Origin of the sequence: Ramlibacter sp. 2FC, assembly GCF_005503345.1 — a bacterium.
Lineage (GTDB): Bacteria > Pseudomonadota > Gammaproteobacteria > Burkholderiales > Burkholderiaceae_C > SCMQ01.
The window spans coordinates 57,672-112,658 of sequence record NZ_SCMM01000002.1; the positions used below are offsets into that span (position 1 = coordinate 57,672).

Sequence of the window (54,987 nt, forward strand, 5' to 3'; positions counted from 1 at the left end):
TAGTTGCCCACAAAACTGCTTTCATAGCCTACCGGGGTGCGAGTTCCCAGAGGCGCGCGAAGCGTTTCGACCAAGGGTAGTGCAGCCGGCGACCACTGCAGCAGGCCAGGCCCCGCTGGCGTGGGTGCGGCTGGAGGCAAGGCCCCAAGTGCAGCCTTGGCGGCATCTGTGGCCATGTAGCGGGTGGACCGGCCGTCCCCCAGCTTCTCCAGAAAGCCAGAAGCCAGGAGGTCTCGCAAGGCCCGGTTGATAGTGGGCCGGGAAGCCTGGAGGGCTTGCTCCAGTGCACCAGGCTGTACGGGTTCCCCGGCGGCAAGGACCAGGCGCAGCAACGCATCGTGACGGGGCGACAGGGTAGTGGTGGTCATGGACTGGGGAATCCCTATCAATCTTGTCGGCTGAGGAGATTGGGGCTTGAATCTCGTCATGATGACAAGAATACGCCATAATCTTATCACCCTGACAAGTTCATGACAAGATTGACGACAGGATTAGGGGATTAATGACAAGAAAGCTTCAGGGGGCCTTGGGGCTTTGCAACTCAGAGAGACCGAAGATGATGGCGCTAGGCGCCGACGGCCAAGTTGAGCAACTGCGCGGGTTGTGCGGGGGTAAGTGGCGTGCGGTCGAGGGCGCGGAACCACCCCAGGTAGTTCTCCACGTAAGAGGTCGCCACGCCATGAAAGCGGCGCATCCAGCCTTTGAGCCGGCCGTGGTACGAGTGACCGACAGGCTCAGGGCGCGAGCCACCGTCACTACCTGACGCGCAAAGCGCCTAAGTATTTGCCCCCTACATCGCCCCCCGCGCCGTCAGCACCACGCGCACCGTCTTGAGCAGGATCACCCAGTCCACCCAGAGCGACCAATTGCGCACGTACCAGCTGTCATAGGTGGCCCGCGCCTCGAAGCTGGTGTGGCTGCGGCCGCTGACCTGCCACAGGCCGGTGATGCCGGGCCTGACTTCGCGGTACAGCTCCATGGCATCGGTGGCGTAGAGCGGCAGTTCGCGCCGCAGCAGCGGGCGCGGGCCCACCAGGCTCATGTCGCCGCGCAGCACGTTCCACAGCTGGGGCAGCTCGTCGATGCTGGTGCGGCGGATCAGCCGCCCGATTTTCAGCAGGCGCGGGTCGTCCGCCAGCTTGAAGTTGCCGGCCACGTAGCGCGCGTGCAGCGCCGGGTCTTCGTCCTTCCAGGACGCCAGCAGCGCATCGGCCCCGTTCACCATGGAGCGGAACTTGATGAAGGCGAAATCCTGCCCACCCTCGCCCACGCGCGGCTGGGTGTAGAGCACGGGCCCGCCGTCTTCGCGCCAGATGCGCCAGGCCACCCAGGCCATGAGCGGCGAGGCCAGCACCAGCAGCAGCGAAGCCGCCACCACGTCCACGCCGCGCTTGAGCCAACGCGACACCGGGCTCAGCAGGCGGTACTGCAGCCGCAGGAACAGCACGTCGTTGCTGAAGAAATGCTGCGCCTGCAACCCGTGCACCGGCAGACCCTGCAGCGCCGGCACCACGAACACCTCGAACTGCCGGGCGTGCAGCGAGCGCACCAGCTGCGCGGCACGGCCGCTCGCCTCGTCGTCCAGCGCCACCACGATCACTTCGCAGCCCAGCTGGCGCGCCAGCGACTCCACGCCCTGGTCCAGCAGGTGGCGTGGAATGCCCGCCAGCTCGTCGGCCTGGCCGTCATCCGGAACCATCCAAACGCCCGAAAACGAGGCCATGCCGGCCACGTCCACGCCCATGTGCCGCTCGCGCCGCAGCGCCAGGCCGGCCTCGTAGGCGTCGCGCCCCTCCCCTACCACCAGGGCGCGGCGCTTCCAGCGGCCAGCAGGGATTAGCACCTCACGCGCAGCGAGACGGCCTATGGGCAGCAACAGCAGCACCAGGCCCCAGGCCAGCAGGGGGACGGTACGGCTATTGCTTACCTGGACAAAGAAATTCAATGCAAAGTTGAGCAAGGCCACCAGAAGGATGTAACGCCATGCAACACGGGTCTCCTCCCAGAAGGCCGCGCGGCGCGGGTACTGGCCGTTCACCGCCAGTGCCAGCACCACCAACAAGGCCGTCAGCGTGTAGGCGATGCCGCCCCGCGTGGCGGGCGGAAACCATTCGGCCATATGCGCCCGATCGAACAGGCTCGCCGCCCCCACTGCCAGCACCCAAGCGCAAAAAATCACCACCAAATCCGCCAGCAGTAACGCACAAGTTCTAACCTGCCCGCCCCGAGGTCTCACCTTAAAATGTAACGCGTTCGCCATCGAGAAAATAAATATGCACTTGATCTCTATTGTGCTGTCAGGGGGGGCGGGCACTCGTTTGTGGCCCGTATCACGTCAAGCTCTCCCCAAGCCATTCATGCACCTGGGCGGCAGTTCGCTGCTGCAGCAAGCCATCGAGCGCGGCCAAAGCTGCGGGACGGATGATGCCCTGATTGTGACCAATCAGGACTACCTGTTCCTGACGCGGCATGTGATCGATGGCCTGAGCGACCCGCCCCAGGCGCGCTACCTGCTGGAGCCCAAGGGCCGCAACACGGCGCCGGCCATCGCCCTGGCCGCACTGGCCTGCGCCCAGGCGCACGGCCCCGAGGCCGTGATGCTGGTGCTGCCGGCCGACCATTTGATCCCCGACACCGAGGCCTTCGTGGCCTGCGCCCTGGAGGCCGCGCGCCACGCGCAGCAGGGCCAGCTGGTGGTGTTCGGCATCTCGCCCAGCAGCCCGGAAACCGGGTTTGGCTACATCGAGGTGGAAAAGCCCAGCCGCCACACCCAGAAAGCCCTGCGCTTCGTGGAAAAGCCCGACCTGGCCACAGCGCAGCGCTACCTGGCCACCGGCCGCTACTACTGGAACAGCGGCATGTTCTGCTTTGCCGCTGGCACCATCCTGCAGGCGCTGAAAGAGCATGCCCCCGAGGTGCTGCAAGCGGCGGAGCACGCCTGGGCCGCCAGCCGCACGCAGGACGGCGCCACCCAGTTCGACTCCCATGCCTTCGGCCTGCAGCCCGACATCAGCATCGACTACGCCGTGATGGAGAGAGCCAGCAACGTGACCCTGGTGCCAGCCAAATTCGGCTGGAGCGACGTGGGCAGCTGGCCGGCCGTGGCCCAGGCCCATCCGGCCGACACCAGCGGCAACACCTTCGTGGACGGCCAGGGCACGGAGTTCGTGGCCGTGGACACCACGGGCACCCATGTGCAGGTGGAATGCCATGGCCCCAAGGTGGTGGCCACCGTGGGCGTGCAGGACCTGGTGATCGTGGACACGCCCGACGCCCTGCTGGTGGCGCACAAGAGCGTGGCCCAGAAGGTAAAAGCCGTGGTCGACACGCTGAAAGACCGCAAGCACGACAGCACTCACCTGCCCGCCGCCGTGCACCGCCCCTGGGGCACCTACGCCACGCTGAAGGAAGAGGAAGGCTACAAGGTCAAGCGCCTCACCGTGAAGCCCGGCCAGGCGCTGAGCCTGCAATACCACCACCAGCGCGCCGAGCACTGGGTGGTGGTCCAAGGCACGGCCATGGTGCAGATTGGCGAGGATGAGCACCACACCCAGCCTGGCCAATACCGCTACATCCCGTTGAAGGAGAAGCACCGCCTGACCAACATCGGTGAGGACGAGTTGGTGCTGATCGAGGTGCAGTGCGGTGGTTATCTGGGCGAGGATGACATCGTACGACTTGCCGACACCTATGGCCGAGCTTGAGGCAGTACAACCACCATGATTCGAGAACAAGCATTTGACCTTGGCCCTGCAATCCAGGGAGCTCCGCGCGCCCTGACGCTTGCATGGCAAGATTTGATTCAAGGACTCAAAGCGTTCCCAATCTGGGGAATGCTTGGCTGGCAGGACATTCGCCAGCGCTACCGTCGCTCGGTTCTCGGCCCGTTCTGGCTGACGATCAGTACAGCCATCATGGTCGGAGCTTTGAGTATTGTCTACTCTGGTTTGTTCAACCAGTCGCTATCAGAGTATCTGCCTTTCATTGGCACAGGTCTGATCATTTGGACACTGATTTCGACCATCTTCAATGAGTCATGCCATGTTTTCACGTCAGCAGAAGGAATGATCAAGCAGATTCGGCTGCCGTTGACGCTGCATGTCTGCCGGATGGTCTGGCGAAACGTGATCATTTTTGGCCACAACGCCGTCATCCTGCTCCTGATCTATATGTTCTTCGGAAAAGGCTGGCATGTGGATCTGCTATCCCTGCCGCTCGCGCTGCTCGTGCTGGCGATCAACGGCGTCACCGTGGGCCTCATCCTTGGCGTTTTCTGCACACGCTTCCGCGATATCGTGCAAATTGTTGCCAACATGATCCAGTTGCTGTTTTTCGTCACGCCGATCATGTGGAATCCGGAAGCATTGGCTGATCGCGGCTGGATAGCGCACTTCAATCCGGCCTACCATTTCATCGAGTTGATGCGCGCGCCCATTCTTGGCGCGGCGTTTCCAGTGGTTTCGTGGCAAGTTGCCACCAGCATCACGGCCCTCGGGATCGTCCTGGCTTTGCTCATGCTCACGCGTTTCCGTCACCGTGTGGCTTATTGGTTGTAGCGAGAACTGAACGACATGAGTTACATCCAAGCCAAAGACCTGGTGGTTGAATTTCCCGTCTTCAACAATACGCACCGCTCGCTCAAGAATGCCGTGCTGCACGCCACCACAGGAGGACGCCTCGCTCAATCTGCGGGAAAGCAGTTGTCCGTACGCGCGCTCGATCAACTGAATTTCAACATCCACGCCGGTGACCGAGTCGGATTGGTGGGGCACAACGGCTCCGGAAAGACAACCTTGCTGCGCGTCTTGGCGGGCGCTTATGAGCCGGTTCTGGGGTCGCTTCAGCTCAAGGGGCGCGTGGCCTCGCTTCTGGACATCTCCCTGGGAATGGACCATGACGCCACAGGGTACGAGAACATTTTCCTTCGCGGCATCATGCTCGGCCTGACGCCGAAGGAGATTCGGCAAAAAACGGACGAAATTGCCGAGTTCACGGATTTGGGCGAGTACTTGGACATGCCCGTTCGCACCTACTCCAGCGGCATGCAGTTACGTCTGGCTTTCGCGGTATCTACCAGTGTCGAGGCCGACATCCTGATCATGGACGAATGGCTCAGCGTGGGCGATGCGGCCTTCAATGAAAAAGCCTCGCAGCGGCTGACAAAACTGGTCGAAAGTGCCGCTATCTTGGTCATAGCTTCGCACTCGCCAGAACTGATCGGCAAAGTTTGCAATCGAGCGTTCAAGCTGGAACACGGCAAATTGGTTGAAGAGTTCAATCCCAAGGCCCTCATGCCGACGACGGAGCCTCAGTCATGAGACTCCGTACCCTTCGTTACGCGCAAGGCTGGCTCAGCGCCCTGGTCGCCTATCCGGCTGCCGAGCACATCGAAAAGCGGGATATCCGAACCAAGCTCAACGTCTTGCGCAAGCACTACCGAAAGCCGTTCGCCCAACGCAAGCAGATTGCACAGCAGCATCTGGTCGAAACACTTGTCTTCGCTGGCGAAAAGGTTCCGTATTACCGCGACTTATTCAGCCGGCATCGGTTTGATGCACGCAAGGTTGCAGCGGATGTGCGCTACCTGAACGATCTTCCCTATCTCACGAAAGACATCATTCGCGAACAAGGCTCGCGTCTTTTCTCGCGCCCGCTCGAAGGCTTGCGCCACCACGTCATGAAGACGGGCGGTTCCACTGGCTTGTCGTGCCATATCCACTATGACCAGGACGGCATCGACCACGCCGCCGCCGTGACACTGTTTTGCCGCGAACGCATCGGCAAAGCCAAGCACAAGTTCGAGCTGCACTTTGCTTGCCGTTTTCCTGATCCGCCCGGGCCAAAGAAGTGGACCCGTGAAGACTGGAAGTGTCTGGCCATGAACCGCAGCAACATTTTTTTTGACCGAATTGACGATGTCGGCCTGGATGAGATCTGGCAGACGCTGCGCGAACGCCAGCCCTACCTCATCCACGGACACCCTTCCACCATTTATGCGTTGGCATGCCATATCGAACGCAAGTACGGATCAGGAAAAGCTTTCGAGGTCTTCGAATCCAGCGGCGAACTGCTAGAGCCCTACATGCGCAAAGCCATTGAACGCGTGTTGCAATGTCGTGTGATCAACCGCTACGGTCTGGCCGAATTGGGCGTCACGGCCTATGAGCTTGATGGCGAGAGCGGTGGCCTGCAAGTGCTCGAGTCCGAAGGCTGGCCCGAATCATTGCCCGTGGAAGGCGCAGACAGCGGCGAGGAAGAACTCGTGTTTACCGGGTTTCGCAACCGGTTGATGCCTCTGCTGCGCTATCGGACCGGCGACATGGCCAAGGTAGTGCTAGAGGACGACGCGTTCCGTCTGGTCAACGTGGTGGGGCGCATTCACGACCTGGTCCCCATCAACGGCATCGACCATGCGACGCATCACATCCAGGACATGCTGGACCATCGCGTCGGAGGCATACAGGAGTTCCAGATCGACTTGCGAACTACGCCTCCCACGCTGAATATCGTTCCCGAACCGACGGCCAAACCCGAGGAAATCCAGGCGAAAGTGGAAGGGTTCTGGAAAAGCGGGTTTACCGTGCGCTTTGTGGGCCATGATGCCTTTGTGCGCGTGGGCCGGCACGCGAAATTTCGCCACGTGGTGCATCCATGATCCTTCTTGCATGCCCCGGCCACCGACTGGAAGCTGGCGCCGTCCTTGCGTCTGCGCTGCGTCGCAGTTGCTCGGCGGAGCAAGTGACGCTTGCATCCGCGGACCATTGTGAAGTGGCACTACAAGGCGGCCTGTCGCCCATACTTGCAGTCGTGGACCCGCCTGAGAGTTGGAGCGACTGGCTCATCCGCGCCTACCGATCGACGCAAACCAAGTTGCTGGTTTGCGGGGCGTTGCCGCCCGCCTTGGCTGCCGAGCTGGATGTGACTGTCGGCACCTGGACACCAGATATGCAGCAAGCTGCCACATGCGCGCCGGCACCGACCCATGGGATGAGCGAAAGCTCCCTGGGCGTGCGATACCGTGGAGCCGTGGCAGGAGTGGCGTCACCCATCGCATACCGCCCCTGCCTGCGCTACGACTTTACGGACGAATGGAACAACCTCGGCTATGGCGCGATCCGGATGGACGGTTCCATTTGGGCCTGTAGCCAGAACATCCAATGGACAGAGCAATCCGCGTCCTCCGGTTTGGCGGACCTGATCATTGCAGACGAGGTGGTGGGCGCTTACGCAGGTCTGTGGGACAGCCCGCACGCAAGCCTGCTTTGGTTCAACCGGCCCGTGGGCCCCGTGGACGGCCACGACTGGCGACTGGTCGAGACCTTCCTGGCGCACCACCGGCATGCCGAGCTTCCGTGCCAGCCTGTGCTGGCAGAAGTGCCTGCCGGCTATCGTTGTGCCGTCACCATGCGCCTGGACTGCGATGAAGATGTGGAATCGGCACGTGCGTTATGGACTGCCTATCGCGAGATGGGTGCCCCGTTTTCGCTGGCGCTGCACGCCAAGGTGCTGGAGGATCCAACGCACCATTCGTTACCGCGCGAAGTACTGGCCACCGGCGGCGCCATCTTGTCGCATACCGCAACCCACGCCCCGGACTGGGGCGGAAGCTACGAAGCCGCACTCTGGGAAGGCAGTCATTCTGCCGCGGCCATCCAGGCCGTCACAAATCAGCCGGTACGGTACGCTGTTTCCCCCTTCCATCAGACACCCGCCTACGCGCGGGCAGCCCTGGCCGATGCTGGCTACGCCGGCTGCATTGGCGGCATCATCCGCAATGACCCTGACTTCCTGATGGCGCGTGCCGGCGTGCCGCCAGGATCAAGTGAAGGATTCATCGGCCACAGCCAGCAATGCATGCTGCATGGCGACTGCATGCTGGATGGAGATGATCCGCTATGCATCTTCAAGCAAGCATTTGACCTCGCATTGGCAAGCGGCACCTTTCTCGGTTATCTCGATCACCCTTTTTCCGAGCGCTACCAGTATGGCTGGGCCAGCGAAACCCAGCGCGTCGAGATGCATCGCCAGTTCATCAAGTACATCCAAGGCCATGACGATGTCTTATGGGCCAATGAGAGCGATACCCTGGACTTTCTGGGTGACCGCGCCTCAGTGCGCGTGAGCGGGTACGGGTCGTGGAGCGTGCACCCAGGCTCGGCGAATTCGCGCTGGCAAGTCGCCGTTGAATATGCAGGCACCACCCATCCACTGGGCACCGAAGGGATCCACCTGTGAAGTTAATGATCGTATTGGGTACCCGGCCGGAGGTCATCAAGCTGGCCCCCGTCGTCGCCGAGGCACGGCGCCGCGCGGACCGGATTGAACTGCTGGTGTGTTCTACCGGCCAACACCGGGAGATGCTGGACCAGGCACTGAAAGTATTCGGTATCCAACCTGATGTGGACCTGGCCGTAATGCGTGAGAGCCAGAGCCTGCCGGGGCTCACAGCCAGGCTACTGGAATCGCTAAGTGCGACGATGACGGAGCATCGCCCCGACGCCGTTCTGGTACAAGGCGACACCACATCGGCACTGGTGGGTGCGCTGGCAGCGTTCTATCAGCGCATTCCCGTTGGCCACGTGGAAGCAGGCCTTCGTACGGGCGACCTGGCCAGCCCATTCCCGGAAGAGCTGAACCGCACGCTCATTGGCCGCATGGCTGGTTGGCACTTTGCGCCAACCGCCCGAGCCGCCGAGAACCTGGTGCGCGAGAACATCGACAGCACCCAGGTCATGGTGACCGGGAACACGGTGGTGGATGCCATCGCCATGATGCAGTCGCGCTGGCACAACGGCAGCATGCCGTCGATGCCCCGGCCTTTTCCCGACAAACCGCTGGTGTTGATCACCGCGCACCGCCGCGAAAACCATGGATCGGTATTAGTGAGGATTTGCGCCGCCTTGCGTAGTCTGTGCGAACGGCACCCCGAACTCGGCTTTGTTTTCCCGGTCCATCTGAATCCGAAAGTGCGCACCGAGGTCTTCACACAACTCGACAACATCGCCAACCTGAGATTGATCGATCCTGTCGACTTTGAAACCAACCTGTACCTGCAAAGCCAGTCGCGTCTGATCATCACGGACTCTGGCGGCATTCAGGAAGAAGCGCCTTCGTTCGGCGTGCCCACCGTCGTGATGCGCGAACATACCGAACGCAGCGAGGGCATCGTGGCCGGCTTTGCCAGCTTGGCAGGCACGGGTACCGATGCAGTCATCCACGCAGCAGAGGCATACCTGGCCGACACACAGATCCAAAACCGACTGTCCCGGTTGCCCAACCCGTACGGGGATGGCTTGGCGAGCCAGCGCATTTTGTCAGCCATGCTGGGTGAATCCGTTCAGGCCTTTGCCGCATGAATTCGACGACAGACTCCAAAGATGTGGTGCTGTTTGCCACGGCCGATTGGGACACCCCCTACTGGACCAACAAGCAGCATACAGCGCACCACTTGGCGCTGCAGGGCTATCGCGTGCTTTACATTGAAAGCATCGGCCTGCGCCCACCCACGGCAAGCGGTCGCGACCTGAGCCGCATCTGGCGACGACTCAAACGCGGCCTGCGTCCCCCGCGGCAGGTAGAGCCTGGTGTGTGGGTCATGTCCCCCATTGCCGTGCCTTTCAAACAGCACTGGCCTCTGGTGCGCGCCATCAACCAGGGCTGGCTCAGCCTGCGCATCAAACTCTTCATGCAGCGCCAAGGTTTCAAGCTGCCGCTGATCTGGACCTACCACCCCTTCATGTTGGGGACCGTGGCCCGCCTGAGGCGCGGCCCTATGGTCTACCACTGCGTGGACGACCTCTCGGCCATCCCCGGCATCGACCCCTTGACCTTCAACACCGAGGAGCGACGCCTGCTGCGCCAATGCGAGACGGTTTTCGTGACCAGCGAGGCGCTAAAGGACAAGTGCCTGCCCTTCAATGCCAACACCCATTACTTTCCCAATGTGGCGGATGTAGAGCACTTTGGCGGGGCGCGCCAACCCGGCCCTCTGCCGCACGACTTGGCGGGCATTCCCTGTCCGCGCATTGGCTACGTTGGCGCCCTGTCCGACTACAAGATCGACTTTGAATTGATCCATGACGTCGCCAAGTCCCGCCCTGACTGGAGCTGGATACTGATTGGCGAGGAGCGGGAAGGACAGCACAACCCGTGGATGCCTAAACTGCGCAGTCTGCCCAACGTGCACTTTCTCGGGCATAAGTCATATCAGCAGTTGCCGGACTACCTACGCGGCATCGACGTGGGCACGCTGCCAACGCTACTCAATGACTACACGCGCTCAATGTTTCCCATGAAGTACTTCGAGTATCTCGCTGCAGGCTTACCGGTGGTGTCAACGCCTCTTGACTTTACCAAGCAGCATAGCGAGGGGATCAAGGTAGCGTGCGACAAGGATAGTTACCGCAGCGCGGTCGAAGAGCAATTGCGGAGAGGGAAGTTGACCTCCGACGAGATATTTGCGTATGTGGGTGAAAACACATGGCGAGCCAGACTTAATAAGATGCTTTCAATTGTGAACGAACATTGTCAAAGAATATTAGGACAACAGCACCTTAATAATTCTTGGCATAGAAAATAATGCAGCACAACAAAAAACAGAGCCAGAATGGCCTGACAGCTCTCTGCCAAAGTTGAGCGAAACCACCCAAAGCCGATGTTCCCGACGAAGATTTTCGTATAATTTTCCGCCAAGCTTTGAACCATCTCCCCGCCTGCAATAAAATTACAGCAAGGCATTAAACATATCAACTCGGCATCACGATGGCAGAATTTTTTCCGGCAATTTCAGCGCCGGAAGCTCAAAGCCAGGAAATTCTCGACTGACATCGGATAGAAAAATGGCCCGATCATACGAAAGACTCCGGATACATTGCGCAGCTTGCACAAAGGTTTTTGAAAATGACAAATGGAGTTAATTTTTTCGGGTCTTCAGAAACTGCAGACGGAATCGGCCGCGCTGCCGCCCTGAATGCTGCCTGCCTTCGCAAAACTAGCCTGCCCATTCAGGAGTTTATCCTTTCAAGGCCTGTTGCACTGCAGACCGGAAAGGATACCGTCATTGACGACAGGTTATTGCGCTCTCTCAAAGACAAGATAAATATATTCCAGTTCAGTGCCCGATGGGTGCCCCACTATTTCTCCAGACTCAGTTCCGGCGCCATGGAAGGCTTCTACAATATTGGCTACTGGTTCTGCGAAGTACAGAAAATTCCAGAGCAATGGTCGCGACAACTGGAATTCTTCGATGAGATATGGACGGCCTCTTCGTTCTGCCAGACAGCGATTGCACGCTCCGCCAACATTCCAGTCATCAGGATTCCGCTTCACATCGAGCCTCGTGAAGGCTCAGATCGGATCGCAGCCAGAATACGGGGCGATGTGTGTGGCGCCTTTACATTCCTGACGATTTTCAATACCTATAGTGATGCCGAGCGGAAGAATGCTCTCTTCACGCTCAGGGCGTTCGTCGAAGCGTATGGCCACAACGAACAAGTAAAGCTGGTCGTGAAGGTCAGCAATCTTGAGCACGACCCCGTGCTTTCTGAAAAATTGCGCGACATTTCTACGGAATATTCAAACATCGAAGTAATCGAAGGCTATGTCGAGAACCACGTGATCGAGGAGTTGTATGAGGAGCGCGCGGACGCCTATGTCTCACTCCACCGGGCCGAAGGCTTCGGTTTGACTATTTCGGATGCCATGAGCCGGGGAATTCCAGTCATCACCACCGGTTACTCGGGCAACATGGAATTCTGTGATGCAGCCGATACAAATCTGGTGGCTTACGAGCTGTGCCAGGTGGGACATGATCGATTGCGGTATCGCAAGAACGATGTCTGGGCCGAGCCGAACATGGAGAGCGCCATCGCAGCATTCAGATCGATGCTGAGTGATTACCCCGAAAAACTCCGCATGGCCCAGCGTGCACGAGATCGGATTGCAAGAGAATTTTCGATGCAGAAAATTAGCAATCTGATGCTGGAACGTATCCAGCTCATTCAGAGCAATTTCTCGTATTCCGATGATCTGGAGGGAAGGCGCCTAGATTGCGAAGTCGGCATCTTTAACACTTACGGTTTCTGAAGTGGATATCTTTCTTCTTAGACACGGAGCCAGTACAGCAAACGAGGCCCGCCTCGTTTGCGGCGCGTCGGATTATCCTCTCTCCGAAAGCGGGCTAAAGCAAGCTCGGCTCGTCTGCCGTCATCTCGACTCGATTCCCTTCACCCGGATCTACTCCTCACCGCTGTCGAGGGCTAAGCAGACGATTGCCCCAATGATGACGGATCTGGATGTCACGATTGCTCGCGAACTGATCGAACTGGATACGGGGGAGGCTAGTCACCTCTGCGTTGACGAACTCTGGACAAGGGATAGGCGCTATCGCTACCAGGGGCTCAATCCCGACTTGCGTTACCCGGCAGGGGAATCCCTCAACGACATGTTAAAGCGCGTGGCCAACTGGTACCGGAACGCATCCCTATCTTGGACCAGGGATGAGATCGTGCTGGTGGCCGGTCATGAAGGCACTGTGTGCGGGATACTGCACCATCTGCTCGCGCTCGATATCGCACATTACCCGACGTTTTCGATAGGGAATTGCGATTTTGTCCAGATCACCATTAACCAAGACGATCAAGTTCGTTACCGGTTCGTACCTCTGGCCAGCATTGCAGGAGCGGCTTTATGAAACGGGTATTGATTACCACCTACCCCGGAGCCTATATCCATCACGGGGGAGGCGAGCGGGAAATTCATCTTCTAAAGGATGCGCTTAATGGAGCAGGGATAATTTCGGATCTTTACGGGCCAACGAGCCTGCCAATAGATGAATATGATGAGCTCATTCATTTCTCGACGATCAATGGTTCTGATCTCATTGTCGACGCAGCTTCAGGCGGAGGCCGCCGACGCATCCTGTGGCCCAACCTCTGGTTTGTGACCCCTCCCTCACCAGAGCACCTTGACTATCTCCGACATCTGGTCTCCCGCTTCGATGCAGTAGTCTTTAAGTCTTCCGCGGAGGAGCGACTTTTCAGAGAGTATTTTGATATTTCTCAGATGGATGTAATCCATATCGTCCCACTTGTTTCACGAAAGTTCTTTCGGCATGGCGTGAGTGCTGTATTTAAGGAGTCCTATGGGCTTGAAGATTACGCCATTTGGCCGGGGATCATCGAGCCGCAAAAAAATCAGCTAACGGCAATCCGTGCGTTCAATGAATTGGACACCCCTCTTGTAATTTCCGGTCAAGTGCGCTGTCGTGATTATTTCGAGCAATGTCGGGCTGAGGCGGGCAAGAACGTTCACTTTATACCCTCTATGCCCTTCGGATCCGAACTGCATGTATCAGCACTGGCACACTGCCGCCTTTTCATCGAGCTGCCCCTAGACTTCCCCGGTACCTCAGCGCTCGAGGCTGCCGTTCTGGGATGTCGTTTACTGCTATCCAGAACCGACTGGGTGAGTGAATTCCTCCAGGACCGCTGTGTGCAGGTTTCTCCGCTTGACGTAGCAGAAGTCAGGAAAGAAGTTCTGGCATCTTTTTCTAAACCGGATAAGTTTTCCACCACGATGGATATCGCGCATTACACCGACTTCATACCTGACACAGCCGCCACACCACTTATTGAATACTTGACGCGTTGCTGAGGTGGCCGCCTCTTCCCCACCGAATAATGAAAATACTGTTTAACACGTACCCCATGGCGTTCCACACCCCAGGCGGTGGGGAAGTGCAGATCATGCAGTATCAAAAACATCTGCTTAGACGAAACGTGGATGTTACGCTGCTTAACCCTTGGGCTCCGCAGTTCAAGAGCCACGACATCGTACATTTCTTTTCTTGCATGAGCGGGTCGCTGCACTTCTGCTCGTTCGTAAAAAGCGTCGGCATGCCGCTTCTGGTGTCGCCGAACCTATGGATCACTGAGGAAACGAAGAAGAACTACCCGTTCGACGAGATTCGCCTGATGTTCGTGTTGTCCGACCGTGTGGTGTGCAACTCGAACGCGGAATGTGATCTTCTGGCAATCGTGTTCAATATCGAGCGCGAGAAGTTTGCCACTGTCTACAACGGCATTGACCGTCAATTCCTAGTGGCCGCCGATGCCAGCATCTTTCGGTCAATGCATGGAATTCACAGCCCATTCGTGCTGAACGTGGCGAACATCGAGCCACGAAAAAATCAGCTGAACCTTATTCGTGCGCTTAAGGCACACCCTGATTTGACGCTGATTATCGTTGGCCACGTGCGTGATGCCGAGTACGCTAAGCAGTGCTTCGAAGAAGGCGGTGAGCAACTCAAGTACCTCGGGCCGCTAGCCCACGACTCGGACGAATTGCGTTCCGCCTACGCGGCATGTTCCGTTTTTGCGCTTCCGAGCACATTGGAAACGCCGGGCCTGGCTGCGCTGGAGGCCTTCGCGTGTGGTGCGCCGGTGGTCGTGACCGGCGAAGGGTGTACGCGCGAATACTTCGGTGCCGGAGCGCGCTACGTCGATCATGACGATGTTGCGGGTATCAGCAACGCTATCGCGGAAAGCGTCTCACGTCGAAAGACGTTTTTGTCGACTATTGTTGTGAGCGCCAACTTCACATGGGATAAGGTCGTCGAGCATCTGGTCGACGTTTATGCGGAGCTTCAGAGCGGTCCGCAACCCGCCCGGTTGCAAAGCGGTTTTCACATGATCGAGCAGGACGGCGACTCGCTCTTTGCATGGAGCAAGGCGTCGGCGAAGTTCGAGTGCCAAGCGGGTGTGATCAACGGCCTCTGGCGGACCGAGGCGGGCGCAACCGTGAATATCAGCATCGACGGTAATATTTTCTATCGGCAGATCGATATTCCATCGCACTGGGTACAGTTTCAGATAGTTGTTCCTCCGTCCCAGGACTCCCCGCTGAGGAAGGTGTCGATCGACTACTTGAAGCCGCACCATAAGCCGGACGATATTGTGCGCGGGGTCGCCCTGCGGGATGTCGAATTCGCCGACGCAAGAAGGACGCCTTCCTTCGATCAACTCGTCGAGCTAAGCGCCCTGCTGCGCGATAGCACAAACTTCTACCCCATAGAAACGGATTCCTATCGATACTTCGCGTGGTGTGGCAAGAGGGGCAGCTTTCGCTCCGATCCTGGCCACCTGAGTTTCATGTGGAGGTCGCTGGGCGGCGCGACCGTCGATATCGAGATCGATGGCAAGCCTCATCTGCAAGGCGTGGAGGCAGGAGAGGACTGGAGCGCATTCAGTCTCGAGATTGCGCCTTGCGCTGCGGGCAAAAAAACAGAAGTCTCCATCGTCGTCACGCCATCGCAAGATGCGCCGAATGGCGGCCGCGCGCTCGGCGTGGCGATTGGCGAAATCAAGTTTCAGTCGGGGGACAGCCCGAATTCAGCATCAGGAGAAAAACAGACATGCGCATCGTAATCGATCTGCAGGCAGCACAGAGCGAAAGCCGGTTTAGAGGAATCGGACGGTATTCGCTGTCGCTTGCGCGCGCGATGGTTCGGGAAGGTGCCTACCGTGGGCACGACTTGTATGTTGTGCTGAACGGGAAGTTTCCGGGAACAGTCGAGCCGCTCAGGGCCGCGTTTTTTGGTCTGATCCCGCAGGACCGCATCGTCATTTTTTCGTGCCCGGCTCAGACCGAAGGTGCCGGCAGTGAAAACGACTGGCGTGCGAGTGCGTCCGAACTGCTGCGCGAGGAGTTTCTCGCCGCTTTGAAACCGGATGTCGTCCATGTGTCGAGCCTGTTCGAAGGGTGGGGCGACGAGTCGAACGTAGGAATTGAGTCGGGACTCCAGCGGCTGCCGACCGCGGTGACACTTTATGACCTGATTCCCTATGTAATGAGCGACCTTTATCTCGCTGATCCGAGCTATCGTCGTTTCTATCTGCGCAAGATCGACGCACTCAAGAAGGCGGACCTTCTGCTGGCGATCTCCGATCATTCACGAAACGAGGCGATAGAGTTGCTGCAAATCCCTGCAGACCGTGTGATCAACATCTCGGCAGCGATCGGCAGCGACTTCGAGCCTGCTGACATGGACGACGAAGCCGCGCAGGGATTGCTGGCCAAATACGGTATCGACCGGCCATTCGTGTTGTATGTGCCCGGCGGCTTCGATCCACGCAAGAACTTCGACAGGTTGATCGACGCGTTTGCCAGCCTGCCGTCGGACCTGCGCGCCGGGCTGCAACTTGTCTTGGCAAGCAAGGTGCCGGCCGGTATGTCGGAGGCGCTTTATGCGAAGGCGAAATCGGTTGGACTAGAGCAGCGTCATCTGATACTGACAGGTTACGTACCGGACGAGGAGCTCATCGCGATCTATGGGCTTTGCCGTCTGTCGGTGTTCCCGTCGTTGCATGAGGGCTTCGGCTTGCCGGCGCTGGAGGCGATGGCGTGCGGCGCGCCGGTCATTGCTTCGAAGACGACCAGTCTTCCAGAGGTTGTCGGCTATCACGATGCGCTGTTCGATCCGCTATCCGTAAGTGACATGGCGCGAGTTATGCGCCACGCGTTGACAGAGGACGATTTTCTGAAGGCGTTGCGTAGGCACTGTCGAGAGCATGTGAAGAAGTTCAATTGGGAGCGCTCGGCGAGTCTGGCGCTCGATGGTCTGGAAGCAGCGTTTAAATCGAAAGTTGAACCGCTCCTTCCGGTCGCAGGCTCTGTACTCGACGGCCGTTATAACGCAATCATCGCTCGTATGGAAAAGGCTACAAACAACACGCCGCAAGCTTTGGATCTTGCGCTCGTTCGAGGATGTTTAGACATGAACAAACAGGTTATTAATCGTGTGACCGGCGGTCGACAACTCCTCGTCGACATTTCCGAGTTGGTAAATCGTGACCTGAAGTCCGGCATTCAGCGAGTCGTGCGCAGTATCTTGCTGCAACTGCTTAGGAATCCGCCCTCGAACTACCGAGTCGAAGCCGTGTACACGCCCGATGGGCACGGACTCCTCTACGCGAAGTCGTTCGTTGCGCGCTTCCTAGGGCAAACGGGCGAAGGCGTGCAAGACGTACCGGTGACGGTCGGCGCGGGCGACGTCTTCGTCGGACTCGATCTCACGGCTCATTTGTTTCCGGCGTTCAGCGAGACGCTTCACCATCTGCGCGAGGCAGGAGTACATATCCACTATGTCGTCTACGACCTGACGCCACTAATGAATACCCGCTGGCACACCACGGGAATGACTCAGGCCTTCACGCACTGGATCGATGGCCTTGCAGACTCGGCACACAGCTTGGTGTGCATATCGGAGGCGGTTGCGACCGACGTGCGGCGTTGGTTCGATGAGCAGCGGCACGACCTTGCAAAGATTCCCCGTATCAGCTATTTCCACCTAGGCGCCGACATCGACAATAGCCGACCGACCTTCGGTATTCCGGAAGATGCCTCTAAGGTGCTGGGCGCCCTTCAGGGGCGTCCGAGCTTCTTGATGGTGGGAACGATCGAGCCGAGAAAAGGTTACGCCCAGGTTATTGACGCGTTTGACGTTCTGTGGCGTAAAGGCGGAGAAGCCAATCTAGTGATCGTCGGGAGGGTTGGCTGGAGCATGGAAGCGCTGGTGGATCGCCTTCGCAGCCATCCGATGCTCAACAAATGCCTATTCTGGCTCGAGGGTATCAGCGACGAGTATCTGGAGATGGTCTATAAGGCAAGCTCGGCACTCTTGGCTGCGTCGGAGTATGAAGGTTTCGGCTTGCCGCTCATCGAGGCGGCGCAACACAAGCTGCCCATCGTCGCACGTGATATTCCGGCGTTTCGTGAAGTGGCTGGCGAACACGCTTTCTGGTTCACTGCAGCCGACGGCGCTGCGCTGACCGGCGCGCTTGAAACATGGCTCGAACTCAAAAAGCAAAATGCTGCGCCGAAGTCTGAGGCTATGCCCTGGCTGACGTGGGAGCAGAGTACAGAGCAACTTTTACGTCAGATCGAAGAACACACAAATTTGCACGTTGACTAAATGGTCTTATTTAGCACGCATCAAACCAGACATTGATTAGCTTCAATGCGTACCTTACCTATTCCAGCGTCAAACAGTGGCCGAAACCCATGACCGCGCTCGCTCTATCCTGCCAGATGACGGCAGAAGTTGATTCGTAGCGAGTTGAGTAAGACTTTTCATTCTAAATTCCAGATAAAAATGAACGTAATCGTTGTAGGCACCGGATATGTTGGACTAGTAACCGGTGCATGTTTGGCCTCTAAAGGCAACCGAGTAATTTGCGTCGACAAGGATCAGATAAAACTTGACAAGCTAAAGGATGGGGTCCTTCCAATCTATGAGCCTGGTTTGGACGTAGTGGTCCATGACGCAGTCGCGGCCGGACACCTTTCCTTCGCTAATCGGTTGAGTCAGGCACTCACCGACTTGCCACCACCTGCCCATGACGATCAACGCACGTTAATTTTCATTGCCGTTGGGACACCGCAGGGTGAAGACGGCTCAGCCGACCTGAAGTACGTGCAGGCCGTGGCACGAGAGATCGGGCAAGAGCTCAAGCAGCCAGCGATTGTCATCAACAAATCGACCGTTCCCGTGGGTACCGCCGATGTGGTGAAAGGCGAAATCGCGTGGCAGCTGTTCCAGCGCAAAACATTCATTGATTTCGAGGTTGCAAGCAACCCAGAGTTCTTGAAGGAAGGCGCTGCCTTGGACGACTTCTTCAACCCCGACCGCATTGTCGTTGGAACCGAAAGCCCCGCAGCCCGGACACAACTCTCGGCCCTATACGAGCCCTTTGTATCGCGCCCCGAACAATTGATGATTGTCGGCGTCAAAGAAGCAGAGCTGATCAAGTACGCATCGAACGCCATGCTGGCCACGCGCATCTCGTTCATGAACGAGATTGCCAATGTGTGTGATCGCTTTGGCATTGATGTGGAACAGGTGCGCGGTGGCGTGGGGGCGGACTCACGAATTGGCCCAGCGTTCCTCAAGCCCGGCTGTGGTTATGGCGGATCATGCTTTCCCAAGGACGTGCAGGCGCTAGTCCGCATTGCGCAGAGTGTGGGGGTAGAGCCGTTCGTGCTGAACGCCGTAGAAGCGCGCAACAAAAAACAGAAGCAGCATATGTTCCAAAACATCGCGGTGCGCTTGGGCAACAACTTGCACGGACGGCAGTTTGCAGTGTGGGGGCTGGCCTTCAAACCAGAGACCGATGACATGCGCGAGGCCTCATCTATTGAGTTGATTCGTGCACTTGTCGGTGCCGGCGCCAAAGTCGTCGCGCACGACCCGGTGGCTGGCGAGATGGCTGGCACCGTGTTCGCCGACCTGATTCACGATGGGCAATTACGCATTGCCAACGACGCCATGGATGCGCTCGAGGGCGCTGACGCGCTAGCACTGGTGACGGAATGGGGCGAATACAAAGCGGCTGACTTTGCCGCCGTCAAGGCTTCGCTCAAACAACCACTGGTATTTGACGGCCGGAATCATCTGCCCATGACCGACCTCAAGGCGCTCGGCTTCGAGTATGTCGGCGTGGGTCGCCGCTGAACAGTCACGGGGCATGATCATGAAAAGAATTCTGGTGACTGGCGGTGCGGGTTTTCTCGGCTCGCACCTGTGCGAGAAGCTTCTGAGCCAGGGCCACGCCGCGCTGTGCTTGGACAACTTCTTCACCGGCCGTGAAGAAAACATCGCACACCTGCGCTCCCATCCGGCCTTCACCGTCATCCGGCACGACGTGACGCAGCCGCTCACGGGCGTGGAAGTCGACGAGATCTACAACCTGGCATGCCCAGCCTCGCCCCCTCACTACCAGCACGACCCCATCCACACGATGAAGACGTCGGTATTGGGCGCGCTGAACCTGCTGGAGATGGCCAAGGCGCAAGGGGCCAAGATTTTCCAGGCATCCACCTCCGAGGTGTATGGCGACCCGTCGGTGCACCCCCAGCCCGAGAGCTACTGGGGCCACGTCAATCCGATCGGCATCCGCAGCTGCTACGACGAAGGCAAGCGTGCTGCTGAAACCTTGTTTTTTGATTACCACCGGCAACATGGCGTGCGCATCAAGGTCGTGCGCATCTTCAACACCTACGGCCCCCGAATGGATCCGAACGACGGGCGAGTCGTGAGCAACTTCATCGTGCAGGCCTTGCGCGGGCAAGATCTGACCATCTACGGCGACGGCTCTCAAACGCGCAGCTTTTGCTATGTGGACGACCTGATCGAGGGCTTCATACGGCTCATGAACTCGGACGATGCCGTCACGGGCCCCATCAACCTGGGCAACCCGGGCGAGTTCACCATGCTGGAGCTCGCCGAGAAGGTGCGGGCCCTCACGAGCACCGGGAGCAAGCTCACCTTCAAGCCTCTGCCGCAGGACGACCCCAAGCAGCGACGGCCAGACATTACGCAGGCGGGCCAGATACTGGGCTGGCAACCTGCCGTACCCCTAGAGGCAGGACTTCGCCATACGATCGAATACTTCCGGAGGCATGCCTGACCATGAACGACATGCTCACTCCCTCGCTCGTCGTAGTGACCCCGGTATATGAAGATGTGGAAGCCTCCAGCCGGCTTTTCAAAGAGCTGAACAAGGCACTTGGGCCAGACGTGTACATCGTGGCCGTGGATGATGGCTCTGTACGGCAGCCGGTTGACTTGGCCAGTCTGCATGCTGCTGGCCTGCACGGTGTGGTCATCAGGCTGAAGCGAAACGTAGGGCATCAGCGTGCCATCGCGATAGGCCTGAACTACGTGGCGGACCACCTGCCTGATGCCGCCCGTGTCGTCGTCATGGACTCTGACGGTGAAGACCTTCCAGAAACCATCAAGGAACTGATCGCTCCACTGAAGCAGCCTGACATTGACGTCGTAGTCGCACAGCGTAAAAGCCGTGTGGAAACCCTTCGTTTTCGCGCGTTCTACGTGGTGTACAAGTGGCTGTTCAAGCTCCTGACCGGTCGAAAAATCAGCTTTGGCAACTTCATGGCGTTAAAGCCAGCCGCCGTGAAGCGGCTAGCCGCCATGCAGGAACTCTGGATCCACGTGGCGGGATGCGCCCTGACATCCAAGCTGCGCATGGCCACATGCCCGCTGGACCGTGGCCCGCGGTATGCAGGGCAAAGCAAGATGAACTTTGTCGGCCTGGCCCTGCACGGCTTCAAGGGTCTGATGGTGTTTGCCGAGGACGTGTTGGTGCGCGTCGGCATTGCCTGCGCCATAGTGGCCATGCTGTCCGTGGCGGGCAGCGTGGCCGCCGTCGGCCTCAAACTGCTGGGCTTTGCCACACCTGGCTGGTTCTCCGTTGCTCTGGGAATTTTGCTGCTGGTGTTCTTGCAAACAGGCGCTCTGACGCTGATGACGCTGATGCTGACCGGAGTGGTACGTGGCGGCGCTGTCACCACCGTGGCCTACCGCGACTTTGTGGACACCGTGCTGCATGCGCGCCCAGTTGTTTCGGCTTGAGGCCATGCGGCACCTGCAGGTGGTGCGCTATGCCATCAATGGGCTGGTTGCCACGGCGGTGCATTTTGGCGTGCTGCAGGTCAACCTGAAGCTGCTGAGCGTGCCGTCGGCCGGCGTCGCAAACTTCATCGCAGCTTTTTTCGGGATAACTACCTCATTCGTTGGAAGCCGTTACTACGTCTTTCAGAGTCATCAGCAACCGCTCCTCGGCCAAGCCACGAAGTTTGGCGTGCTCTATGCCGCCGTGGCTTGCCTGCATGGGTTGGTGCTGTACGGTTGGACCGACCTACAAGGCTGGGACTACCGGTTCGGCTTTTTGTTGGCCACTGTTTTGCAGGTGGTTCTGAGCTATTGGGGCAACAAGCTGCTCGTTTTCAAGAAATGAAAAAAATCTACATGGCCGTGCTGGCCACCGCCTTGTTTGTGGTCTTTCTGTTGGGCACGTACTGGGTACACGTGGCTTATTTCAGAGTGGATGTGGTGCTGTATAGTGCCATTGCCGACGGTGTGCTAGCGACCGCCTTTGCCGCAGCTCTGCTATTCGCCTGGCGCCGCTTCAACATCTTCAACGGTTTTGAAAAACTGCAACTGGCTTCCATTTGGCTGCTAGGCGGCTATATTTTCGCCATCTCCATCCCCACGGTGATTGATCGCTCGTTATCTTTTTACATTCTTGAGAAAATCCAGCAGCGCGGAGGCGGCATCAAGCTGGCCAGCTTTGAGGAAGTTTTTACCAAGGAGTATGTCAAGGAACATCGGCTGGTTGATGTACGGCTAACCGAACAACAGCAATCTGGCACGATCAAGATTGAAAACGGCTGTGTCAAGCTGACACCACGGGGCGACAGGCTGGCTGAGTTCAGCCGCCTCTTCCGGCAAAACCTGTTACCTAAGCAACGACTATTGATGGGCAGTTATTCAGATGATCTGACTAATCCGTTCCGGATTAGCGAAAAGGCCTCTAATTATGAATGTTGATAGCACTGATATCTCAGTGACGCCGGGCCGAGCCATTGCGTGTTTTTTGACAGCTGAATGAAACTAGGTAAGCCTAAAAAAACATGATAAACTATTCTTTCACTCCTCCTGAAATGAAGTCTGTAGGGCATAAGCGCAGTGCTTTGATCCTCTGCAGGTTGCACTGGCCGGCGTTGTTGTTCCTTGCGCTGGGTTTTTGGGGCTACGGCCTTCGCGCGGTGGATTATTTTGCTGCTGTACCGGGTGATTTGGGCGACGCGCGCTTTAACAGTGTGATTCTGGAACACCTCTTCCAACGGGTCACTGGTAGTGGAATTCGCCTGTGGAGCCCCGCGTTTTTCTATCCTTTCGAGGGCGTCCTGGCTTTTAGCGATAACCATTTTGGTTCAGCCTTGCCCTATGTCTTGTTGCGCAGCATCGGGGCCGGGCGCGAAGTGGCTTTCGACGGCTGGTTCCTTACAGGTATCACGCTGAACTTCGTCTGCACTTACGCAGTTATCAGGCGGCTTGGCTTGAGCAGTTTCGCGGCTGCGGCAGGTGCTTTCGCATTCGCTTTTGCTTTGCCGATTCTGGTACAGGAAGTGCACGCACAGTTAACGTATCGTTTTGCTATCCCACTTGCTTATTTGGCCTTTTTTGAAGCGATTTTGACGAAGCGGCTGTATCCACTATGGCGAGTGGGCTTTTGGTCTGCTGTGCAATTTTTCTGCTCTATCTATCTGGGAATTTTTCTAGTTTATCTGCTAATCGGGAGCTTTTGCGGGGTGATGTTTTGGAATCGCGGAAGCAGCATGTTTCGCGATTTTCAAAATTCCATTGTGAGTGAGGTACCCCATAGAAAATTTTTGTTCATCGGAGTTCTTGCGATCTCAGGTGCTACTGTGGCATGGTTGCTCTATAGCTATCATCTGATCAGTTCGACTTACGGCGGATTTAAGCGCTCTCCAGACGAAATTGTTTCAATGTTGCCCAGGCTCTCCAGTTATTTGCTTGCTGATGGTTCTGGACTTACGTCTTGGATTGGTCATTTCATTGACGGAATTCCAATGCGACATGAGCATCAGATGTTTTTTGGGATTGGCATATGGGCACTGGCGCTATATGGAACTTTCACCGCTTGGCGGGGCAAGCTCCACCAAGATATCGGAAGACTTGCGACTTTCGCGGTTGTAATGCTGTTCTTGTTGACTCTGAGTTTGGGTGGCATATCCCTTTATCGACTACTTTCTTATGTCCCTGGGCTTAATGCAGTTCGCGCAGTTACCCGAATCGGGTTGGTCATGATTATGCCAATCGCAGTTTTGGTGGCGATAGGATCTCAGCATATTTTGAATCAAGTCAATGCCTTCAACAATGTTAGAAAAATCGCGGTCTACCTGATTCTTCTAGTCTTGTTGGGTGCGGAAGTCGTGGCATACCGACCATACAACACCCCGATCGCAACCTGGGCGGCACAACAAGCCGTTCTCAGAGAGAAATTACCGTCTCAATTGGCTACTGATGCAATCTTATACATAACAGGTAAAACCTCGGTTCCAGGATTTGTCACTGAGCTTGACGGAGTGATATTGGCTCAGGATCTTGGTTACCCAACACTCAACGGATACTCGGGCAATACCCCACCCAATTACCTTGAGCCCCAACCTTGCATTTCTTACCGTAACCGCATTAATTCCTACGCTACCTATAAGGGGGTATCATTAGACGCCGCTAATGCACTTGCAGCACGGGTAGTGGTAATTGCCCTAGAGGCTTGCGACCCGGTAATTGCCGCGCTCTCATCACAGGCCAAGCAAATCAGCCTTGCGTTGGAGAATGTGTCCCTTGATAATCATGAGCTTAAAGCAAACTTGCTCATCCACAATAATTCGGAAGAAGATTTTAATACGTTGCGCAGCAGTGGGCCGCCGTTGAGGGCGTCGTGGCGTTTCATGGAAGAAACGCTGGCGGGTCAAGACTTGAGTTCCAAGTGGGATCCCCGGAAAGACTTGGCGCGGACTATTGCCCCTGGGGGTAGTGCATCAATCGACTTGGCGGTGCCGCTGCCTCAAATGCCTGGAAAATATCTGTTCCAGGTTTCGCTGGTACAGGATGGTGTGGCCTGGTTTCACGACATGGGCATGAAAGTCCTTAGCGTCCCTGTCACTGTCGAGGCAATGAGATCACGTTCATAGTTCGCTTTGGACTGAGAGTTTTGGTTTAAATAATATTGACTAGTATCTAAATGACTAAAAAAACTGCAATCATCACCGGCATCACCGGTCAAGACGGCGCCTACCTCGCTGAGCTTCTGCTTGACAAGGGCTACACGGTCTACGGCACCTACCGCCGCACCAGCTCCGTCAACTTCTGGCGCATCGAAGAGCTCGGCGTCCAGAATCACCCCAACCTCCACTTGGTGGAGTACGACCTGACGGATTTGGGCGCCAGCATTGCCTTGGTACAGAAGGTGCAGCCCGCCGAAATCTACAACCTGGCCGCCCAGAGCTTCGTGGGCGTGAGCTTCGAGCAGCCCAGCACCACGGCGCAGATCACCGGCATCGGCGCACTGAACCTGCTGGAAGCCATTCGCCTGGTCAACCCCAAGATCCGCTTCTACCAGGCCAGCACCTCCGAGATGTTCGGCAAGGTGCAGGCGATCCCACAGGTGGAGGACACGCCCTTCTACCCCCGCAGCCCCTATGGCGTGGCCAAGCTTTATGCACACTGGATGACTGTGAACTACCGCGAGAGCTACGACATCTTCGGCAGCAGCGGCATCCTGTTCAACCACGAGAGCCCGCTGCGCGGCCGCGAGTTCGTCACGCGCAAGATCACGGACTCGGTCGCCAAGATCAAGCAGGGCAAGCTCGATGTGCTGGAGCTTGGCAACCTGGACGCCAAGCGCGATTGGGGCTTTGCCAAGGAGTACGTGGAAGGCATGTGGCGCATGCTGCAAGCTGATGAGCCCGACACCTTCGTGTTGGCGACCAACCGCACCGAGACCGTGCGCGACTTCGTGCGTATGGCGTTCAAGGGCGCGGGCATCACGGTGGACTTCAAGGGCTCGGCCGAGAACGAGACCGCGGTCGTGGCAGCCCTCACCCCAGCCCTCTCCCAGGGGGAGAGGGAGTTGAAGGTGGGGCAAACGGTCATGCGCGTCAACGCCAAGTTCTACCGCCCTGCAGAGGTCGAACTGCTGATCGGTAACCCCGCCAAGGCCAAGGCCAAACTGGGCTGGGAGCCCACCACCACGCTTGAGCAGCTGTGCCAAATGATGGTGGAAGCCGACCTGCGCCGCAACGAAAAAGGTTTCTCGTTTTGAAGATCCTGCTCACGGGTGCCAGCGGTTTCACCGGCCGGCACTTTGCCGCGCAGGCCATTACCGCTGGCCATGAGGTGGTGCCGCTGACGACGGACCTGACTGGCCGCGACGCGCTGCGCGCCGAGGTGCTGGCCTGCGCACCCGATGCCGTGGTGCACCTGGCCGCCATCAGCTTCGTTGGCCACGCGGACGACAACGCCTTCTATGCGGTCAACGTCATCGGCACGATGAACCTGCTGGCGGCGGTCGCCGAGCCGCAGAAAAATCCTCAGCGTGTACTGCTGGCCAGCAGCGCCAACATCTACGGCAACTGCGAACAATCGCCGATCTCCGAAGAGCAGCCGCCTGCGCCGGTGAACCACTACGCGATGAGCAAGCTGGCCATGGAGCACATGGCGCGCACCTATGCGGACCGCCTGCCGCTGCTCATCACCCGGCCCTTCAACTACACCGGGCCGGGCCAGGCGGTGAACTTCGTGATCCCCAAGCTGGTGGACCATTTCGCGCGCCGCGCGCCGGCCATCGCACTGGGCAATCTGCACGTGGAGCGCGAGTTCAACGACGTGCAGATGGTCTGCGACGCCTACCTGCGCCTGCTGCAGCACGGCGAGCCGGGCCAGACCTATAACGTATGCTCGGGCCGGCCCTACACGCTGCAGCATGTGATCGACACGCTGGCACAGTTGACCGGACACAACATCCGTGTTGAAGTGAACCCCGCGTTCGTGCGCGCCAACGAAGTACACCGCCTTTGTGGCAGCCCGGCCAAGCTGCAGGCGCTACTGACGGCCCATGGTGCCACGCTGGACCATCCGCCGCTGGAAGACAGCTTGCGGCACATGCTGGCCGCAGCGGGTTCAGGCACCTGAACCGTGATGCGGACGGCTCACGCAACGGCCACGCCCATGCTGGTTCACGCCCGGCTGGGCGCCCAGGTCTTGCAAGCGCAAACGCATTTTGGGGGCAGCATTTTCTACCGAAGTCCCCTCTCCCTGGGCGATGCGGCGCCCGCGCGCGGTGGCGTGCCGGTGCTGTTTCCACAGTTTGCCGAGCTGGGCCCCCTCCCCAAACATGGTTTTGCCCGTACAAGCCAATGGGAGTTGACGCAAGAAAGTCGCTCTGGCGCCAAACATAACATTCAGTACACCCTGGACCTCCGGCCTGACCAGCAAGCCAGCTGGCCGCACGGCGCACGGTTGGAAATGCATGCCCAGCTGGCACCCAACGTGTTATGTCTGCGCCTGATGGTCACCAACATCGGGGACACCCTTTTTTCATGGACCGGGGGGCTGCACCCTTACTTCGCAGTCGAGGACTTGGAAGCCTGTTCCGTGGCAGGCCTTTCCGGTCTTCGCGTCAAGGACAGATATGACGCCAGCGTGGTCCTGGAACCTGAAGAACCGGTGCGTTGGGGCAGACAGCCGCTCGAACGGCTTTACGACGCAGCCCCTGCACTGACACTGCGCACGGGTCGTCAGCAACTGGAGTTGTCGACCACCGGATTCGATCAGTGGATGGTGTGGAACCCCGGAGAGGCTGGCGGCAATGCCTTGGCCGATTTGCCTGATGGCGACTGGCGACGCTTTGTTTGCATCGAACCTGTTCGCGTTGACCGCCCCGTAGAACTAGCGCCAGGAGCCACATTCACTGGATCGCTGCAGGTAAGAACGATTCCAGCTGAAGACGCGAGACTTACCTGAACTACAAGGGCGCACTTCATGATCCGGGCTGCTTTGACGCAGGCGGAATCAGACAAGATCGGGCGCATCACACAGTTGCCGATAAAGATTTACGTGCAGCGTCGTCATCGCGGACAGGGAGTAAACACCGTGTGCACGGCCGAACGCCTGCTGCCCCATACGGGTGCGAAGTGTGTCATTGTCGATTAACTGCATCAATGTCCGGCCGAGCGCCAGCGCATCGCCCACCGGCACAGCCAAGCCGGTCTCGCCATGCACGTTGACGACGTTGACCCCATTGTTGAGTTGCGTGCAGACCACCGGCTTGCCGCAGGCCATGGCCTCCAGTTGCACCAGGCCAAAGGCCTCCATCTCGCTGACCGAGGGCAGGCAGAACAGATCGCAGGCTTGGAAATAGGCCGCCAGGTCTGGCTCGGGAATGCGGCCGATGAAGAGGATGCGGTCCGCCACGCCCTGGGCCTGGGCCTGCTGCCGCAGCTGCTGGGTCAGAGGCCCGCTGCCGCCGAGCATCAGCACCGCATCGACCTGGCGCATGGCGTCGATCAGCACGTCGAAGCCCTTGTAGGACACATGGCGCCCGAGCGCAAAGACCAGTTTGCGCTGGCCGGTACGCGCGCGCAATTCATCGGCCAGCGCCGCCGTGTGCTCGGTCAGCTGCAAGGCGCTGAAGTCCATGCCATAGGGGATGACGTGGCGCCGCTGCGGGGGAATGTCCACCGGGATCTGCGTCGAGGTGCCGAAGTGCGCGGCCGTGGCCGCCACCAGCGCATCGGCCCGGCGCAGCTCGCGCTGCCAACGGAGTTGCGCCGCCAGCATCCGCTGGTGATCGTTGGTCAGAATGGCTGGCGAACCGAAGAGCTGCTGCCAGAGCTTGCTGCCGTGGAAGCTTCAGGCACAAGGCGCTGGCTGAAATACGTGCCACGCGCTGACATTTTTGCGATCCTGCAATCTGCCCAGGGCCTGGTGTTTCCCTCCCTGTATGAAGGATTCGGCCTGCCCGTGCTGGAAGGTTTCGCGTCACGCATCCCGGTCATCACGTCCAACACCACATCGCTGCCGGAAGTCGCGGGCGATGCGGCCACGCTGGTGGACCCGGAATCGGTCGAGCAGATCGCATGGGCAATGCGCCAATGCGCCGAAGATCAAGCGGGGCGCGAAGCACGCATACAGAAGGGGCTGGACCAGGCCCGACGCTTCACCTGGCAGGCTACGGCCAGCCGTACGCTAGCGGCCTACCATGCCGCACTCGGCTGAACGCCCGGCCAGCAAACTCGAGTACCGGCAGGTACTCAGCAAGTCCTGATTGGGTGGCCTACGCCGTAGCGGAAGTCGCAGCCTGAAGTCTTTGCACCTTTGGTTGCTTGTGCTGCATGGCCAGCCACAAGTCGTAATTGGCCTGGAGGTTGATCCAGAACCGGGCCGTGCTTGCGCCGGCCGTCTCCAGACGAATCGCCAGATCAGGGCTGATGCCGGCGTGGCCGTTGAGCACGCGCGACAGCGCTGGGCGAGACATGCTCAGCTTTTCGGCCGCGTCGCTGACCGTCAAGCCCAACGGCTCGAACACCATTTCCTTGAGGAGCTCGCCGGGGTGGGGATGCTGATGAATCATGGTGTCCTGTTTCAATGGTAGTCCTGGTAATCGACCAGTTCGACGTCGGCACCGACAAAGCGGAAAGTCACTCGCCAATTGCCGTTCACCGTTACCGACCAAGTGCCTTTCCGATCGCCCTTGAGCGGGTGCAGACGCAAGCCTGGCAAATCCATGTCGGCCGATTGCGTAGCGGCATCAAGGGCTGCCAGGATGAGGGCAAGCCTCTTGGCGTGGCTCGCCTGAATGCCACGGACCGACCCCGTCCCATAGAACTGTTCGAGCCCCTTGTGGCGAAAGCTGACGATCATGCGCAATTGTAATCCGTGACGGCACGGAGCACAACCATCAAGCCAGGCTATCCAAGTCGAACGCCATCGTCCGGCACAAGCTGCTCACCCCAACAGGGCGAGGCACCAGGAAGCCAATTGTCAAGCGGCGCGCTTCTGCACCAGCAGGTCCTGATACAGCCGGCCGTGGGCCGCCGTCATGGCCTGCTGGGAATACAGGCCGAACGCCCGGGCACGTCCCTTGGCACCCAGGCGCTCGCGCAGGCCCGCGTCCTGCAGCAAATGCTGCAAGGCCTGCGCCAGCGCCAGCGCATCGCCCACCGGCACGGCCAGCCCGGTCTCGCCATGCACGTTGACCACGTTGACCCCGTTGCCCAACTGCGTGCACACCACCGGCTTGCCACAGGCCATGGCCTCCAATTGCACCAGGCCAAAAGCCTCCATCTCGCTGACCGAGGGCAGGCAGAACAGATCGCAGGCGTGGAAATAGGCCGCCAGGTCTGGCTCGGGAATGCGGCCGATGAAGAGGATGCGGTCCGCCACGCCCTGGGCCTGGGCCTGCTGCTGCAGCTCCTGGGTCAGCGGCCCGCTGCCGCCGAGCATCAGCACCGCATCGACCTGGCGCATGGCGTCGATCAGCACGTCGAAGCCCTTGTAGGACACATGGCGCCCGAGCGCAAAGACCAGCTTGCGCTGGCCGGCTCGCGCGCGCAATTCATCGGCCAGCGCCGCCGTGTGCTCGGTCAGTTGCAAGGCGCTGAAATCCATGCCATAGGGGATGACGTGGCGCCGCTGCGGGGGAATGTCCACCGGGATTTGCGTCGAAGTGTCGAAGTGCGCGGCCGTGGCGGCCACCAGCGCATCGGCCCGGCGCAGCTCGCGCTGCAGCGAAGGCTTGTACAGAGCGAGCAGGCGCTTCTGGCGCACGATGTCGTGGTGCCAGGTGATCACCCGCTTGACTTGGGCGGGCAGAAGCAGGGACGCCAGGTGCGTGAGCGGGTCCTGGAAATGCAGGTGAAAGATGTCGAACGGCTTTTCGCGGTGCAACTGCAAGGCCTTCATGACCAGCGCAGGGGACATGGCCGTCCTGAACGCCATGCCGAACGAGGGCGCCTGCACGAGGCGGTAGCCGTCCAGCAACTCGTCGCTGCCCTGCAAGCCGGCTGCGGCCACCAGGTTGACCACCTCCGCGCCCTGCGCGGCCAGCCCCTTGCAAAGCGAGGCCACATGACGCTCCACGCCACCATGGTTCTCGTTCCAGAAGCGGCCGAATTGAAGAACGCGCATGCGGTGTTTCAACGTCCAGGCTGCTCGTGGGATTCTTCACGGCTTAGCGAAAGAACGCTTTGCAGGGCGCCATCGCACAGCGCCCGCGCGCGCGCCTCCGAATCCGCCTCGGCGTAGCAGCGCAGTTCTGGTGCGTTGCCAGACGGGCGCAGGTGGACGATGTCGCCATTGGCAAAGGTCAGGCGCAAGCCGTCGATCGTGTTCGCCGCCACCACGGGGCCGGCATCCGAAGCCAGCAACTCAGCGGCATGGCCCATGTCGCCGCCCAATCGCGCAATGAGCTCGCGGCTGGTCTCGGTCGCGAAGTCTTGCAGGCGGTCGCTGGCGGTGTAGCGCCTGGGCAGGTGCGCGCTCAGCTCGGACAGCCGGCAGCCCTTCTCGCGCGCCATGCACAGCAGCGCCAGCATGGGCAGCACCGCGTCGCGGGTGGGCAGGGCCTTCAGATGCCCGCCGCTTCGGACGACCTCGCTGCCCAGGAGGAAGCCGCCATTCGCCTCGTAGCCCACCACCACCGGCGGCTCCTCCTTGCGAGAGGGGGCCTGCATTGAGGCGACATCCTCCATGCCCGCAATCACGTGCGGCGAACCGATCCGCGTGCGGATCACCCGCGCGAAGATTGCGGACTGCTCCACGGCCGTGTTGCTGCTCACCGGCGTGACCACGACATCGGCCCCCAGGTACTGCGCGCAGAGGATGCCGACCACGTCGCCGCGCAGCCAGTTGCCCTGCTCGTCGCCGATCAATGGGCGGTCCGCGTCCCCGTCGGTCGACAGGATGGCGTCGAAGCCATGCGCCTGGGCCCATTGGCGCGCCTGGGCAATGTCTTCCTGGCGCACGGCCTCGGTGTCGATCGGCACGAAGGTGTCGGTGCGGCCCAGCGACAAGACCTGGGCGCCCAGCGCCTCCAGAATCGAGCGCAGCACGTCGCGCGCCGCGCTGGAGTGTTCGTAGACCGCCACGCGCAGGCCCTGCAGGGCTTGCGCGCCGAAGAAGTCGACGTAGCGGCGCAGATAAACCTGCTGCGCCTGCACCTCGACAGGCGGCAGTGGGGACAGAAGTTCGTCGACCTGGGGTAGGGCCACGGTTGCCGACAGCATGGCCTGTTCATCCGCCTTGCTGATTTCCCCTTCGGCCCGATAGAACTTGATGCCGTTGCGGTCGAACGGAATATGGCTGCCGGTGATGATGATCGAGGGGGCATGCAAGGTCGCCGCGTAGTGCGCCACGGCAGGCGTGGGCAATGCGCCCACGAATGCCACTTCCAAGCCGGCATTCGCCGCCGCCTGGGCGCACGCAGCCGCCATCGCCGGGCTGCTGGGGCGCAGGTCGTGGCCAATCACCAGGTTTTTTGCCTCGGGACACACCGCGCGCAAGAACGCCTGCGCATAGGCGCTGCACACGTCCGGCGTCATGCGAGTCACCAGGCCGCGCGCGCCGCTGGTGCCAAAAGCCACGCCGCTTTGCTTGGTCACGGCGTCAAGAGTGGTATGTGTCATGGGGCTCCCCTTGAATCAATGTTCTTGTCTGCGCGGCGTTTCGCTCGCGCAGCGATGTCTAGCCCGCGCTCACGCAAACAGTGCGGCCTGCGACAGAGCAACCCCGGCCTGGTCCTTGGCCGAGAGCTGCGGCATGGCACCTTGCAGCGGCCAGGCGATGGCGATGTCCGGGTCGTTCCAGGCGATGCAGCGCTCGTGCGCCGGCGCGTAGTAGTCGGTGGTTTTGTAGAGAAAATCGGCAGACTCGCTGGTCACCAGGAAGCCATGCGCGAAGCCGGCCGGCACCCAGAGTTGGCGGTGGTTGTCCTCGCTCAGCTCCACCCCCACCCATTGGCCAAACGTGGGTGAACTCTTGCGGATGTCCACCGCCACGTCGAACACGGCGCCGCGCACCACGCGCACCAGCTTGCCCTGGGGCTGCTGCAACTGGTAGTGCAGGCCGCGCAGCACGCCCTTGGCGCTGCGGCTGTGGTTGTCCTGCACGAAGGTCTCATGAAGGCCAGTGGCTTCGTTGAAGGCCCTCTGGTTGAAGCTCTCGAAGAAGAAGCCGCGCGCGTCGCCGAACACCTTGGGCTCGATGATCAGCACGTCGGGGATGGCGGTGGGGATGACTTTCATGAGCGATGTGCCATGGTGCGCTGCTGCGCCGCCGCCGCCAGCTGCGCATGGGCCAGCTCCAGCACGGGCACCTGCGCCACCAGCCGCCGCAGATTGGCGCGCACCAGTTCCGGCTGGGAGGGGTATTCATGCGCAGTCTGGTTGCGCATCTCCCTGAGCAGTTGCCATTGCTCGGCGCTGGGGAGCATGCCCAGCTTTTCCGCCCGGTTGAGCTTGTCGAGAAAAGGCTCGTCGTCGCGCCACTCCTGCGTAAGCTGCAAGAGCGCCGGCAACAAGCGGGTGCCCATGGCGTCTTGCAGTCGACCAAAGCGAAAGACCAGTTGGTCCAGCGTGCGGACCTGATCGTCGCCCAAGGGGGCGGCCGCGGCGTCTTCCTTCAATGCGGCAAACCCGCTGGCTTCCAGCCAGGCCTGGTGCAGGCGCTGGCGGTGCATGGCGCATTCTTCCAGCGCAGGCTGGAGCTTGAAAACGATGATTTCCTGCGGACTCACAATGGCACTCCGGTCGCTTCGGCCATGCGCTGGATGGGCTGGATGGGCTGGCCAGGCAGAGGCGCAAAGACCAAGTCGATACGTTGATCGCCCAGCCGCTGCTTGGCCTTGACGATAAAGCGGAGCTTGGCGTCCAGCTGCGCTTCCAGAGGAAGGGCGATGCCGGTCACGTAGAGGTCGATGTCTCCGCCACGCCGCTGCTCGTCCACACGCGAACCGAACAGGCGAATTTGCGCCTGGCTGCCAAACACTTCGGCCGCCGCCTGTTTGAGGCTCTCGATCTGCTGAGGCGTCAGTCGCATGGGGAAATTCTAGCCTTGCCCTCTCTCACCCAACAGGCGCAGCAGGTACTGGCCGTACCCGTTCTTGGCCAGCGGCTGGGCCAGCTTCTCGAGCTGCTCGGTGCCGATGAAACCCTGGCGCCAGGCGATCTCTTCGGGGCAGGCGATCTTCAGGCCCTGGCGGCGCTCCAGCGTGGCGATGAACTGGCTGGCCTCGAGCAGGCTGTCGTGCGTGCCGGTATCCAGCCAGGCGTAGCCACGGCCCATGATTTCGACGTGAAGCCGATCTTGCGCCAGGTACAGGCGGTTCAGGTCGGTGATCTCGAGCTCGCCGCGCGCCGAGGGCTTGAGACTTCTGGCGAGTTCCACCACTTGGCTGTCGTAGAAGTACAGGCCGGTGACGGCGTAGTGGCTCTTGGGCGCCTGGGGCTTTTCCTCGAGCGAGAGCACCTTGCCTTGCGCATCGAACTCGGCCACGCCGTAGCGCTCGGGGTCCTGCACGTGGTAGGCGAACACGGTGGCCCCCTGCTCGCGCGCCATGGCGTTGGCCAGCAGGGGCTGGAAGTCGTGGCCGTAGAAGATGTTGTCGCCCAGCACCAGGGCGCTGGGTGCATCGCCCAGGAACTCCTCGCCGATCAAAAAGGCCTGCGCCAGCCCATCGGGGCTGGGCTGCACGGCGTATTGCAGGTTAATGCCCCACTGGCTGCCGTCGCCCAGCAATTGCTGAAAGCGCGGCGTGTCCTGCGGCGTGCTGATGATCAGGATGTCGCGCATACCCGCCAGCATCAGGGTGCTCAGCGGGTAGTAGATCATGGGCTTGTCGTACACCGGCAGCAGCTGCTTGCTGATGGCCAGCGTGGCCGGGTGCAGCCGGGTGCCGGAGCCGCCGGCCAGGATGATGCCTTTGCGTTGCGTCATGGTGGTATCGGTAGTCAGAGGATTTCGGCCAGCATGCGGTCCACCCCCTGCTGCCAGGGCGGCAGGCTGAGGCCGAAGGTGGCTTGCAGCTTGGCGGTGTCCAGGCGCGAGTTCTGCGGGCGCTTGGCCGCGGCGTGGAAGGCGCTGCTGGGCACGGGGTCGATGTGGCTGGCCTTGAGCGCAAGCTCGGGCTTGATCTCCCTGGCGCGTGCGATCACGTGGCTGGCGTAGCCATGCCAGCTGGTCGCGCCGCCGGCCGCCAGGTGGTAGATACCCGCCACCTCGGGCTGGCGCAGGGCCTGGCGGATGGCGTGGGCCGTCACGTCGGCCAGCAGCTCGGCGCCGGTGGGCGCGCCCCATTGGTCGGCAACCACCGACAGGCGCTCGCGCTCCTGGGCCAGGCGCAGCATGGTCTTGGCGAAGTTGCCGCCGCGCGCCGCATAGACCCAGCTGGCGCGCAGGATCAGGTGGTTCGGGCAGGCGGCCTGGATGCGCAGCTCGCCCTCCAGCTTGGTCTGGCCGTAGACGTTGAGCGGCGCGGGCTGGTCGGCCTCGGTCCAGGGCTGGCTGCCCAGGCCGTCGAACACGTAGTCGGTGCTGTAGTGCACCAGCCAGGCGCCGCAGGCCTGGGCCTCGCGCGCCAGCACCTCGGGCGCCAGGGCGTTGAGGGTGTGGGCGAGCTCGGGCTCGCTCTCGGCCTTGTCGACGGCGGTGTGGGCCGCGGCATTGACGATGAGGTCGGGGCGCAGCTGCCGCACGGTCTGCGCCAGGCCCTCCAGGTCCGCGAGGTCGCCGCACAGGATCTGGCCTGGGGCCGCGCCATGCCGGTCCAGCGCCACGAGCTCGCCCAGCGGCGCCAGGCTGCGCTGCAGCTCCCAGCCGAGCTGGCCGTTCTTGCCGAGCAGCAGGATCTTCATGCGGCGCTCCTTCTCATTCATGCGGCGTACTGGGTCTGCACCCACTCGCGGTAGGCGCCGGACTGCACATGCTGCACCCACTCGGGGTGGGCCAGGTACCACTCTACGGTCTTGCGTATGCCGGTCTCGAAGGTCTCGGCGGGCTTCCAGCCGAGCTCCTGCTCGAGCTTGCGCGCGTCGATGGCGTAGCGGCGGTCGTGGCCGGGGCGGTCGGTGACGAAGCTGATCTGCGCCTTGAACGACTGGCCATCGGCGCGCGGGCGCAGCTCGTCGAGCAGGGCGCAGACCCGGTGCACGATCTCCAGGTTGGGCTTCTCGTTCCAGCCGCCGACGTTGTAGGTCTCGCCGACCTTGCCAGCCTCGAGCACGCGGCGGATCGCGCTGCAGTGGTCCTTGACGTAGAGCCAGTCGCGCACCTGCTGGCCGTCGCCGTAGACGGGCAAGGCCTTGCCGGCCAGGGCGTTGACGATCATCAGCGGGATCAGCTTCTCGGGGAAATGCCAGGGGCCGTAGTTGTTGCTGCAGTTGGTGGTGAGCACCGGCAGGCCGTAGGTGTGGTGCCAGGCACGCACCAGGTGGTCGCTGGCGGCCTTGCTGGCCGAATACGGGCTGTTGGGCTCGTAGCGGTGCTGCTCGCTGAAGGCCGGGGCGCCGGGGGCCAGGCTGCCGTAGACCTCGTCGGTGGAGACATGGAGGAAGCGGAAGGATTCCCGGGTTGGCGTCATCGCGAGGGGCGCAGCCTCGTGGCGACCCAGCGTGGATTGCCGCGCCCCTTCGGGGCTCGCAATGACAGTCCCTTGCGTCATCGCGAGGGGCGAAGGCCCGTGGCGATCCACGGTGGATGGCCACGCCCCTTCGGGGCTCGCCATGACGTCAGGCAACGACTGCCAGTAGGCGCGAACGGCCTCGAGCAGGCGGAAGCTGCCGACCACGTTGGTCTGTATGAAATCCTCGGGGCCGTGGATGCTGCGGTCCACATGGCTTTCGGCGGCGAAGTTGATCACGGCGCGCGGCCGGTGCTCGGCCAGCAGGCGGGACACCAGGGCGCCGTCGGCGATGTCGCCCTGCACGAAGACATGGCGCGCGTCGCCCTGCAGGCTGGCCAGGGTCTCCAGGTTGCCGGCGTAGGTGAGTTTGTCGAGGTTGAGGACCGGCTCATCGCCTTGCGCCAGCCAGTCGAGTACGAAGTTGGCGCCGATGAAGCCGGCGCCGCCAGTGACAAGAATCATGAGAATCCCTTGGTGAAGCGCCGTTCTGCGACGACTGGGGTCACCCTGTGGATTATCTCACCCCCACCGGTGACAAAAAATCCCGAAACCGGCCCGTTTCGGGCTCAATTTAGGGGTGCGCATGGCGTGCTGGCACGCCGCTGTAAACCTGCGCATCGCAGCAGCACATCCGCCTCATCCTTGGTCTACAGGCTGGGGCTACCCGCCAGAGGTCACCGGATGGCGGTGGGGTTGGCGCCCACTGGATGATGAGGCCGCTCAGGCACGGGGGGAAATCACGGGGATGACCTTGCGTCCGTGGCGTCGATAGACATTGAAATCGCTGTCCAGCGTGAGGACGTGGCAGGACTCATACAGCTCGGCCATGCGGATCAGGCAGGCATCAGCCAAGGAGGCGGGCACGTTGCCATACCGCTCGAACAGTGCTCTGACAGCGGAGGCCTCTTCGGAAAGTGCCATCCCCACCTGAACCACGTCACGCTCGACCAGGGCCAGCGCCTTGGCCGGATCGAAGCCGACGCGGGCAAGCAGAAAGCAAGTTTCGGCAACAACGGCCTCGCAGGTCAGGAAAGGGCCTGGGTGTTGGGAAAACTGCTCTTTGGCCCATTCATGGTGGGCATCGTCACGGCAATGCAAGGCCACCCACGGCCCGGTGTCCAAGATGAGATGAGGCATCAGACGCTGCCAAACCCGTCCAAGTGGCGCGGATTGCTGGACAGGTCTGCGGGCCCCCCACTGAAACAACCGACCAGATCCCCGGCCTGTTCCAGCGCGGAAACGAAGGTGTGAGGCTGATTGCGCTGGCGAATGTAGGCCGCCAGCGCGCGGCGCACCAACTCGGACTTGCTCAAGTGCTCCTGCTCGCTGACCTGCTCCAGTGCAGCGACAAGGCTGGGGGGAATCTTGACGGTCAACGTATTCATGGCTTGATATTACCGTCTGCCGGGAAATATTACCAACGCTGCGACAACCTCCGTCTCAACCACATTCGTGTCCAACAACAAGTAGCTCACGGCCGAACCTCGCGGCTGGGCCAAGCACCACTGCGCAGCCTTGCGGATGCCGGTCTCCACGGCTCCAGCGTCTCCAGGAACCGGCGGTTGGACAGGCCCCGTCGGAGCGACTCTGGCTGTGACTTGTAGAAGATCTGGCGCCACTCCCCCGCCATAGCAAGACCGCTCGCCGATCGCGCCGCAGCCTTCCCGTTCGTTCACGATCTGGCAAAATTGATCTGTCACCAGAGAGGCCACCATGCTTGACCTGCTCGCCACCAGGCGCACCACGAAGAAAACTGCCGAGCCTGCGTTGCCCGCGGCCGATTCGTCGCGTCCCGCACTGATGCACATCGAGCTCAAGGCCGGTGACATGCCGGTGATTCGCCGCTCTGGCAACCTGGAGGAGTGGCGCACGCTGCACAGCAAGACCCGCCCCGCCAAGCTCGCCAAATCCGGAAGCCAACACCTGAAGGAAATGAGGGCCGAGCGTGCAGCGCGTGGTCGTTGACGCGAACTGTGACTCTGGCTGTGACTCTGGCTGCTGCATGCGCGCTTGCTTGAAGCGGGGCGGGTGGCGTTCAAGAACGATGCGCACCGGCGCGCTGCTGCGCCGCCGCTGCCAGCTGCGCATGGGCCTGCTCCAGCGTGGGCACTTGCGCCACCAGCCGCCGCAGATTGGCGCGCACCAGTTCCGGCTGGGAGGGGTATTCATGCGCAGTCTGGTTGAGCAGCTCCCTGAGCAGTTGCCATTGCTCGGCGCTGGGGAGCATGCCCAGCTTTTCCGCCCGGTTGAGCTTGTCGAGAAATGGCTCGTCGTCGCGCCACTCCTGCGTCAGCTGCAAGAGCGCAGGCAACAGGCGGGTGCCCATGGCGTCCTGCAGCCGGCCGAAGCGGAAGACCAGTTGGTCGAGGGTGCGGACCTGATCGTCGCCCAAGGGGAGCGTCGCAGCACCCCGCAGGTGAGCAGGCATTGGTCATAGCCGTACCTGACCAGCATTCAGTGTTGCGTTTCGGCATACGCCAAGCCGAGTTCGGCGGCAATGGCATGCAGTCTTTTGTCCCGCGTCCAGAGCTGAGCCCCACCCAGCCGGGCCGAGGCCAGCAAGTGAACATCCACATAGCCGACGCCGCGCCCCATCAGCGCATGCTGGTCGATGAAAAACAGGGCCTCCTTGTCAGTGGCCACCGACATGGGCGGCAACGCCTGCAGCAGACCCAGCACCTCGGCGCGGTTCCGCAGATTGCCGCAGGCCAGCTCACCCACCACGAAGGGATGCACGCCGACCAGGCCAGCCTGGAGGCTTGCCACCAGTTCCGCGTCGCCACGCCGCAGATGGTCGATCCAGACCGAGGTGTCCACCAGCATCACGCCGACGCATCCCTGCGGCGGGGAATGGGCTGGAGCTGGGTTTCGGTCCCCCCGAGGCGCGCCAGGCGACGCGCGCTCTCCCGCTGCACCAGCGCCAGCAGCGCCTCGCGGATCAACTGGGTGCGCTCGGTCACGCCGCTGATTTGCTGTGCCTGCGCCAGCAATTCGTCGTCAAGGTTGAGGGTGGTGCGCATTGATCGACCTCCAAGGCATCAAAAAAATCATCAGTTGATGCCTTATTTTATGCAAAAAACTTCTTCCAGCATGCGGTCCACGCCCTGCTGCCAGGGCGGCAGGTGGAGGCCGAAGGCGGCCCGCAGCCAAGCCGTCTCCAGGCGCGAATTCTGCAGGCGCTTGGCCGGGGCGGGACAGGCGCTGCTGGGCGCGGGGCCGACCTGCCGGACCTTGAGGGGCAGGTCGGGGTTGATCTCTTTCTTCATGCTCACAGGGCCCATTCCTCTACAGCCAGACCGGGCACACGCAGGAATTCTCGCGCGTTGTTGGTCACGACGACCGAGTCTTCGGCCATGGCATGCGCGGCGATCAGCAGATCCATGCCGCCAATGGTTTTCCCGGCCCGCTCCAGCCCGACCCGGATGTTGGCGTAGTGCATGGCGGCCTCGGTGGGCCAGGGACGCACATCGAAACCGGCCAGCCAGGCTTCGACCGCGGCGGAAAAGCGGACGGAAGCCAGCTTGGCCGCGCCGAAGCGCAGTTCGGCCGCCACGATGGCAGACAGCCAGAGTTGCCCGCGGTCCAGCTCTGCAAACCGCTCGATCATCGAGGCGGGATGGCGACGCAGGATGTAGCTGCAGATGTTGGTGTCCAGCGTTCGACGCATGACGGGATTCAGGACCAGTCACGCGCTTGCGGCGGGCTGTCGTTCCGCTCCGCAAGAAAAGTGTCGGGCAGGGGTTCCGTGGTCTGGTAGAACGCCTTCAGCCAGTCGGCCATGCTCTGGTCCGGCGATGCTTCGGGCTGCACCCAGAGCGCCTTGCCGACCTGTTCGATACGCACTTCCTTCGCATCCAGACGCAACTTGGCCGGCAATCGAATGGCTTGGCTGCGGCCGCTCATGAATAGCTTGGCGGTAATGGTCATGCGCGCCTCCTTGTGTCATATGACAGAGGCATATTACACCGGATTCAGACGGTCGGAGGGACTCTGGCTATGACTCTGGCGATCACGCCGCACATGACCTCATCGCCGCACCTCCAGGAGTGCGCCGATGCTGGGCGCACCAGCAAAAAACCGCCCGAAGGCGGTTTTTTCATCGAGGTGCCGGGCTGCTCAGCGCCATAGCTTCGTGATCACCGCCAAAGCGGCCAGCGCGGCGAACATCGCACCCAGTGTCCAGCGTTGCATGTCATTCATCGCTCGCAGCAGGCGCCCTTCCATTTCGGCCAATTCCTGCTTCACCTCGCCCACGTCGCCGCGCGTGGCGAGCTGGGCGGCGTGTAGGGAATAACGCTTGTCGATCTCTTTGCTGATCGACTCGACAGCGGCCTTAGGGAGGCGCTGATTAATTCGGCTCGACATCCTTTGGCCTCAATGAAATCAATGAGTTATGAAGGATAAGGTGCTTAAAAAGTGAATTAATCAGCGCTTCCTTAGCGTCCACTTCGCTGATGCCGGCTTTGACAAATGCGTTGTAGATTTCTAGTTCCATGGCGTCAAGTCTACTTCTTCTTAAAAAATCGTCCTACCAGCCGGGGAAGGCGCGAGAGCGCCCTGGGCGATCGAGGTACAAGGCGGCGACGGGGCCGGGTGTCATGCCATGCCGGCCCCTGCGTCCGCCCCGGCAAAGCTGAAGGTATTTCGCCCGCTGGCCTTGGCGCGGTACATGGCCTTGTCGGCGGCGTTCAGCAGCTCCTGCGCCGTGGCCCCGTCCTGCGGATAGAGGCTGATGCCTATGCTGGCGCTCAGCACGACCGGCGGGCCCTCCAGCGGCAGCGGCCGATGCAGCCCCTCGTTCAGCTTGGCGGCCAGCCGCTGCGCCTGCTCGGCCTGTGCCAGGCCCTCGCAGACGATCACGAACTCGTCGCCCCCCAGGCGCGCCACCAGGTCGGTCTGGCGCACGCCAGCGCGCAGCAGCTCGGCCACGGCTTTCAGCACGGCATCGCCCCGGGCATGCCCCTGGATGTCGTTGATGTCCTTGAAATGGTCGAGGTCCACGAACAGCAGGGCCAGCACCGTGCCGTTGCGCCGGGTCCGGGCCACGGCCTGCGTCAGCGTCGCCAGCAGCGTCCTGCGGTTGGGCAGGCCGGTCAGGGTGTCTTGGTGGGCCATCTGCTCCAGCGCGTCGCGGCTGGCCTTGAGCTGCGCCAGCTGCTGCGCGATCTGGCTCTGCATCTGCGCCAAGCTGCGGGCCAGCAGGCCCAGCTCGTCGGTGCGCCGCACCGGCAGTTGGACGTCCTCCTCGCCCCGCGCGAGCCGGGTGGCCGCTCCCGCCATCTGCTGCAAGGGCCGGGTCAGCGAGCGCGCCAGCCCCACCGCCAAGGCGCTGGCCAGCAGGCTGATCACCAGCACCATGCGCAGCAGCACCTGGCCGAGCTCGGTGGTCTCCTGCAGGATGCCGTCCAGCGGCTGGGCCAGCCCCAGGATCAGGAAGCGCTGGTCGGTCGCGGCCCCGAAGGGCAGGCGCGTGAACACCGCGGCCGGCACGTTCGCCCCGGCGGCACCGGAAGCCGGCGCGGAAACGGTCACGCTCTCGCTGCGCCCCTGCACCACGGCCGCCACTTCGGGGAAGCTGTCCTGGATCAGGATGCGCCGGCCGTTCTCGAAGCCGAAGGCCTGGGCGGCATCGGGATGCACCAGCACGTCGCCCCACTGGTTGGCCAGGTACACGGCGTAGCGCGGCGGCAGGTCGGCCTTCAGCAGGGCGAAGCTCTGGCTGACGTCGATGTCGATGACCGCCAGGCCCACGGTACGGCCGGCGCGCCCCTTGACGGGCATGGCCACGTACAGCGACGGCCGCTCCTGCCCGGCGTCGGCACCCGGCTCGCGGTTCAGATGAATCGACGACAGGTACAGGGTGCCGTCGCGGTGCAGCGTCTCGAACACGTAGGGCAGATGGGATTTTTCCTGCAGGTCCGCATCGGGCACGCGCACCAGGCGCGAGCCATCGCGCCGCACCCGGACCAGCTCGAGCCCATGGCGGTCCGCGCTGATCAGGCGGGCCTGCTGGTAGGTCGGGTGGGCCGACAGCATGGCGCTGAACATCTCTGCCAGCGACTGCTTCTGCGCCTCGGCAGCCGCATCGTCCTGCGCCTCCAGCACGCGCAGCGCGCCGGGCAGGGCGGCCAGCTGCCGCGCATCGAGGGTCGAATCCGCCAGCACCAGCCTCAGGGTGCGCCCCAGCACCTGGGCGGCGGTGCTGAGCTCGCGCTCGGCGCCGTCGCGCACCAGCTCGCGGCTGGTGGTGTAGGCGTAGTAGCCGGTGAGGCTGGCCGCCAGCAGGGCCACGCCGGCCAGCAGGACGCTCAGACGCAGGGCGATGCCGACGCGTGGCATGTCAGAAACTCGTGGGCCGGTCCCCGGCCCGAATGCGGCGCCACAGCATGCTACGGCGCGCGGGGTCCTCGACCGGCTCCAGCCAGACCAGCGGGCCGCCCGTCACGCCCGTCGCGGCCGTCGCGGCCGGATCGACGGTGTTGGCGAGACCGTGGCGGCGCGTGAGCTCGCCGCTGACGCCGGGCTCCAGCATGTAGTCTATCCATTGCTCGGCCAGCCTGGCCTGGGGGCTGCCGCGCACGATGGCCCAGCAGTCCAGCCAGGCCAGGGCCCCCTCGCGCGGCAGCGCGTAGCCCACGTCCGCGCCCGCGTCGCGCAGCTGCTTGAGCTGCTGGCTGCCGTAGGTGGCGAACATCACGGCCACGCGGTGGCGCAGGAACAGCTCGGTCGCCTCTTCGGGCAGCTTGTAGAAGCTCAGCACATTGCGCCGCAGCGCGATCAGGCTTTGCGTCATGCGCCCCCAGTCGTCGGCACCGATGCGAAACGGCGGGATACCGAGCTGCTGCGCGGCCAGCGAGAAATTGTGCGTGCTGTCGTCGAAGGCCAGCACCCGCCCGCGAAAGCGCGGGTCCCAGAGCACCTCGAGCGAGGTCGGCGGCCCCTCCGGGAACTGGCGCCGGTCGTAGATCAGGCCCATCTCGGAATAGGCGTAGGGCACGGCGTAGAGCTGGCCGGCACGGTGGATGCCGGACACAGCGCCCGGGACACGGAACTGAGGCTGCTGGCGCGCGATGTTGGGGATGCGGACCGGTGACAGCGGCTGCACCAGGCCCTGGTCGATGTAGCGCTGCAGCTCGGCCGTGTTGGCGGCAAACACGTCGAAACCGCGGCCCTCGCGTGCGGCCAGCTTCTCGCGCAACTGGTCGTCCGAGCTCACGATGGTCACCTCGACCGACGCGCCCAGTCGCTGCTCGAACCGCTTGACCAAGTCGCCGTCGGCGTAGCCGGTCCAGGCCAGCACCCGCAGCAGCCCCTTGGCCTGCACGGGCAGGCTCAGCGCCATCGCGAGCATCAGGCACACACCACCGCGCCCGAGGCATGCAAGCCCCAGGGATGCAACGGACCAGCGGCGCGCATGGCACACGTCGAACTCCCCCTGAAAAAGTCAGTAGAAACACTGTAACAAAAAATAAGTAATGGCCTGTACCCGCTTGCTGCCGATTTAGGAGCAGGCGCCTAAACCGGGCTGGGGGCAGCGCGTAAAGTTACAAAGCCGACTTGGCGCGTCCCGCGCCAGGCAGCCCACGATCCGTATATAGAGAGGAGTCCCCCATGGACAAGAAGTCCCCCCCCAGCAATGCCGCTGACGAAACGGGCGATCCGCCGTTGACGGGCGCGGTCAAGGATTCGGCGCAGCAGATCTGGCTGGCCGGCCTGGGTGCCTTCGCCAAGGCCCAGGAAGAAGGCGGCAAGATGTTCGAGGCCCTGGTCAAGGAAGGCTTGGCCATCCAGCGCAAGACCCAGGCCGCGGCCGAGGAGAAGATCACCGAGGTCACCAGCCGCATGGCCGACATGGCCAGCGACCTGACCTCGCGCGCCACCGGCAAGTGGGACAAGCTCGAGAACATCTTCGAGGACCGCGTGGCGCGTGCCCTGAAGACGCTGGGCGTGCCCTCGGCCCGCGACATCGAGCTGCTGAGCGCCCGCATCGACGAGATGGAGCGCAGCGCGGCCAAGCACTCGGCCGCGCCCAAGGCCGGCGCCGCCAAGCATGTGGCCAAGAAGGCCCCCGCCGCCAAGCGAACGCCGGCACGCAAGTCCAGCGCCGAATGAGCCCGGCGGCAGGCGACGGCCCGCCCCTGGCCCGCCGCCTTGGCGCCCCGCCCCGCGAGTCGGTTAGAGTAACCCCAGAGAAGGGGACCCGACTCATGGCAAAGAAGGCGCCGCGCCGCACGGCCGAACGGATTCTGGAAGTCACGCTGGACCTGTTCAACCGGTTCGGCGAACCCAATGTCTCGACCACGCTGATCTCGGCCGAGCTGCGCATCAGCCCCGGCAACCTCTACTACCACTACCCCGCCAAGGAAGAGCTGATCAACAGCCTGTTCGACCGCTACGAACACGCGCTGCGCGAGCTGCTCAATGCCAGCGACGAGGTGCGCGACGTGGAGCACGCCTGGTTCTTCATGCACACGCTGTTCGAGCTGATCTGGCAATACCGCTTCCTGTACCGCGACCTCAACGACCTGCTGTCGCGCAACCGCCGGCTGGAGACCCATTTCCAGGAAATTCTCAAGCACAAGACCCGCGCCGTGCGCACGATGCTGGACAGCATGGCCCGCCATGGCGCCCTGGACATCGACACGCGCGAGGCGGCCGCCACCGCGACCAGCATGGTGGTGGTGCTGACCTACTGGCTGAGCTACGAGTACGTGCGCGACCCGCGCCGCGCCCTGGAGCCCGAGCGCGCGCAGCAGGCCCTGCTGCGCGGCGCCCACCATGTGCTGCACCTGCTGCTGCCCTACCTGCGCGCGCAGCAGCGCCAGCACCTGCTGCAGCTGGTCTCGGCCTACCAGGGCGATGACGGCGCGGGCTCTTAAGATCGGGCCTTTTGCCAGAGGAGTCCCGTCCATGTCCGACCTCAAGGCCCGCTTCGACGCCGCCGTTGCCGATTCCAAGAACCTCGGCCAGCGCCCCGACAACGCCACGCTGCTCAAGCTCTACGCGCTGTACAAGCAGGCCACGGCCGGCGACACGGACTCGCCCCGGCCCGGCCTGGGCGACCTCGTGGGCCGCGCCAAGTGGGACGCCTGGAACGGCCTCAAGGGCACGCCGGCCGAGGCGGCGATGCAGCGCTACCTAGAACTGTTCGACACGCTCGAATGAAAGAGCCGCTGGCACGGCATGCGGCCCTGACACTGACTTGCGGACAAACATGCCTTACATTAAAGTAAGGAGTTTTTGGAGATTTTCATGACCACCGCCACTGTCACCAGCAAGGGGCAGATCACCATCCCCGCCCAGATTCGCGAGGCCTTGCACGTTGGCACGGGCGACCGGGTGGAGTTCGTCCAGATCGAGCCAGGGCGGTACGAGTTCATCGCTGCCACACGCTCCGTGACCGAGCTCAAGGGCATGTTCGGCAAGCACGGTAAAACCGTGTCCATAGAGGACATGAATGCCGCCATCGCCGCGCGTGGGGCGTCGGCACGATGATTGGGCTCGACACCAATGTGCTGGTCCGCTACATCATGCAGGATGACGCGAGGCAGTCGCCTTTGGCGAGCCGGCTGGTCGAATCACTGACCGCGGAAACGCCGGGCTTTGTGCCTCTTGTGGCGGTTGTGGAGCTGGCTTGGGTGCTGTTGTCTTGCTACGGATTGAATCGCGCCCATATCGTCACCGCCTTCGAAGCACTGCTTCGCACCAAGGAAATCGTGCTGGAGAACGCCGAGGTGGTATGGCGGGCGGTTCGCGTCTATCGTGGCGGCTCGGCCGATTTCGCGGACTGCCTGGTCGAGCGCTCGGCCGCCGCAGCGGGCTGCGAGCGAACGATGACGTTCGACCGAGGCGCCGCGAAAAACTGCGCCATGACCTTGATTCACTGAACGCGTCGAGCCCTCACTCCAGGGTGATCTTCGCGCCGCGGATCACCCGGCCCCAGTGTTCGAGCTCTTTCTTCGTGAACTCGCCCAGCTGCTGCGGCGTCATCTGGGCCACGTCGGTGCCCGAGTCCTCGGCCTTCTTGCGTGCCTCGGGCGCGGCCAGGATCTTGTTGACCTCGGTGTTGAGCTGCTGCACCACCTCGGCCGGCGTGCCGGCCGGCGCGTAGAGCGCGAACCAGGAGTCGAGCTCGTAGCCGTTCAGGCCCTGCTCGGCCGCCGTGGCCACGCCCGGCAGCGAGGACAGGCGCTGCTTGCTGGTCACGGCGATCCCCTTGAGCCGGCCGCCCTGGATCTGGCTGACCACGCCGGCCGGCGTGGTGATGAAGATGTCCACCTGGCCGGCCATCAGGTCCTGCACCGCCGGGCCCGAGCCGCGGTAGGGAATGTGGGTGATGAAGGTGCCGGTGAGCTGCTTGAACAGCTCGCCCGCGATGTGCTGGATGCTGCCGTTGCCGCTGGAGGCGTAGTTGAGCTTGCCCGGGTGGGCCTTGGCGTAGGCGATCAGCTCCTTGAGGTTGCTGACCGGCAGCTTGGGGCTGATGGCGATGACCTGGGGCGCGCGCGTCATCATGGCCACGGGCGCGAAGTCCTTGATCGGGTCCCAGCCCGCCTGCTTGAACAAATGCGGGTTGCCCACGTGGTAGCCGCTGTAGGACACCAGCAGGGTGTGGCCGTCGGGCTTGGCGCGGGCCACGAGCTGGTTGCCTATGTTGCCCGAGGCGCCGGGCTTGTTGTCCACCACCACCGGCTGGCCCAGGGCGCGCGACAGCGGCTCGGTGATCAGGCGCGCCGTGAAATCGGTGGTGCCGCCGGGTGCGGTGGGCACGACCAGGGTGATGGGGCGCTGCGGGAACTTGGCCTGGGCCCAGGCGGCGGGGGCGAGCGCCGCGCCGCCGAGGGCGGCCAGGATGGCGAGGGTGTGACGACGTTGCATGTATGTCTCCTTCATGTTTTCGGATTCAGGCGGGTTCGGAAATCTCGATCAGGTTCAGGTCCGGGTCGCGCACATAGACCGAGCGGATCTTCTGCGTGGCGCCGGTGCGCAGCACCGGGCCTTCCACGATGGGCCAGGCTGCGGCGTTCAGGCGCGCGATCACCTGGTCCAGCGGCAGGCTGGCGATAAAGCACAGGTCCAGCGCGCCGGGCACCGGCAGATGCGCCTTGGGCTCGAACTCCTTGCCGCGCACATGCAGGTTGATCTTCTGCTGGCCGAACTTGAAGGCCTTGCGTTCCACGGGCGGCTGGCCTCCGACGAATTTTTCCAGCGCCATGCCCAGCACGCGGGTGTAGAAGTCCACGCAGGCGGCCTCGTCGCTGGTGGTCAGCACCAAATGGTCGAGGTGGCTGATCATGCGCCGCCCTCTGCGGCGCGCGCCCTCAGCTCGGCCACATAGGCCGGCGCGGGGTGCAGGTCCGTGATCCGCCCGGCCTTGGCCACCTGGCCCGGCACCTCGTGGCCCACGATCTCGGGCAGCTGGCGCGCGATGTCCAGCAGGCGCGGGATATCGATGCCGGTGTCGTAGCCCATGGCGTCCAGCATGTGGATGGCGTCCTCGCTGCTGATATTGCCGCTCGCGCCCGGCGCATAGGGGCAGCCGCCCAGGCCGCCCAGCGAGCCGTCGAAGCGCGTGATGCCGCCCTGCACCGCCGCCAGCACATTGGCCAGGCCCATGCCGCGCGTGTTGTGGAAATGCAGGGTGAGCTGCAGCGCGGTGAATTCCTTTTGCAGCGCCGCCACCATGCGCGCCACCTGGGCCGGATGCGCCATGCCGGTGGTGTCGCAGATGGTCAGGCCTCTTACCCGGTCCTCGCCGAGCTCGGCGAAGCGGCGCGCAAAGCGCAGCACCTCGTCCTGCGGCACCTCGCCCTCCATGGGGCAGCCGAAGCAGGTCGACAGCGAAACGTTGATGGGCGTGCGGCCGGCCACATGGCGGATCACGCCTTCAAGCGCGGCGAAGCTCCGCTCGCGCGTCATGCGCAGGTTGGCCAGGTTGTGCGTCTCGGAGGTGGACATGACGAGGTTGAGCTCGTCCGCCCTGGACTCCAGCGCGCGCTCGGCGCCGCGCAGGTTGGGCACCAGCACCGTGTACTCGACGCCCGGCCGGCGGCGGATGCGGCCCATCACCTCCTCGGCGTCGCGCAGCATGGGAATGGCCTTGGGCGAGGTGAACGAGGTCACCTCGATCTTGGCGTAGCCGCATTGGCTGAGCGCGTCGACCAGCGCCACCTTGGTGTCGGTGGGGATGAAGTTCGGCTCGATCTGGAAGCCGTCGCGCGTGGCGACCTCGTTGAAATAGATGCGTGTCATGCGGCCTCCCCTGCCACGATGCCTCGGTCCTTGAGCGCCTGGATCTGTTCGGCCGTGAGGCCAATCTCGCGCAGCACGGCCTCGCTGTCCTGCCCCACCTGCATGGGCGCGTTGCGCCGGTGCTGGCCCGGCGTGCGCGAGAGCTTCGGGCAGATGCCCGGCACGGCCAGCTCGGTGCCGTCGTCCATCTGCACATGATCGATCATGCCGCGCGCCTGGTAATGCGGGTCCTTGGCAATGTCGGCCACGGTGTAGATGCGCCCGGCCGGCACGGCGGCGGCGTCGAGCGCGGCCAGCACCTGGTCGACCGTGCGTTCGGCGGTCCAGGCGGCTATCGCGGCGTCGATCTCTTCCACGCGCGCCACGCGGCCGGCGTTGTCGGCCAGCTGCGGGTCCTGGCCCAGGTCCTCGCGGCCTATGGTGGCCATCAGGCGCTTGAAGATGCTGTCGCCGTTGCCCGCGATCAGAACATAGGCCCCCACGCTCCCCACTGCGTGTGGTTCGCTGCCCCCCGAGGGGGCTGGCCTTGCTTGGGGCGGCCCGGCGCTGGCGGCCGACGCCTCTTCGTCCTTGCAGCGGTAGGCGTTGCTCGGCGCGATGCCGGGCAGGGCGCTGCCGGCCGGGCCGCGCACCGCGCCGAAGGCGCTGTATTCGGGCAGCAGGCTTTCCATGCAGTTGAACACCGCCTCGTAGAGCGCCACGTCGATCACCTGGCCCTGGCCCGAGCGCTGGCGCTCCTGCAGCGCCAGCAGGATGCCGATCACGCCGTGCAGCGCAGCCAGGGTGTCGCCGATCGAGACGCCCACGCGCACCGGCACGCGGCCGGGCTCGGCCGTCAGGTGGCGCAGCCCGCTCATGGCCTCGGCCACCACGCCGAAGCCGGGCTTGTCGCGGTAGGGGCCGGTCTGGCCGTAGCCGCTGATGCGCAGCATGACCAGGCGCGGGTTGAGCTTGAGCAGCGCCTCGGGGCCCAGGCCCCAGCCTTCCATGGCGCCGGGGCGGAAGTTCTCGATCAGCACGTCGGCGTCCTGCGCCAGCCGGCGCACGATGTCCTGCGCCGCCGGGTCCTTGAGGTCCAGCGCCAGCGAGCGCTTGTTGCGCGACTGCACCTGCCACCAGACCGAGGTGCCGTCCTTGAGCAGCCGCCACTTGCGCAGCGGGTCGCCCCCGGACGCTTGCGGCCGCTGGGGGTCCGCGGGCGGCTCGATCTTGACGACCTCGGCGCCGAAGTCGGCCAGGGTCTTGGCAGCGAAGGGGCCGGCGATCAGCTGGCCGAGCTCGACGACTTTGAGGCCGGCGAGCGGGCCAGGGGTGGGGCCGCCGGATGCGGTTTGTGAAGTCTCCATGGCCGCGCAGTGTGCCGCGCGGCCCGCGTCCCGTCCATTACTGCTTGCGGCGCCCAGCCTTCGCGTTCTGCGAAGGCTTCGCCGCGGGCTCGGGCGCGACGAGGAAGTCGACCAGCGCCGCCACCCCCGGGTCGGCCGCGCCGGCCGACGTGGCCACCCGCAGGCGGCGCTTGGCCCAGGCGTCGGCCAGCGGCCGCGTGACCAGGCCCATGGCACGCACGATGGGCTGGGCGGCGGCCTTGGGCAAGACGGCCAGGCCCAGGCCCGAGGCGACCAGGTGGCAGACCGCGTCGAAGCTGCGCACCTGCATGCGCAGGCGCAGCGGCTTGCCGGCCGCCAGCGCGGTCTGCTGCTGCTTTTGCAGCATGGCGGCGCCGGTGTTCAGGCTGATCCAGTCCTGGTCCAGCGCCTCGACGAAGGGCAGCGGCGAGCGCGCCGCCGCCAGCGCGTGGCCGCGCGGCAGCACCAGCACCAGCTCGTCGTGGCGGAACAGCCGGGTCGCCAGGCCGGTCTCGTCGGGCCCCTCGACGAACACGCCCACATCGGCGCGGCCCTCGCGCAGCGTGGCGACCACGGCCTCGGACACCTGCTCCTCCAGGTCCACGCGCACCTGCGGGTGCAGGGCCGCGTAGCGCGCCAGCAGCGGCGGCAGGAACTGGTTGATGGCCGCCGTGCTGGCGCACAGGCGGATGTGGCGCGACAGCCCCAAGCGCAGGTCGCTCAGCTCGCCGCCCAGCTGCTCCAGGGTCTGCAGCAGGCTGAGGCCGTGCTTGACGAACACGCGCCCGGCGGCCGTGGGCGAGAGGCCGCGCGCATGGCGTTCGAACAGCGGACTGCCGACCGCGTCCTCCAGCTCGCGGATGCGCCGGCTGGCGGCCGCCAGGGCCAGGTGGGCCTCGCGCGCCGCGGCCGTGAGGCTGCCGGTCTGGGCGCAGGCCACGGCCAGGCGGACCGAGACCAGGTCGAAGCGGGCAAGGTTGAAGCTCGCCGTCACGCCTTCTTCCCGGCCGCCGGCTTCTTGTCCAGCAGCTCGTCCAGGTTCTTCACGATCTCGGCCTCGATGCGGCCCTTGAAGGCACCGAGCAGCAGGCCCAGCTTGGCGTCGAGCTCGAAATGGTCCTTGGCCACCTTGAGCTTGCCCTTCACGCCCGAGCGGCTGAAGCTGACCTTGTCGCCCGCCGGCCCCTGCTCGAAGCTGCAGCGCATCTCGAACTCAGCCTCGACCCGCTCGGCCCACTTGGCGGCCAGTTTGCGCGCCGCGGCCAGGCCCAGGCCATGTTCGCGGCGGATGTGGATGTCAGCCATGGGGCATCTCCTTCAATGCGCGGCGGCGCGCCTCCTGGGGCTGTTCGGCCAGCCGCTTCACCGCATCATAGAACCGCCGCCAGTCCCGGCCTTCACGCTCGAACAAGGCCTCGAAGCCCGGCACCAGCTCGTCGTAGGCGGCCTGGGCGGCGAAGCTGGCGTTGTTGGCCTGCGCGACCCAGGCGTCGTAGCCGCTGTGGCGCGGCGCGCCGTCGCCCCAGCCCGCGCGCAGGGCCGCATAGCGCGCGCGAAAGCGCTGCAGGGCCTGCTGCTTGCGCGCGCGGCGCTCGCTCTCGCCGGCAGGCGTCGCGTAGAGCGCGGCGAGCTCGCCGCCAGACGCGCGCACCAGGGCGCGGAAGGCGCGGCGCCGGCCGTCGAAGGCCGCGTACTCGGCGCGCGCGGCCGGGCTGCCGTGCAGGGCCAGCCAACGCTCGCCGCCCAGCCGCTCCACGGCCGTGGCAAAGGACTCGTTGAACACCGTGTCGTCCGCCACGTAGACCCGCTGGTGCGCCAGCTCGTGGAAGATCAGGCGCGCCAGCTCGCCTTCGGGGAAATGGATGAAGGTGTCGAGCAGCGGGTCGCCGCCGGCCCAGTTCATCCAGCCCAGGGTGGAATAGGCCGGCACGGCCTGCACATGGGTCTCCAGCCCCTGGGCCTGCAGGGCCGCGGCCTCGGCCCGCGCCTGGTCCTCGAGGAAATAGCCGCGGTAGGCGACGCAGCCGGCCACCGGGAAGCACCAGGTCCTGGCCTCCAGCGAGAACTCGGGCGCGGCCACCACGGTCCACACCGCGGCGCGGCGCCCCAGCTCGGCGTAGCGCCGGTAGCTGGCGTTGTCGGGCAGATGCAGCTCGGACACGGCGAAGGCACGCATGCGCTGGGCCAGGCGCAGGCGCCGGCGCAGGGCCTCGGAGGTCTGGGTCTCTTCCATCCAGGCCTCGACCGGCCGGGCTGCGCGCATGAGCTGCCAGTGGCCCGAGGCGGACTGCCAGTAGTAGTCCAGGTTGGCGCAGCCGGCCAGGCCCGTCAGCGCCGCGGCGGCCAGCGCCAGCCTGACGGCGCGCCCCGCCCTCATGCCGATCCGGCCGCCGCCTGCACCTCGACCAGGCAGTCGTAGAACACCGGGCCGCGTCCGAGGTCGGTCAGCTTCTGGCTGGTGAGCTCATTCACGTTGGTGCCGTTCAGCCCCAGCTTGCGCCACCAGATGCCCAGGCCGTTGACCACGCCGGGACGCGCGCGCTCGGACACCTGGGCCCGGCAGCGGTACTCGCCGCGGTCGTTGAACACCCGCACCAGCTGGCCCGAGGCGATGCCGCGCGCGGCCGCGTCCTGCGCATGGATCTCGAGCAGGGGCTCGCCTTCGATGTCGCGCAGGCTTTTGACGTTGACGAAGCTCGAGTTGAGGAAGTTGCGCGCCGGCGGCGAGATCATGGCCAGCGGATAGCGGTCCGACGAACCCGGCGCCTCGTGGTTGGCCAGATGGTCGGGCAGGCCGTCCAGGCCCTGCGCGGCCAGGCGCTCGCTGAAGAACTCGCAGCGCCCCGAGGGCGTGGGAAAGCCGCCCTCGGCGAAGGGCGCGTCGGGCAGGGGCAGCGAGGCGAAGCCATGCGCGAGCAGCTGCTCGAAATCCTGCGCGTCGCCGATCGCGCTGCGGCACAGGGTCTCGTCGTCGTCTTCGAAGCAGGGATCGGCGAAACCCATGCGGCGCGCCAGCGCGCGGAAGATCTCGGTGTTGGGCCGGGCCTGGCCCAGCGGGGCAATGGCCGGGCGGTTCAAGAGCACGTCGGTGTGGCCGTAGCTGGTGTGGATGTCCCAGTGCTCGAGCTGGGTGGTGGCCGGCAGGATGTAGTCGGCCCAGTCGGCGGTGTCGGTCTGGAACTGCTCGAGCACCACGGTGAACAGGTCCTTGCGCGCAAAGCCGCGCACCACCTGGGCCGACTCGGGCGCCACGGCCACGGGGTTGCTGTTGTAGACGATCAGCGCCGCTATCTTCGGCCCGAAATCGGGCGAGGTCTCGCGCAGCAGGTCGTCGCCCACGCCCTCCAGAAGGGCGTTTCCAATCGTGCTCATGTTGATCGTGCGCGGCCGGCGCCCGCCCAGCAGCTCGGGGCGGTGCAGCGCCGCGCGGCGCACCGGGAAATGCCCCGAGCTCGACAGCAGCAGGCCGCCCGCGCGCTGCCGCCAGGCACCGGTCAGCGCCGGCAGGCAGGCGATGGCGCGCACCGCGTTGCCGCCGCCGCGCACGCGCTGCATGCCGTAGTTGAGGCGGATCGCGGCGGGCCGGGTCGTGCCGTAGTCCTGCGCGAGGCGCCGGATCTGCTCGACCGGGATGCCGCAGACCTCGGCCGCGCGCTCGGGCGGCCATTGCAGGGCGCGCTCGCGCAGCGCCTCCCAGCCCAGGGTGTGGCGCGCGATGTAGTCGTGGTCCAGCCAGTCGTGAGCGATCAGCTCGTGCATCAGGGCCAGGGCCAGGGCCGCGTCGGTGCCCGGGCGCAGCGCGATGTGCTCGTGGCATTTGTCGGCGGTCTCGGTGCGGCGCGGGTCTATGCAGACGATGCGCGCGCCCTCGCGCTTGGCCTGCTGCACATGGCGCCAGAAATGCAGGTTGCTGGCGATGGAGTTGCTGCCCCAGATCAGGATCAGCCTGGCCTCGGCGAAGAACTCGATCTTCATGCCGACCTTGGCGCCCAGGGTCTGGACCAGGCCCTCGCCGCCGGCCGCGGCGCAGATGGTGCGGTCCAGGTGCGAGGCGCCGAGCTTGTGGAAGAAGCGCGCCGCCATGCCCTCGCCCTGCACCAGTCCCATGGTGCCGGCGTAGCTGTAGGGCAGGATGGCCTGGGGGTCGCGCGCGGCGATGGCCTGAAGGCGCGCCGCGATGTCGGCCAGCGCCTCGTCCCAGCCCACGGGCTCGAAGCGCCCCGCCCCCTTGGGGCCGACGCGCCTGAGCGGCTGCAGGATGCGCTCGGGGTGGTAGGTCCGCTCGGTGTAGCGCGAGACCTTGGTGCACAGCGCGCCGGCCGTGTGGGCATGCAGCGGATTGCCCTGCACGCGGATGGCGCGGCCGTCCTGCACCGTGGTCAGCAGGGCGCAGGTGTCGGGGCAGTCGTGCGGGCAGGCGCCGCGCACCTGCACGCTGGCGTCGGAAGAGGGGCCGTTCATCGGGGACATGGCTTGGGTTTGAAATCCTGCAACAGGGGGGAGATTTTGCGCCTTGGGCGCCGCCCCCGGGGCGGGCGGGGTGATGGCGCAGGCGGCGTGGTCTCGCTAGACTCTCCCGCATGAAGCTCATCGATTCCATCGCCGGCCAGGCCCCCGGCATCGCCGCGCTGCGGCGCGAGATCCACGCCCACCCCGAACTCTGCTTCGAGGAAGTCCGCACCGCCGAGCTGGTGGCGCAAAAGCTCACGGAATGGGGCATAGCCGTCCACCGCGGCATGGGCAGGACCGGCGTGGTCGGCATCGTGCCGGGCCGCGACGGCGGCAAGAGCGGACGCGGCATCGGCCTGCGCGCCGACATGGACGCCCTGCCCATGCAGGAGTTCAACCGCTTTCCCCATGCCAGCCAGCACCCCGGCAAGATGCACGCCTGCGGCCACGACGGCCATGTGGCCATGCTGCTGGCGGCAGCCCAGCACCTGGCCCGGCAGCGCGACTTCGACGGCACGGTCTACCTGATCTTCCAGCCGGCCGAGGAGGGCGGCGGCGGCGCGCGCGAGATGATGCAGGACGGCCTGTTCGAGCAGTTCCCCATGGATGCCGTGTTCGGCATGCACAACTGGCCGGGCTACCCGGTGGGCAGCCTGGCCGTGAGCCCGGGCCCGGTGATGGCCTCGAGCAGCGAGTTCAAGATCACCATCCGCGGCAAGGGCAGCCATGCGGCCCTGCCGCACAACGGCATAGACCCGGTGCCGATCGCCTGCCAGATGGTGCAGACCTTCCAGACCATCATCAGCCGCAACAAGAAGCCGATCGACGCGGGCGTGGTCTCGGTCACCATGATCCACGCCGGCGAGGCCACCAAC

At 63.0% G+C, this 54,987-nt stretch carries 61 protein-coding genes and 1 pseudogene (2 of these 62 running past the window's edge); 29 read left to right on the top strand and 33 right to left on the bottom strand.

Features of this window, described 5'->3' with window-relative positions; genetic code table 11:
- The 3 genes and pseudogenes from FFS10_RS01435 to wbaP form a co-directional block, all read right to left on the bottom strand.
- Positions 1–368 carry the start of a Fic family protein gene (locus FFS10_RS01435; RefSeq protein ID WP_137890730.1) on the bottom strand. It extends 1,003 nt beyond the left edge of the window, so only the first 368 of its 1,371 coding nucleotides appear in the window; it begins with the start codon at positions 366–368; its stop codon lies off the left edge, out of view.
- 197 nt (positions 369–565) lie between these two features.
- Positions 566–724: pseudogene (locus FFS10_RS01440) on the bottom strand (IS1595-like element ISPels1 family transposase); the annotation flags it as partial.
- A gap of 66 nt (positions 725–790) precedes the next feature.
- Positions 791–2,260, bottom strand: a complete 1,470-nt coding sequence (gene wbaP / locus FFS10_RS01445) for an undecaprenyl-phosphate galactose phosphotransferase WbaP (protein ID WP_137890732.1) — start codon at positions 2,258–2,260, stop codon at positions 791–793.
- A gap of 13 nt (positions 2,261–2,273) precedes the next feature.
- On the opposite strand from wbaP, the gene FFS10_RS01450 reads away from it, so the two are divergent.
- The 21 genes from FFS10_RS01450 (at position 2,274) to FFS10_RS01550 (ending at position 27,412) form a co-directional block, all read left to right on the top strand.
- Positions 2,274–3,704, top strand: coding sequence for a mannose-1-phosphate guanylyltransferase/mannose-6-phosphate isomerase (locus tag FFS10_RS01450; protein ID WP_137890734.1), 1,431 nt, complete (start codon positions 2,274–2,276; stop codon positions 3,702–3,704).
- 15 nt (positions 3,705–3,719) lie between these two features.
- Positions 3,720–4,556: an ABC transporter permease gene (locus tag FFS10_RS01455; protein WP_137890736.1), complete on the top strand. Its 837-nt coding sequence runs from the start codon at positions 3,720–3,722 to the stop codon at positions 4,554–4,556.
- Between the two features lie 15 nt (positions 4,557–4,571).
- Complete coding sequence (locus FFS10_RS01460; RefSeq protein WP_137890738.1) at positions 4,572–5,318, top strand: ABC transporter ATP-binding protein; 747 nt, start codon at positions 4,572–4,574, stop codon at positions 5,316–5,318.
- Positions 5,315–6,655 (top strand): phenylacetate--CoA ligase family protein, encoded by a 1,341-nt coding sequence (locus FFS10_RS01465; protein WP_137890741.1) that lies wholly within the window; start codon positions 5,315–5,317, stop codon positions 6,653–6,655. The genes FFS10_RS01460 and FFS10_RS01465 overlap by 4 nt, the downstream gene beginning before the upstream one ends.
- A gap of 83 nt (positions 6,656–6,738) precedes the next feature.
- Positions 6,739–8,235: a polysaccharide deacetylase family protein gene (locus tag FFS10_RS01470; RefSeq protein WP_249931124.1), complete on the top strand. Its 1,497-nt coding sequence runs from the start codon at positions 6,739–6,741 to the stop codon at positions 8,233–8,235.
- 5 nt (positions 8,236–8,240) lie between these two features.
- A complete protein-coding gene (wecB, locus tag FFS10_RS01475; protein WP_349654571.1) occupies positions 8,241–9,356 on the top strand; it encodes a non-hydrolyzing UDP-N-acetylglucosamine 2-epimerase in 1,116 nt (371 codons plus the stop codon).
- A complete protein-coding gene (locus FFS10_RS01480; protein WP_137890745.1) occupies positions 9,353–10,579 on the top strand; it encodes a glycosyltransferase in 1,227 nt (408 codons plus the stop codon). The genes wecB and FFS10_RS01480 overlap by 4 nt, the downstream gene beginning before the upstream one ends.
- A gap of 320 nt (positions 10,580–10,899) precedes the next feature.
- Positions 10,900–12,084 carry a glycosyltransferase gene (locus FFS10_RS01485; RefSeq protein WP_137890747.1) on the top strand — a complete coding sequence of 395 codons (1,185 nt, stop codon included), beginning with the start codon at positions 10,900–10,902 and terminating at the stop codon, positions 12,082–12,084.
- 1 nt (position 12,085) lies between these two features.
- Entirely contained in the window at positions 12,086–12,691 is a 606-nt protein-coding gene (locus FFS10_RS01490) for a histidine phosphatase family protein (protein WP_171015991.1), read from the top strand.
- Positions 12,688–13,653, top strand: coding sequence for a glycosyltransferase family protein (locus FFS10_RS01495; RefSeq protein WP_137890751.1), 966 nt, complete (start codon positions 12,688–12,690; stop codon positions 13,651–13,653). The genes FFS10_RS01490 and FFS10_RS01495 overlap by 4 nt, the downstream gene beginning before the upstream one ends.
- 53 nt (positions 13,654–13,706) lie before the next feature.
- Positions 13,707–15,425: a glycosyltransferase family 4 protein gene (locus FFS10_RS01500; protein ID WP_249931125.1), complete on the top strand. Its 1,719-nt coding sequence runs from the start codon at positions 13,707–13,709 to the stop codon at positions 15,423–15,425.
- Positions 15,413–17,971: a glycosyltransferase family 4 protein gene (locus FFS10_RS01505; RefSeq protein WP_137890755.1), complete on the top strand. Its 2,559-nt coding sequence runs from the start codon at positions 15,413–15,415 to the stop codon at positions 17,969–17,971. Before FFS10_RS01500 ends, FFS10_RS01505 begins: the two co-directional genes overlap by 13 nt.
- A 180-nt stretch (positions 17,972–18,151) precedes the next feature.
- On the top strand, positions 18,152–19,510 hold the full coding sequence (locus FFS10_RS01510; RefSeq protein WP_137890757.1) for a UDP-glucose dehydrogenase family protein: 1,359 nt from the start codon (positions 18,152–18,154) through the stop codon (positions 19,508–19,510).
- A 19-nt stretch (positions 19,511–19,529) separates the two neighbouring features.
- Positions 19,530–20,465: a UDP-glucuronic acid decarboxylase family protein gene (locus FFS10_RS01515; protein ID WP_137890759.1), complete on the top strand. Its 936-nt coding sequence runs from the start codon at positions 19,530–19,532 to the stop codon at positions 20,463–20,465.
- A 2-nt stretch (positions 20,466–20,467) separates the two neighbouring features.
- Positions 20,468–21,430, top strand: a complete 963-nt coding sequence (locus tag FFS10_RS01520; RefSeq protein ID WP_212744068.1) for a glycosyltransferase — start codon at positions 20,468–20,470, stop codon at positions 21,428–21,430.
- The gene (locus FFS10_RS01525; RefSeq protein ID WP_212744069.1) at positions 21,405–21,815 is read left to right on the top strand and encodes a GtrA family protein; all 411 of its coding nucleotides are present in this window, start codon (positions 21,405–21,407) and stop codon (positions 21,813–21,815) included. Before FFS10_RS01520 ends, FFS10_RS01525 begins: the two co-directional genes overlap by 26 nt.
- Positions 21,812–22,408, top strand: coding sequence for a hypothetical protein (locus FFS10_RS01530; RefSeq protein WP_137890761.1), 597 nt, complete (start codon positions 21,812–21,814; stop codon positions 22,406–22,408). The genes FFS10_RS01525 and FFS10_RS01530 overlap by 4 nt, the downstream gene beginning before the upstream one ends.
- Positions 22,409–22,491: 83 nt before the next feature.
- Complete coding sequence (locus FFS10_RS01535) at positions 22,492–24,582, top strand: hypothetical protein (RefSeq protein WP_137890763.1); 2,091 nt, start codon at positions 22,492–22,494, stop codon at positions 24,580–24,582.
- Between the two features lie 50 nt (positions 24,583–24,632).
- Positions 24,633–25,712 (top strand): GDP-mannose 4,6-dehydratase, encoded by a 1,080-nt coding sequence (gene gmd, locus FFS10_RS01540; protein ID WP_137890765.1) that lies wholly within the window; start codon positions 24,633–24,635, stop codon positions 25,710–25,712.
- Positions 25,709–26,581 (top strand): GDP-mannose 4,6-dehydratase, encoded by an 873-nt coding sequence (locus FFS10_RS01545; protein WP_137890767.1) that lies wholly within the window; start codon positions 25,709–25,711, stop codon positions 26,579–26,581. Before gmd ends, FFS10_RS01545 begins: the two co-directional genes overlap by 4 nt.
- Before the next feature lie 36 nt (positions 26,582–26,617).
- On the top strand, positions 26,618–27,412 hold the full coding sequence (locus FFS10_RS01550) for an aldose epimerase family protein (RefSeq protein WP_249931126.1): 795 nt from the start codon (positions 26,618–26,620) through the stop codon (positions 27,410–27,412).
- Positions 27,413–27,460: 48 nt separating this feature from the next.
- Here the strand turns inward: FFS10_RS01550 and FFS10_RS01555 are convergent, their stop codons facing one another.
- Positions 27,461–28,228, bottom strand: coding sequence for a glycosyltransferase (locus FFS10_RS01555; RefSeq protein WP_137890769.1), 768 nt, complete (start codon positions 28,226–28,228; stop codon positions 27,461–27,463).
- 6 nt (positions 28,229–28,234) lie between these two features.
- Between FFS10_RS01555 and FFS10_RS01560 the strand changes: the two genes are divergently transcribed.
- The gene (locus FFS10_RS01560) at positions 28,235–28,666 is read left to right on the top strand and encodes a glycosyltransferase family 4 protein (RefSeq protein ID WP_212744070.1); all 432 of its coding nucleotides are present in this window, start codon (positions 28,235–28,237) and stop codon (positions 28,664–28,666) included.
- 58 nt (positions 28,667–28,724) lie between these two features.
- Here the strand turns inward: FFS10_RS01560 and FFS10_RS01565 are convergent, their stop codons facing one another.
- From FFS10_RS01565 to FFS10_RS01620, 12 genes are all read right to left on the bottom strand, one after another.
- On the bottom strand, positions 28,725–29,036 hold the full coding sequence (locus FFS10_RS01565; RefSeq protein WP_349654570.1) for a HigA family addiction module antitoxin: 312 nt from the start codon (positions 29,034–29,036) through the stop codon (positions 28,725–28,727).
- A complete protein-coding gene (locus FFS10_RS01570; RefSeq protein ID WP_137890773.1) occupies positions 29,033–29,311 on the bottom strand; it encodes a type II toxin-antitoxin system RelE/ParE family toxin in 279 nt (92 codons plus the stop codon). The genes FFS10_RS01565 and FFS10_RS01570 overlap by 4 nt, the downstream gene beginning before the upstream one ends.
- A 120-nt stretch (positions 29,312–29,431) precedes the next feature.
- Positions 29,432–30,577, bottom strand: a complete 1,146-nt coding sequence (locus FFS10_RS01575) for a glycosyltransferase (protein WP_137890775.1) — start codon at positions 30,575–30,577, stop codon at positions 29,432–29,434.
- An 8-nt stretch (positions 30,578–30,585) separates the two neighbouring features.
- Entirely contained in the window at positions 30,586–32,031 is a 1,446-nt protein-coding gene (locus FFS10_RS01580) for a phosphomannomutase (RefSeq protein WP_249931127.1), read from the bottom strand.
- Between the two features lie 111 nt (positions 32,032–32,142).
- Positions 32,143–32,691 carry a dTDP-4-dehydrorhamnose 3,5-epimerase gene (gene rfbC, locus FFS10_RS01585; RefSeq protein ID WP_137890779.1) on the bottom strand — a complete coding sequence of 183 codons (549 nt, stop codon included), beginning with the start codon at positions 32,689–32,691 and terminating at the stop codon, positions 32,143–32,145.
- Positions 32,688–33,182 carry a hypothetical protein gene (locus tag FFS10_RS01590; protein WP_137890781.1) on the bottom strand — a complete coding sequence of 165 codons (495 nt, stop codon included), beginning with the start codon at positions 33,180–33,182 and terminating at the stop codon, positions 32,688–32,690. The genes rfbC and FFS10_RS01590 overlap by 4 nt, the downstream gene beginning before the upstream one ends.
- Complete coding sequence (locus FFS10_RS01595; protein ID WP_137890783.1) at positions 33,179–33,484, bottom strand: nucleotidyltransferase domain-containing protein; 306 nt, start codon at positions 33,482–33,484, stop codon at positions 33,179–33,181. Before FFS10_RS01595 ends, FFS10_RS01590 begins: the two co-directional genes overlap by 4 nt.
- A 9-nt stretch (positions 33,485–33,493) precedes the next feature.
- Positions 33,494–34,381, bottom strand: a complete 888-nt coding sequence (rfbA, locus tag FFS10_RS01600) for a glucose-1-phosphate thymidylyltransferase RfbA (RefSeq protein WP_137890785.1) — start codon at positions 34,379–34,381, stop codon at positions 33,494–33,496.
- 14 nt (positions 34,382–34,395) lie between these two features.
- Positions 34,396–35,298 (bottom strand): dTDP-4-dehydrorhamnose reductase, encoded by a 903-nt coding sequence (rfbD, locus tag FFS10_RS01605; protein WP_137890786.1) that lies wholly within the window; start codon positions 35,296–35,298, stop codon positions 34,396–34,398.
- A 17-nt stretch (positions 35,299–35,315) separates the two neighbouring features.
- On the bottom strand, positions 35,316–36,527 hold the full coding sequence (rfbB, locus tag FFS10_RS01610; protein ID WP_137890788.1) for a dTDP-glucose 4,6-dehydratase: 1,212 nt from the start codon (positions 36,525–36,527) through the stop codon (positions 35,316–35,318).
- Positions 36,528–36,785: 258 nt separating this feature from the next.
- The gene (locus tag FFS10_RS01615; protein WP_137890790.1) at positions 36,786–37,202 is read right to left on the bottom strand and encodes a type II toxin-antitoxin system VapC family toxin; all 417 of its coding nucleotides are present in this window, start codon (positions 37,200–37,202) and stop codon (positions 36,786–36,788) included.
- On the bottom strand, positions 37,202–37,450 hold the full coding sequence (locus tag FFS10_RS01620; RefSeq protein WP_137890792.1) for a ribbon-helix-helix domain-containing protein: 249 nt from the start codon (positions 37,448–37,450) through the stop codon (positions 37,202–37,204). Before FFS10_RS01620 ends, FFS10_RS01615 begins: the two co-directional genes overlap by 1 nt.
- Before the next feature lie 328 nt (positions 37,451–37,778).
- On the opposite strand from FFS10_RS01620, the gene FFS10_RS01625 reads away from it, so the two are divergent.
- Positions 37,779–38,030: a hypothetical protein gene (locus FFS10_RS01625; protein ID WP_137890794.1), complete on the top strand. Its 252-nt coding sequence runs from the start codon at positions 37,779–37,781 to the stop codon at positions 38,028–38,030.
- A 70-nt stretch (positions 38,031–38,100) separates the two neighbouring features.
- On the opposite strand, the gene FFS10_RS01630 is transcribed toward FFS10_RS01625, so the two are convergent.
- The 9 genes from FFS10_RS01630 to FFS10_RS01670 form a co-directional block, all read right to left on the bottom strand.
- Entirely contained in the window at positions 38,101–38,457 is a 357-nt protein-coding gene (locus tag FFS10_RS01630; protein WP_137890796.1) for a hypothetical protein, read from the bottom strand.
- A 62-nt stretch (positions 38,458–38,519) separates the two neighbouring features.
- Positions 38,520–38,891 (bottom strand): type II toxin-antitoxin system VapC family toxin, encoded by a 372-nt coding sequence (locus FFS10_RS01635; RefSeq protein ID WP_137890798.1) that lies wholly within the window; start codon positions 38,889–38,891, stop codon positions 38,520–38,522.
- The gene (locus tag FFS10_RS01640; RefSeq protein ID WP_137890800.1) at positions 38,888–39,085 is read right to left on the bottom strand and encodes a type II toxin-antitoxin system VapB family antitoxin; all 198 of its coding nucleotides are present in this window, start codon (positions 39,083–39,085) and stop codon (positions 38,888–38,890) included. The genes FFS10_RS01635 and FFS10_RS01640 overlap by 4 nt, the downstream gene beginning before the upstream one ends.
- 42 nt (positions 39,086–39,127) lie before the next feature.
- Positions 39,128–39,331: a sugar nucleotide-binding protein gene (locus tag FFS10_RS01645; protein ID WP_249931133.1), complete on the bottom strand. Its 204-nt coding sequence runs from the start codon at positions 39,329–39,331 to the stop codon at positions 39,128–39,130.
- Between the two features lie 2 nt (positions 39,332–39,333).
- Complete coding sequence (locus FFS10_RS01650; RefSeq protein ID WP_137890804.1) at positions 39,334–39,732, bottom strand: type II toxin-antitoxin system VapC family toxin; 399 nt, start codon at positions 39,730–39,732, stop codon at positions 39,334–39,336.
- An 8-nt stretch (positions 39,733–39,740) separates the two neighbouring features.
- Positions 39,741–39,992 carry an antitoxin gene (locus FFS10_RS01655; RefSeq protein ID WP_137890806.1) on the bottom strand — a complete coding sequence of 84 codons (252 nt, stop codon included), beginning with the start codon at positions 39,990–39,992 and terminating at the stop codon, positions 39,741–39,743.
- A gap of 189 nt (positions 39,993–40,181) precedes the next feature.
- Positions 40,182–40,430, bottom strand: coding sequence for a hypothetical protein (locus tag FFS10_RS01660; protein ID WP_137890808.1), 249 nt, complete (start codon positions 40,428–40,430; stop codon positions 40,182–40,184).
- Between the two features lie 231 nt (positions 40,431–40,661).
- The gene (locus FFS10_RS01665) at positions 40,662–42,404 is read right to left on the bottom strand and encodes a diguanylate cyclase domain-containing protein (RefSeq protein WP_137890810.1); all 1,743 of its coding nucleotides are present in this window, start codon (positions 42,402–42,404) and stop codon (positions 40,662–40,664) included.
- Position 42,405: 1 nt separating this feature from the next.
- Complete coding sequence (locus FFS10_RS01670) at positions 42,406–43,416, bottom strand: ABC transporter substrate-binding protein (RefSeq protein ID WP_137890812.1); 1,011 nt, start codon at positions 43,414–43,416, stop codon at positions 42,406–42,408.
- A gap of 260 nt (positions 43,417–43,676) precedes the next feature.
- On the opposite strand from FFS10_RS01670, the gene FFS10_RS01675 reads away from it, so the two are divergent.
- The 5 genes from FFS10_RS01675 (at position 43,677) to FFS10_RS01695 (ending at position 45,952) form a co-directional block, all read left to right on the top strand.
- On the top strand, positions 43,677–44,177 hold the full coding sequence (locus FFS10_RS01675; protein WP_137890814.1) for a phasin family protein: 501 nt from the start codon (positions 43,677–43,679) through the stop codon (positions 44,175–44,177).
- A gap of 95 nt (positions 44,178–44,272) precedes the next feature.
- A complete protein-coding gene (locus FFS10_RS01680) occupies positions 44,273–44,944 on the top strand; it encodes a TetR/AcrR family transcriptional regulator (protein ID WP_137890816.1) in 672 nt (223 codons plus the stop codon).
- A 31-nt stretch (positions 44,945–44,975) separates the two neighbouring features.
- Entirely contained in the window at positions 44,976–45,230 is a 255-nt protein-coding gene (locus FFS10_RS01685; RefSeq protein ID WP_137890818.1) for an acyl-CoA-binding protein, read from the top strand.
- A gap of 87 nt (positions 45,231–45,317) precedes the next feature.
- Positions 45,318–45,560 carry an AbrB/MazE/SpoVT family DNA-binding domain-containing protein gene (locus FFS10_RS01690; RefSeq protein ID WP_137890820.1) on the top strand — a complete coding sequence of 81 codons (243 nt, stop codon included), beginning with the start codon at positions 45,318–45,320 and terminating at the stop codon, positions 45,558–45,560.
- Positions 45,557–45,952: a type II toxin-antitoxin system VapC family toxin gene (locus FFS10_RS01695; RefSeq protein ID WP_137890822.1), complete on the top strand. Its 396-nt coding sequence runs from the start codon at positions 45,557–45,559 to the stop codon at positions 45,950–45,952. Before FFS10_RS01690 ends, FFS10_RS01695 begins: the two co-directional genes overlap by 4 nt.
- 13 nt (positions 45,953–45,965) lie before the next feature.
- On the opposite strand, the gene FFS10_RS01700 is transcribed toward FFS10_RS01695, so the two are convergent.
- From FFS10_RS01700 to FFS10_RS01735, 8 genes are read right to left on the bottom strand one after another with little or no spacing between them, the layout of a single operon-like run.
- On the bottom strand, positions 45,966–46,943 hold the full coding sequence (locus FFS10_RS01700) for a Bug family tripartite tricarboxylate transporter substrate binding protein (protein WP_137890824.1): 978 nt from the start codon (positions 46,941–46,943) through the stop codon (positions 45,966–45,968).
- 25 nt (positions 46,944–46,968) lie between these two features.
- Positions 46,969–47,361, bottom strand: coding sequence for a VOC family protein (locus tag FFS10_RS01705; RefSeq protein ID WP_137890826.1), 393 nt, complete (start codon positions 47,359–47,361; stop codon positions 46,969–46,971).
- Complete coding sequence (locus FFS10_RS01710) at positions 47,358–48,317, bottom strand: hydroxymethylglutaryl-CoA lyase (protein ID WP_137890828.1); 960 nt, start codon at positions 48,315–48,317, stop codon at positions 47,358–47,360. Before FFS10_RS01710 ends, FFS10_RS01705 begins: the two co-directional genes overlap by 4 nt.
- On the bottom strand, positions 48,314–49,663 hold the full coding sequence (locus FFS10_RS01715; RefSeq protein WP_137890830.1) for a CaiB/BaiF CoA transferase family protein: 1,350 nt from the start codon (positions 49,661–49,663) through the stop codon (positions 48,314–48,316). The genes FFS10_RS01710 and FFS10_RS01715 overlap by 4 nt, the downstream gene beginning before the upstream one ends.
- A gap of 37 nt (positions 49,664–49,700) precedes the next feature.
- Positions 49,701–50,657 (bottom strand): LysR family transcriptional regulator, encoded by a 957-nt coding sequence (locus FFS10_RS01720; RefSeq protein ID WP_137890832.1) that lies wholly within the window; start codon positions 50,655–50,657, stop codon positions 49,701–49,703.
- On the bottom strand, positions 50,654–50,968 hold the full coding sequence (locus tag FFS10_RS01725; protein WP_137890834.1) for a polyhydroxyalkanoic acid system family protein: 315 nt from the start codon (positions 50,966–50,968) through the stop codon (positions 50,654–50,656). Before FFS10_RS01725 ends, FFS10_RS01720 begins: the two co-directional genes overlap by 4 nt.
- Positions 50,961–52,040, bottom strand: coding sequence for an aminopeptidase (locus tag FFS10_RS01730; protein WP_137890836.1), 1,080 nt, complete (start codon positions 52,038–52,040; stop codon positions 50,961–50,963). The genes FFS10_RS01725 and FFS10_RS01730 overlap by 8 nt, the downstream gene beginning before the upstream one ends.
- Positions 52,037–54,133, bottom strand: coding sequence for a molybdopterin-containing oxidoreductase family protein (locus tag FFS10_RS01735; protein ID WP_137890838.1), 2,097 nt, complete (start codon positions 54,131–54,133; stop codon positions 52,037–52,039). The genes FFS10_RS01730 and FFS10_RS01735 overlap by 4 nt, the downstream gene beginning before the upstream one ends.
- Positions 54,134–54,243: 110 nt before the next feature.
- Between FFS10_RS01735 and FFS10_RS01740 the strand changes: the two genes are divergently transcribed.
- Positions 54,244–54,987, top strand: the 5' portion of a protein-coding gene (locus FFS10_RS01740) for a M20 aminoacylase family protein (protein WP_137890840.1). The gene runs 474 nt beyond the window's last position; only the first 744 of its 1,218 coding nucleotides appear in the window; the start codon lies at positions 54,244–54,246; its stop codon lies beyond the right edge, outside the window.

Excerpts from the sequence above, each read along its gene's own strand:
- FFS10_RS01615 (WP_137890790.1), bottom strand. The coding sequence starts at position 37,202 with ATGCCTCATCTCATCTTGGACACCGGGCCGTGGGTGGCCTTGCATTGC.
- FFS10_RS01730 (WP_137890836.1), bottom strand. The coding sequence starts at position 52,040 with ATGAGGGCGGGGCGCGCCGTCAGGCTGGCGCTGGCCGCCGCGGCGCTG.
- FFS10_RS01570 (WP_137890773.1), bottom strand. The coding sequence starts at position 29,311 with ATGATCGTCAGCTTTCGCCACAAGGGGCTCGAACAGTTCTATGGGACG.
- FFS10_RS01710 (WP_137890828.1), bottom strand. The coding sequence starts at position 48,317 with ATGACACGCATCTATTTCAACGAGGTCGCCACGCGCGACGGCTTCCAG.
- FFS10_RS01535 (WP_137890763.1), top strand. The coding sequence starts at position 22,492 with ATGATAAACTATTCTTTCACTCCTCCTGAAATGAAGTCTGTAGGGCAT.
- FFS10_RS01665 (WP_137890810.1), bottom strand. The coding sequence starts at position 42,404 with ATGCCACGCGTCGGCATCGCCCTGCGTCTGAGCGTCCTGCTGGCCGGC.
- FFS10_RS01480 (WP_137890745.1), top strand. The coding sequence starts at position 9,353 with ATGAATTCGACGACAGACTCCAAAGATGTGGTGCTGTTTGCCACGGCC.
- wecB (WP_349654571.1), top strand. The coding sequence starts at position 8,241 with ATGATCGTATTGGGTACCCGGCCGGAGGTCATCAAGCTGGCCCCCGTC.
- FFS10_RS01725 (WP_137890834.1), bottom strand. The coding sequence starts at position 50,968 with ATGGCTGACATCCACATCCGCCGCGAACATGGCCTGGGCCTGGCCGCG.
- FFS10_RS01645 (WP_249931133.1), bottom strand. The coding sequence starts at position 39,331 with ATGAAGAAAGAGATCAACCCCGACCTGCCCCTCAAGGTCCGGCAGGTC.
- FFS10_RS01530 (WP_137890761.1), top strand. The coding sequence starts at position 21,812 with ATGAAAAAAATCTACATGGCCGTGCTGGCCACCGCCTTGTTTGTGGTC.
- rfbD (WP_137890786.1), bottom strand. The coding sequence starts at position 35,298 with ATGAAGATCCTGCTGCTCGGCAAGAACGGCCAGCTCGGCTGGGAGCTG.
- FFS10_RS01515 (WP_137890759.1), top strand. The coding sequence starts at position 19,530 with ATGAAAAGAATTCTGGTGACTGGCGGTGCGGGTTTTCTCGGCTCGCAC.
- rfbB (WP_137890788.1), bottom strand. The coding sequence starts at position 36,527 with ATGATTCTTGTCACTGGCGGCGCCGGCTTCATCGGCGCCAACTTCGTA.
- FFS10_RS01550 (WP_249931126.1), top strand. The coding sequence starts at position 26,618 with ATGCTGGTTCACGCCCGGCTGGGCGCCCAGGTCTTGCAAGCGCAAACG.
- rfbC (WP_137890779.1), bottom strand. The coding sequence starts at position 32,691 with ATGAAAGTCATCCCCACCGCCATCCCCGACGTGCTGATCATCGAGCCC.
- gmd (WP_137890765.1), top strand. The coding sequence starts at position 24,633 with ATGACTAAAAAAACTGCAATCATCACCGGCATCACCGGTCAAGACGGC.
- FFS10_RS01690 (WP_137890820.1), top strand. The coding sequence starts at position 45,318 with ATGACCACCGCCACTGTCACCAGCAAGGGGCAGATCACCATCCCCGCC.
- FFS10_RS01620 (WP_137890792.1), bottom strand. The coding sequence starts at position 37,450 with ATGAATACGTTGACCGTCAAGATTCCCCCCAGCCTTGTCGCTGCACTG.
- FFS10_RS01700 (WP_137890824.1), bottom strand. The coding sequence starts at position 46,943 with ATGCAACGTCGTCACACCCTCGCCATCCTGGCCGCCCTCGGCGGCGCG.
- FFS10_RS01695 (WP_137890822.1), top strand. The coding sequence starts at position 45,557 with ATGATTGGGCTCGACACCAATGTGCTGGTCCGCTACATCATGCAGGAT.
- FFS10_RS01680 (WP_137890816.1), top strand. The coding sequence starts at position 44,273 with ATGGCAAAGAAGGCGCCGCGCCGCACGGCCGAACGGATTCTGGAAGTC.
- FFS10_RS01500 (WP_249931125.1), top strand. The coding sequence starts at position 13,707 with ATGGCGTTCCACACCCCAGGCGGTGGGGAAGTGCAGATCATGCAGTAT.
- FFS10_RS01705 (WP_137890826.1), bottom strand. The coding sequence starts at position 47,361 with ATGATCAGCCACCTCGACCATTTGGTGCTGACCACCAGCGACGAGGCC.
- FFS10_RS01670 (WP_137890812.1), bottom strand. The coding sequence starts at position 43,416 with ATGCTCGCGATGGCGCTGAGCCTGCCCGTGCAGGCCAAGGGGCTGCTG.
- FFS10_RS01495 (WP_137890751.1), top strand. The coding sequence starts at position 12,688 with ATGAAACGGGTATTGATTACCACCTACCCCGGAGCCTATATCCATCAC.
- FFS10_RS01650 (WP_137890804.1), bottom strand. The coding sequence starts at position 39,732 with ATGCGTCGAACGCTGGACACCAACATCTGCAGCTACATCCTGCGTCGC.
- FFS10_RS01625 (WP_137890794.1), top strand. The coding sequence starts at position 37,779 with ATGCTTGACCTGCTCGCCACCAGGCGCACCACGAAGAAAACTGCCGAG.
- FFS10_RS01505 (WP_137890755.1), top strand. The coding sequence starts at position 15,413 with ATGCGCATCGTAATCGATCTGCAGGCAGCACAGAGCGAAAGCCGGTTT.
- rfbA (WP_137890785.1), bottom strand. The coding sequence starts at position 34,381 with ATGACGCAACGCAAAGGCATCATCCTGGCCGGCGGCTCCGGCACCCGG.
- FFS10_RS01465 (WP_137890741.1), top strand. The coding sequence starts at position 5,315 with ATGAGACTCCGTACCCTTCGTTACGCGCAAGGCTGGCTCAGCGCCCTG.
- FFS10_RS01555 (WP_137890769.1), bottom strand. The coding sequence starts at position 28,228 with ATGCTGGCGGCGCAACTCCGTTGGCAGCGCGAGCTGCGCCGGGCCGAT.
- FFS10_RS01735 (WP_137890838.1), bottom strand. The coding sequence starts at position 54,133 with ATGTCCCCGATGAACGGCCCCTCTTCCGACGCCAGCGTGCAGGTGCGC.
- FFS10_RS01685 (WP_137890818.1), top strand. The coding sequence starts at position 44,976 with ATGTCCGACCTCAAGGCCCGCTTCGACGCCGCCGTTGCCGATTCCAAG.
- FFS10_RS01455 (WP_137890736.1), top strand. The coding sequence starts at position 3,720 with ATGATTCGAGAACAAGCATTTGACCTTGGCCCTGCAATCCAGGGAGCT.
- FFS10_RS01525 (WP_212744069.1), top strand. The coding sequence starts at position 21,405 with ATGCGCGCCCAGTTGTTTCGGCTTGAGGCCATGCGGCACCTGCAGGTG.
- FFS10_RS01675 (WP_137890814.1), top strand. The coding sequence starts at position 43,677 with ATGGACAAGAAGTCCCCCCCCAGCAATGCCGCTGACGAAACGGGCGAT.
- FFS10_RS01450 (WP_137890734.1), top strand. The coding sequence starts at position 2,274 with ATGCACTTGATCTCTATTGTGCTGTCAGGGGGGGCGGGCACTCGTTTG.
- FFS10_RS01595 (WP_137890783.1), bottom strand. The coding sequence starts at position 33,484 with ATGCGACTGACGCCTCAGCAGATCGAGAGCCTCAAACAGGCGGCGGCC.
- FFS10_RS01655 (WP_137890806.1), bottom strand. The coding sequence starts at position 39,992 with ATGACCATTACCGCCAAGCTATTCATGAGCGGCCGCAGCCAAGCCATT.
- FFS10_RS01575 (WP_137890775.1), bottom strand. The coding sequence starts at position 30,577 with ATGCGCGTTCTTCAATTCGGCCGCTTCTGGAACGAGAACCATGGTGGC.
- FFS10_RS01510 (WP_137890757.1), top strand. The coding sequence starts at position 18,152 with ATGAACGTAATCGTTGTAGGCACCGGATATGTTGGACTAGTAACCGGT.
- FFS10_RS01485 (WP_137890747.1), top strand. The coding sequence starts at position 10,900 with ATGACAAATGGAGTTAATTTTTTCGGGTCTTCAGAAACTGCAGACGGA.
- FFS10_RS01460 (WP_137890738.1), top strand. The coding sequence starts at position 4,572 with ATGAGTTACATCCAAGCCAAAGACCTGGTGGTTGAATTTCCCGTCTTC.
- FFS10_RS01520 (WP_212744068.1), top strand. The coding sequence starts at position 20,468 with ATGAACGACATGCTCACTCCCTCGCTCGTCGTAGTGACCCCGGTATAT.
- FFS10_RS01660 (WP_137890808.1), bottom strand. The coding sequence starts at position 40,430 with ATGTCGAGCCGAATTAATCAGCGCCTCCCTAAGGCCGCTGTCGAGTCG.
- FFS10_RS01640 (WP_137890800.1), bottom strand. The coding sequence starts at position 39,085 with ATGCGCACCACCCTCAACCTTGACGACGAATTGCTGGCGCAGGCACAG.
- FFS10_RS01715 (WP_137890830.1), bottom strand. The coding sequence starts at position 49,663 with ATGGAGACTTCACAAACCGCATCCGGCGGCCCCACCCCTGGCCCGCTC.
- wbaP (WP_137890732.1), bottom strand. The coding sequence starts at position 2,260 with ATGGCGAACGCGTTACATTTTAAGGTGAGACCTCGGGGCGGGCAGGTT.